Origin of the sequence: Thermosipho atlanticus DSM 15807 (genome assembly GCF_900129985.1) — a bacterium.
Taxonomy (GTDB): Bacteria; Thermotogota; Thermotogae; order Thermotogales; family Fervidobacteriaceae; genus Thermosipho_A; species Thermosipho_A atlanticus.
In genome coordinates this window covers 403,701-449,026 of record NZ_FQXN01000001.1, presented here as the reverse complement: position 1 = coordinate 449,026, position 45,326 = coordinate 403,701, and the positions used below count along the sequence as shown (strand labels likewise).

Sequence of the window (45,326 nt, the reverse complement as noted above, 5' to 3'; positions counted from 1 at the left end):
AGAATTAATAGCTCAATTGAAAAAAGCTCTAAAAGAAAATAGATTAGAAGTAAGACTTAAACACTTTGCAAAATACAAAGTATTAATAATAGATGAAATAGGATATTTACCAATAGATAAAGATGGAGCAAATATATTCTTCCAACTAATCTCAAAAAGATATGAAAAACATTCAACAATAATAACAACCAATACTCCGTTCTCAGAATGGAGCGAGATATTTGGTTCTCCTGTACTATCTCAAGCAATATTAGATAGACTATTACACCATTCCCACGTAATCTTAATTAAAGGAAAATCTTATAGATTAAAGGAAAAACTTGAATTTTTCTCTAATTCTTCTAAACAACAATAATCCTTTTTTTGTACATTTTTATTTTCCCTTTTTTATACATTTTTATGTTGACTTTTACACTTACCAAATATAAAAACATACTTCCTGCCATTTTCTTCCAAAACTTTATAGCCTTTAACATGCAAACCAAGTAAGTAATTAAATGTCTCAACCAAATCAACATTAACTGTTTTTGGTTGATAGTTTTCTATAATTTTTAATTTGTAATTAAATGGATCTTTCATATCATCAATATTAAGAAATGTTTTACTGCTTTTTGTTTCCCATTCAAACATGTATTTGACAAAGTAATCAGAAAATTCGTAAAGTGTTTCCTGTGCTTCTTCAAACTCAATGTTTTCCAAAGCATCTTCGTATTGTTCTAATGTATGGTATTTGAAGAAAATACCGATCCCATCTGTATCTTGAGGTTTTCCCTCTTTCCAGTTAAAAGAATATGCTACTTTCTTTATTCTTGGAATAATAACAGTGTCAAAATAATCTGCCATTTCCACAAGAATGAATTTTCTTTTTCCACCATCTTCTTTGTTCAGTTTCATAATTGCATGAGCGGTTGTTCCTGAACCTGCGAAGAAGTCAAGGATATAATTTGAAGGTATTAAATTACAAAAATCAGAAACTGTGAAAACACTCTTTGGCGTATTTTTTGATACATCTATGTTTTTATTCCAGATTAAATGTTTGAGTGATTCAGTTCCATATTCTGGGTTTGAATACTTTGGATCAATCCATATCGTTTTTGGAGTTTTTACATTAATAGGAGGAGTATATATATTTCCATTTATTATTTTGTAGAAATCTTTTTCTCTTTTCACCCTTTCAAACTCTCTTTGCCAAACTAAATATTCTCCCGAATTGCTCATAGGAAGAATAACATCGTATCCTTGTTTAGAGTATTTATCAACAATTGTTTTTAAAAAATCATCATTAAACTGTTTTTTTTCTTTGTCATAAATTTTAGAATATTCTTCATCAGTTATCATAAAAATTTTTCCTTCCTTCAAAAGGATTGGATAAAATCTTAAAGGTCTGTCCTCTCTTCTTGAATTCGTTCCTGTTCTTTTCAAATTTGTCCATTTACCTTCTTTAGATATTCCCAAATCAGGCGTTTTCTCTATATTCTTAGCATAAATAAGGTTATACTCCGAAGTTAATGATAATTTACGATCAACTCTTCCTTGAGGATTTGCCAAAACAATTATTGTTCCAATTCTATTTTTTTTATTAAATATCTGATCACATAAATTCATCAAATACCTTACTTCTGTCTCATCAATTGCTGAAATAAAAATTCCATTTTCAGAAATAAATTTTCTTGCCAAATAAATTCTATTTTCCATCAAAGTCAGCCATGTGGAATGTTTATATCCGTTTTTATATAAGATTTCAGATGTTTTTGTATTAAACGGCGGATCAATATAAATCGTCTGCACTTTCTCGTAGTATTTGTTCAAAAGCAAATTCAAAGCATGAAAGTTTTCACTTTTGATTAAAACTCCATCTAAAATCTCATCTAAATCATTATTTTTACTCAAAGAAACTAACAATTTCCACTTAAATTCTTCATCAAAGTATTTTGTATCTATTGGCAATTTCTTCCATTCTTTTCCGTTTAATTGCAACTGCCCATTATTTAGAATTAAGTCATCTTTTCCCTTAATATCTATCCCAAACAATTCTTTCCACTCTTTTAATTGCTTTTCATTGTTTAAAATCTCATCTAAAATACTTTCTAGGAACTCTTCTCCCGCATACTCTTTAATCTTATCCAAAGTAATTACATAATGTGTATCAATAACAAACTTCTTTTTCTCCCATAACTTCTTCTGGAAGTTTTCAATCTGTGCCAAAAACTCAATTATCTTTAAAGCAATGTTTCTGAAAGCTCTAACTCCGATTAGATAAAGCCTTAATTTGTCAAAATACCCGCTTTCCTCCAAAACCTGCAAATCTTCTAATTGTAAAAACTCATTTTTGATGTAGAAATCTAATTCCCTTTCTAAAAATCCTTTCAAATCTTTATGAATAAAATAATCAGTTGTGTTTCTTCTTGTATATCTGTAAAGATGTTTTTCTATTAAAGTTTTCTCGCCTTCTCTTTCAAAAATCAATCTCGTCAAAATGTTTTGTTGAGTTTTGTTGTCTAAGATTCTTACAATCTCTTCATTTATTCTATCTTGAGACACTGTTTGACCTTGTTTATATTTCTCTGTTTCTTCATTATTTAAAGTTCTATATTCGAAATAAATATTTAATTTTTTATTTTTTTCATCAAAATCAAATATTTTTTCATTCAAAACAAAAAATTTCTTTTCCTGGGATTTTATATTTGCTTTTTCTTCTTCTGCCTCAACAACCTTAAAATTGACAGTTAGTCCTTTAACCTTGAATGTATATTTTCTAAAATATTCCGTGGTTTTTATGTAATACTGATCCTTGTTTGTCCAATAGAGTAGAACTTCTTCTCCGTTATAAGGAACCACGTACTTTTCGTTTTTTCCATACCTTCTTTTACTTATAAAATCTCCTTTGTCGTAATATCTGGAAAAGAAATTGATTATATGGTTGTAAATTTGCCTTTCTAAATCTTCTGAAATTTCCATATTTTCTAATTGTTTTTTCTTCTCGTAATATTTCTTTGCTAAAGGAGTATTTTTAAAATTCTCATTTAATTCACCATTTTCAAAAGCATCTTCACCAAGCGTTATCTTTATTTCCTGTTTTGTTTTTTCAAATTCTTCTTTTATTTTTTGACTTTCCTCTTCTCCAAGTAATTGGAGCTGTTTCTGAATTTCTTCTATTAAATCCTTGTTAATGAAGTTTTCAATTTCTCTCCTTTTGTAATTCGTTAATCGATAAATTCCAAAATCTAAATCTTCACTCTCAAATCGAAATAATTCTCTGAGTTTTTCTCTCAACTTTTCTTTTAATTTTTCACTCTCCATCTCCTACACTCCTTATATTTTTATTTTTTACAATAATGATAATTTTTCACTATTCCTTGAAAATTTAATTTCTTCTATACTTTAAGACAAAACTATATAACATAAAGTGAATCGTATATGCAATAACTACTCCGTTATTATTTTATCAAATAATTCATACCTTAAGTTGTCAATTATGAAAATAAATTAAAAAAAATTCATTTTTGCATATTATTCAAACATCATGTTTATTCGAATAAACAATCTCACCATCTTTAAAAATAATAAGTTCTCCTGGGTAAAATTTTTCCTATTTTTCGTCTGTTAATACTTTTGTTGCTATTACATATCCTGTTACTCCTGGCTTCTTTTCTTTTAAAAGATCTATTGAAAAATCTTCATCTACCAATTTTACCCTGCTAAACGGTGGACTTCTCTGAACATAATAAAGGCCGCTATACCCTTTCTCATCAAAATAACAGAACAAATAATCTCCATCAGAAAATATACAGTTGAACCTACTTAATTGGTTTATTTCTATAAGTTTTTTCTAAAAGACACTGGAAATCTCCCTTTTCCTAACTTTTTATATTTCTTTCATCAATTTGGTCAAGTAAATAACAAATTAGTTTTAAACTTTCAAAATCAAATATATTACCATAAGAATAAAATGCTATTTCCCATCCACAATGTTTGGCCTTACTAGATAATTAAAAGACATTTCCAAAAGTTGACACAAACTATTCCTTCCCCTACTTTTAAACATTTACTTTAATATTTTTATTGTCTATGCTATAAATCTTTATCAAACTATCATCAATGTCATTAAAGGGTATATTATCAACAAATAAAAATCCCTCTATTTGTATTTGTTTGTTTTTATAGATATATTCGTTGTCTTTATATTTTATAAAATGTATATATTCAAGAAGTTGTCGTACCCCTTCAAGCATATAATCTTGATCAGTAGTATATTTAACTTCACCAATTATAATTTTCTTAATTTCACCCGTTTTATTATCTCTTATTTCTAATAATATGTCAGGTCTTCCATTCCACAGGTTATTTTCTTTTCTAATTCCAAATAGTTCTTTCCTAATTTTCGAAAATTCATTTATCACACTTGTAAGTCTTGTTATATATTCATTTTTATTTATTAAATCTTTCACCTCGTCTAAATAAATATTGAAAAATAATTCAGAAGAGCCTGTGCTATTGTGATATATAGTATAGGTAAAATTTTCATCTTCCCAAGTTGCTACCTTATTATTCTTATCATCCATTATATACATTTTGTAATTACTTGCATTGCTTTTAATAATTTTTACTATCCAATAAAGTTCAAAAAGCGTATTCTCATCTGCTATTTCAATAAATGTTTTTTCAAATACACTTTTCAACTCATCTATAGGAACTTTTAAATTTACTATTTCATAATATTTTTTTAAAAGTTTTGCTGCTTTAGCATAGAGAATATTTCTATTTTTTGATACATCTTCTAGCATTCTTTCTGTAATTTTTATATCTTCAAGATTAATTCTATTCATGTATATGTTTTTTTCGTAAATATTTTTAACAGTACCATTAATAATTTTCCCATCTCTATACCATTCGTAATTTGTAAACCTTTCCATTTTTATTTCTTCAAAAATTATTTTGTAAACTGTCTCTAAAAACTTTTTCAAAATTATATTTTCTTTTGTATTGTAATATTTATTTCTTTCATTTTTACAATATAAAGTTCTATCCTTATAATTTCTCTTAAGCCTTTCCTTTATTGTATCTTGCCAATCGATTTGGCCTTTAACACCTTCATAGGAGTATTCTTTACTAACATTAGTGGACACTCTTAACTTTCTGATTAGCTCTGGAAGTGAAAAAATGTATTCTCTTACATCTTTTAAAAGAATATAATGTATTTTAAGTAAATCTTGAAGGTTTTCTATATTAAGATTTAAAACCTTCAAAAAACTATTTACAGAAATTGTTCCAGACTTTAAATAATTAATCAAATCAGAACCAATTTCTTTAACTAATAATTCTTTTGGAGTTTTCATCTGCTCACTCCATACTAATACCAAAAAAATCTTTAATAAACTCAGTTAAAACATCTTTTTGATTGGAAAATTCTCCAATACTAGATTTAACAAGCTCACTTACAAAATTTTTGATTTTAGTCTCTGACAATCCTTCAAACTGGGGTAAAACATATAAAACTAATGCTGAAGTGTAATCACCACCGTTTTCCACATATTCAGCGATATCTCTTATAACAGCAGGACCAATTAACCTATATTTATTAACTATATTCCAAATTTCAGCAAGACTATCTCTTAATCCTACACTTTTTTTGATATCCCATTTTTCCAAATAGTTTTCCAACACATCACTATTTATATTTTTAGGAACACCAATGTAAACAAAAGCAAAACGTCTCATAAAAGCGTAACTTAATTCATATAACGAAGTTTTATCGTAAGTATTCATAGTACCAATAATTCTAAAATCTTTTGGAAGAACATATATGTTATCGTTTTCTATAATAATGTTTCCATCAGTTTCTGGAACAATTTTTATATTATCTCCAGATCTTGATTTAAAACTCAAAACTACCTGATCACCAGTTAAAACCGAAAGTAATGGTCCAAAAGCTTTATCAATATCTGCTCTATTTATTTCATCTATAATTAGCCACTTTAATTCTTTATGATTTTTGTTCATTAATGTTTTTAAAAATATGCCCTCTTCAAAATACAAAGTTCCATCTGGATTAGGTTTATAACCACCTATTGTGTCAAAAGTTGACCAATCAGATAATGCAGTTGTGAACTCATAACTTATCCCCAAACTTTCACAAATTTCTTTTGCAAGTTTTGATTTTCCAGTTCCCGGAGGACCAACTAAAATAATATGTTTTCCAGATTTTAAGGATATTAAAATTTGACTTACTAGTAATTCACTATTTTCAAAATATAAGTTCTTTATACTAAACTTGTTCCAATCTATTTGTGAAATTATCCCACTAGTACTAACAATTTTATCTTTTGTTTCTAATCCTTTATAACTGGAGGAGTTAATTACTTTTGAAGAATCTAACCCGTTAATTTCAAGGAATTTTGGGAAAATTTCTTTATATTTGTTTAGCAAAACATTTAAACTTAATTCATCTGCTGAAGTTTTGTGTTCCACATCATCGAAATATCCTTGGGACTTTTTTCCTTTCCTTACATCCCAACCTAGTATAAGGCCATACTCTATCTTTTCAGGAAATACAATTAAAAAAAGCTGTGCAGATTTTTTATGACTAGCCTTTTCTTCTGGAAATAAAGCAACCCAACATTCGTCTTTTCCAAAATTTTGTGCTCCATAAAAATCCACAATATGAGTCTTTAATTTCAAATTTCTATCGATATTTTCAGCTACTAGACTTTTTAGAATTCCGGCAATATTTTTTAGAATTATTTTTATCCTTTTTTTGTATTTTTCATAATATAAAGGAAAAAGAATCCTAAAATTATTCCAAACTACTAATATATCCTTATCGTACAAATTACTTATTGCTTCTTTAATTTCTTCAAGTTTTTCAACTGTTAATTTTTTATTATTAATCAACAATTCTATTATTTTAGCTCTAATTAAATTTACCTTCTCACTATCAGTATATTTTTCATAAAGATATTCTAAATAGCCTTTATCTAAATTATTCAAATAATTCATAAATAAATCGATATCATTTTCAAATTTATACAATAATTTAGATTTTTCATGCAAATACTTGAGATTTAATTTAAATAATAATTCTTGATAATCACTTGAAAAAACACAATAAATAAAATCTTGAATATCTAAGATATTTGGATTTTTCAAATACCCTTTTTCTACAAAATAATCTTTAAGCAAATTACAAGTCTGAAAATATGAAAAATACTTTTCGATAGTATTTTCAAAATTCCATTCAATATTGAAAAAATTCAACAGATTTTTAAATATTTCATCTTTGTATAACGGATATTTTTCATAATCAAAACTTGCTAGAAGATAACCTATTAATGGTGTCCCCAATCGAAAATTTGGCTTAACTTCTTTTATAATCTGCTCAAATTCCTTTAACTTTTCAATTAAAACAAAGCTTCCGTCATATAATACGTTCAAAGCATTTGCCATAGTTTCAGGAAAACTTCTAGTAATTTTTAAAAGATTGTCTATTTCTATCCAATGAACAAAGCTTCCTTTAGATGGATTAGAATTTTTTAACCTTTCAATTACTTCATTTACATTATCTGAATTTATCTCAATTTTTTTAAAAAAACTATTTAATTCTGAAAGAATTTCTTTTTTATATTGCTCATTGTAAATATTAGTATTTTTAAATTTTTTGTATTCATCAATTGCAATATCAAAGTAATTATCTTCTTGCCAAAATTTTCTTAGTTTCTCTATATTCACTATTTCACCTCTCTTTGACTATTCACGGGATTTGTTCTTTAACAATATTATACCTAAAAATTACATAATTTTAAAAATCTGCCTTTTTCAAGATTAAGAAAGTCCTCAGCAACTGCCCAGTGTATAAGTAACAAGTTAATGAGTAGTAAAAACACTTAAAAACACAAGGAATTATCATAATGCAAATGACTTAGACTCCTCAACAAAAACAACTTATTAGAACAAAACGTAGATATGTTATGTGTATTTCATAATAACGTATTGTACAAAAATTGTAAACAAAGTTGATTGGTTAAAAAACCAACAAATCAAGAATATACAATAATATGATTTGATGAAGAAATAAGTCTTTCATAATTATTAAATCTTAACTATCTGGAACATTTGTTGAAAGAGGACAAAATAAAACAATAAACAAACTTAATCTTGATTCTTAACACATTATTTTCCACCACAAGGAATTTTCAAAATTATATTCACAATCAAATAAGTTGTTACTAGATATAAAAAAAAATGAAAAAATAATTAAACATAATTTTTATGTTATAATCATCAATAAGAGGCTTGGAGAGCTTGGAGAGGCCGTTTACCTGTAGAAGGTAAATGGCCATTTATTTTTACATAACCTTATAGAAAATTTATCCTTAAAAAAGGGGGGATTTTCATGGAAGTAAATAGGAAAAACACAGGGAAAAAACTTATTATGGTCTCATTAATTCTTATAATCTTAGGAAGTTTTTTAGCTCAAATGTTTAACACCTCATTTTATAATGTTAAAGTTACTCGTATAAAGTTCGATACAGAAAATGGCACACTCTCTGGTTTGCTTTACATGCCGAAAGATGCAAATTCCAGTAATCCTAAACCCACTATAATTACAACACACGGTTACTTAAATTCTGCTGAAATGCAAGATGCTGCAGCAATTGAAATGTCTAGAAGAGGTTTTGTAGTTCTTGCACTCGACATGTACGAACATGGACATTCTTTGTACGGGAAAGAATATAATGCTTCTGGTGCATTTTTTACTTTTTGGCCAGTAAGTTTATATGATGCTGTGCAATATATGTACAAACAAGATTATGTCCTGAAGGACGAGAATGGAAATGGAATTATAGGTGTAGCAGGACATTCTATGGGTGGTTTTTCAACTACTATGGCAATTGTAAAAGATGAACAAGATTTTGCACAAACTGGTATTAGAAAAATATATGCTGGATTACCAATGGCTTCAGACTATAGCATTTCAAGTTATATTGGAGTAACGGCTGATGTAGCATTTCAAGCATATGGACCTAGACCAATCGGAATCGTAGCTGCACATTATGATGACTTTTTCTTTGATCCAGAGGCTTGGAAAACTGGTGAAACAGTTGTCTTTAAAGATTATGTTAAAACAGCTGAAGGGAAAGCATTTCTAGGTAATCCTCCTGAGCCAAAGCAAGATACTTTTTACACTTTAAAAAATGGAGCTTTAAGAGTAATTTTCGAACCATATGAAATTCATCCATGGAATCATTTCTCTTACACTACTACAGGACATCAGATTGAATTTTATTCACGTGCATTTGCAAAATATACCGATTTATTAAATCTTGATTTACCCAAAACAAATCAAATTTGGTTTTTAAAAGAATATTCTGAATTTCTTGGACTTATTGGTTTCTTTATGTTACCAGTTGCATTAATTTTGCTACTTATGAACTTACCATTTTTCTCTTTGCTAAAAACCAAACCAGTTGAAACTTTTAAAGGCAAGTTTTCAAAAAAATCAGGAGCAATTTTATGGATTTTAACCATATTTGCTATGTCATTTCCTGCACTATTCTTTCCAACGTTGATGGACAAAAAAGGAGTTGGCATGGATATTCTGAAATATTCTTCAATAACATTAATGATTGCTTCGGCAATAATTGGAATAATTGTTGCTTTAAGAAGAAAAGAAAAAGCTAAATCTACAATCCTGGGAACAATTTTAATAGTTTTAGCAAATCTAAGTTTGTTATTAACTATTATTTACTCAAATAAAATGTTCAAATTAAGCAGTTATTTTAATCAACCAACAACTAATCAAATTCTTTATTGGGCAATTGTAGTTGCTGAGGTAGTATTAATAATAGAATTAATAAACTATTTCACCATAAAAAAACCGGCAGGAGCAAGTTCTAAGCACTATGGATTCTTGGTAAACCCAAAATCAATTATTGTTTCACTGATTACTGTAAGCATTGCAGTTTTCTTATCATATTTAGTCCTTTATATTGTAGATTTTATTTTCAAGACTGATTTTAGGATATGGACCTGGGCAATAAAAACATTTGAAACTTGGCATCTAAGTGCTGCACTTAGATATATTCCGCTTTATTTTATATTCTACTTTGTTATGACAATAGTAGTAAATGCTCTTTCCAATCAATTTAAAGGATGGAAAGGATATTTGTTAGCTTTTACTCAAATGTTTGGGGGACTAGTAGTCTATTTATCACTTCACTATGGATTCCTCTTTGCAACGGGAAGAGCCTTTTACCCAGACCAATCATTAACAAGTATATTGTTATTTGCACTTATTCCAACTTTATTAGTTGCAACAGTATATATGAAATATTTATTTAAAAAAACTGGAAATGTATATACTGCTGCTTTCCTAAATGCTATCTTAATGACGATGATTATGGCAGCCAATACTATTACATATGTTAGTTTGAAGTGATTTTATAATTTAATATTACTAAGATTAGCAGTGACCATCAGACTCTGAAAATAACGGAAGAACCATATGCCAACATAAAGCGGCATATGGTCTTCTTATTTTAGAAATGTAAACATAGTTACAAATAACAAAACAAACCAACTAAGGAGAAAGACGTAAAAAACAAAGTCAATTAGAAAACGAAATTAGAAAATTAATAGAATCAATTGTGAGAAATTCTGAAGCTTACATTGTAAAAGACATTCAATAGATATTCTGATATTTAATTAAAATGTTATTTATGCTTTTTAAAATATTTCATTCTTAATTCATATCAATAATATTTATTAGTACGGTATTTATAAGAAAGGTAACAACATGAAAATGCTTAGATTATATATTTTCACGATATAAAAACTACAATTCTTTAGTAATTAATAAGAAAAGTTTGAAATACAAAAAGATGCTGCCTTCAAATTTTTACATTCAATGTAATCAAATATTTAGTTGAGCAATGGTTAAAAAACACAAAAACAAAGTTTAAAGTAAAATGTGATATAATTTTTAATGTGAAAATTTATTCAAGAAATTTATAATGACTGTTATTTAAAACAACTATTTACCAAGAAAAATACTGCACAAAAATATTATGTTACATAAAATCAATGGCACTTTTCTATAAATAATAACTATAGAGTTTAAGTTGTGGCGTATAATATTTGTGAAAAACATCTCAAATAGATTTAAGTTATAAGTTAATTAAATTAAGGAGGGTTAAGTATGGAGAAAATAAAAGTAGAAATATGTGTGGGAACTATGTGTCATATAATGGGGTCTCATGCATTAGTTGAAGTGATAGAAAATTTACCTGATAAAATCAAGAACAAACTCGACTATAAATTTAGTCCCTGTTTTAATGTTTGTAATGAGGCTAAAACGCCTCCGGTTGTAAAGATAAATGGAAATTATTACGAAAATGTTACGCCTAAAATGCTAGATCAATTAATTAGAGATATTATCTGAAAGGAGGTAATTTTTTGAGGAAGCTTGTATTGAATAATGTAATTAAACTTAGGCGTAAACTGTATTATGAATTAGTGAAATCCTATAAAAACAAGAAGCTAAAAACATCACTTGCTAAGTTCCCTAAACGTTTTGTAACCGAAAAAAACTTTGAAAACAAGGTTTTAATGTTCTACGAGAGAGAAATAGTAAAAGAACACATAAAATTCATTTTAGGATTAGACTATTCAAAGTCTGAGGATTTAGAACTTTTTGAAATAGTACCATATGTAGATACAATAATAGAAGGTACTTCAGAATTATTGGAAACGGATAAGTTTATAAATGCTATAGAAGAAATCTGTAGTGAATGTCCAGGAGGAAAGTACTATGTGACAGATTTATGCAGGAATTGTCTGGCACATTCATGTATGAGTGTTTGTCCTAAAAGTGCTATATCAATTATTGATAATAGAGCTAAAATTGATTATAGTAAGTGCGTTAATTGTGGATTATGTTCATCTGCGTGCCCTTACCACGCTATAACAAAATTAGAAAGACCATGTGAATCTTCCTGTGCTCCTAAAGCAATTTCAACCACACAAGAGAGATACATGGATATATTATACGAAAAGTGTACATATTGTGGGGCATGTTATATTGCTTGTCCCTTTGGCGCAATTAAAACCCCCTCTCAAATATTACAGGTAACACACAAGTTATTAAACAATGACAGGATAATTGCCATTTATGCTCCTTCAGCTGTTTCGCAATTTGGAAGCAAAGTTACCGTCGCACAATTTAAGGCAGCACTTAAAAAATTAGGTTTCTTTGAAGTATTTGAGGTTGCCGAAGGAGCAGACATGGTAGCAAGAGAAGAAGCAAAGCATTTTGCTGAAACTCGGGAACTAATGTTAACTTCATGTTGTCCTGCTTTCGTCCAGCTTGTTAAAAAACTTTTCCCAGAGTTTTCCAAAAATATTTCTCCAATTCCGTCACCAATGGTTATGTTATCACAAAAAATTTTGAAAAAATACCCTGATTATGAAATAGTATTTATAGGTCCATGTATAGCCAAAAAGCTGGAAGCTAAAAAAAATGGGATACCACATTATGTACTCACATTTGAAGAAATAGGGGCTCTTTTTGCCGCATTTGAGATAGAACCTATGCTTCTTGAAGAAGAAAGTATTGAAGGACCATCGTCATATGGCTGGAATTTTGCCTCTACAGGAGGAGTCGCTAACGCTGTTAAGTATTATCTTAAAAAAGAAGGTTTTTCTGATTTAGCAGAAAATATAAAAATCGTTTCAGCAAACGGCTTATCCGAGTGTATGAAAACTCTTAAAGAAATAAAGTCGGGAAAAATACAAGTTGAAATATTTGAAGGGATGGCATGTGATGGGGGTTGTATAGGCGGGCCAGGTATTTTGGTAGATCCAAGGATTGCATTTAATAATTTAAAAAGAACATTTTCAACTGCAGAAAAAGTATGAAAAATGTTGAGGAATTCACCAAAGTGTTTTCAAATAAAATCAAAAACTTTAAAAGATAAATTAGTATTAAAAGGTAGCTGTTTCATTTGCTCTCGTGCATATTTCTCGATATAACAAACACCATAAATTTACAGCAACACTTAAACAGTAAGACAAAAGGTTCTGTTAAGAAATTTCTGTAAAAATAACTTTGTACTCTAAAACAGATTAATAATCCATATCCAAGTATCTCCTTTAAAGTAACCATTCTTTCCTAATATCAAGCAAAATTGCTACAGTTAACCTTAAAAATGCCCCATCATTTGGAAAAGCTCCTACTGCTTTAGTACGTTTTTTTAGATCTTTGTTTATTCGTCCCAACATATTCGTAGTTTCCCCAAAAGAGTTCATCTTCAACGTCGGCTATCATTGTGACTTTTTCAATTCCAATTTTCCTAATCTTATGTTCAAGCTTCTTTTTCTGTAACCATAACTGTGTTTAAAAATTTTATTTTACACTGCCAGTAATCCTTTTATCCCCTTAAATATTCCCCTTCATTTGCCCCAAACCATAATATTAAAATGTCAATAGTTTACAACATATCCGGCTTTATTTGGATAAAATTCTAATGCTTCTTCCTACTTTCTCAAATATTTGGCTGAAAGATATAGAAGAGATTCTTTATTTTTATATTCTTTTTTGGGAGGTTTTCCTTATTACCACCTCACCAATCTATTGGTCAATTATTGGTCAATCCTTAGTCAATTTAGTCAATTCGTAGGCAACACCTGCACCAGCTTTTCCAATCTTCACAAACACTCCGTTTTCTACAAGCTGCTTTAAATCTATGGTTACCATCTGTCGAGATATCCCTGTTAACTTCTGATATTCCCTATTCGTTATTCTTCCTTTTTCTTTCACATACATAACAGCTTTTATCTGCCTCTCATTTAGGCCAAGTTCTTTCAAATACTCCTCTGTGTAAATGTCTTTTCTGAAATAAACAGAAAATCCACCCATTTCCTCTTTAAATTCAGGTACTGGAAGTCCTGCTGATTTCATACTTTCTATTATCCTTCCTGTTCCTGAACCCATTTCTTCTATAAAACCAGCAAGATAAAAGATATGTACGATTAAAGGATTTCTTGGAACAGAAGAATGAGGTCCTTTTAACTGTTCGAGTGTAATACCTTCCGGTAACCCACCGATGTTATAAAACCATATATAATCGTCAAAAATCTTTATCTGCGTCTGAACATTCCATCTAAAATAATCTCTGTGAATCAAGGCATTAAGTAGAGCCTCTCTTATCGCCTCTAAAGGATAATCCCATATTTCCTTTCTCACAAGTTTTTTAATCTCATATTTCACATTTATGAAATTTTTAATTACTTCTTCCCCCATTACAACCTGTTTAAAAAGATTCCCATCAATAAATCTATCGCCAATAGGTGTTATCTCGTTTTTCAACCTTATAACTCTCAACACAGCGTTTATGAAATATTTTTGCGGGTCTTTTCCAAATAGTATTATTGCTCCATTTGTCAATCTACCATTTACTGTCAATTTCAAATGTTCAAAAAGAGTTTTTATATCCACATTTTCATCAAATATGGTGAGTCTTCCCTTTGCTTTTGCCATTCTCAAAAACATTCTTACTGTCTCTTCATCAATTTCGTTAAACTCCGCATTCTCATTTATAATAGAATCCCAGTTTGTACCTCTGAGAAGAAATGATCTTAATTTCTCAGGTTTCATTTCTCTTGTTGTGTTTCCCACTCTTTCATAATATCTACCGTTAAAAGAGATAGGGACATTGGATTTAGAAACTTTTATTACCAAAATAGTTTTTGCATTTTCCTCTTTCAGTTCAATTTCGGGATGAATACCCAGTTTGCTGACAATTTTTTCTGTGATTTTCTCAAGATCTCTGTTTGTTATTTTTAGTCCTTTAACTGTACCATTATCTGAGATTCCAACAATCACGACTCCACCGTTCGCATTTGCCATTTCACATATTGCTTTTAGTACGGAATCACCAAATGACTCTTTATATTCTATATTGTGTGTTTCCATCCCTTCACACCTTTCATCCTAAATTATTTTCAAAATCTTCATGTTTACTATTTATTACGTTTTTCAAAAGTATAATTTGACAGGTACTTACAAAGTGTTTTTTTTTTGTTTCTTTTGTTGTTTTCTTGCAAATATATTTTCAATTTTTTGTTAATATATATTTTCTTTTCTTAATTGTTTTAATTTTTTTTGTATCCTTTTAATATTATTATACTATTTTTTATTAGTTTTTTGATACAATTTTTTGTAAGTTTTTGGCAAGAAGTGGAATGTTAAATTAAGCGTTATATTTTATTATTATTCTAAACATATACGAAGGGCCTTCGTATCATTTCCTTTGTTAAAATGACTAAATCAGTACTAATTTGGTCAGTCTTTTGACTAAGTATGGCCCAATTTAGTTAATAGAATAACTATATGCTTAATTCAGGAGACGAAGAACATAGATTTTTCGTCTGTATATAGGCAAAATCCATGGTGGAAAAATAAAGAATCTATATATTTTGACTTGCATATAAGAATACTGGTAACAAAAAACACTGTGTTTAAAAGAGATAACATAATTGCACTTCCAGTTGAGTTGTTTTTGTTGTTTGTATAAATATATAATAAAAAAAACACCCCATGAAAAATAGAGAACAATTAAGTAATTGGGGTGTTTTATATTATAAATGATTATAATATATTTAAAGATTATTCTTTATTTTTAGCTTCAACACAATCAATCTAAGTTTATCTGGCACATCCAATTTATGAGCATTATTTGCAGGTATTATCACCACTGTATTTTTTTCTAACTCTATTTTTTGAGGATTTTTAATGGCTTTTCCTCTATATTCACCTTCTGAAACTTCGACTTCTAATTCTAGTTCTTTTCCAAAATAAAGAACCGCATTTCCATCTAAAACTATATAAACATCAGTAAAATTCAAATGCTTCTCAGGTTCTCCACTAAAATTAACCAATTCCGAAACTTTTAGATAATTTTCTAACGTGATGTTCAACTCTTCATTTAAAAAATCTTCGAAGATATTTTTGTAAATTCTCACTTCATTCATATTTACATCACCTCATAAGAACTTTTTTAATAATTTAACAATATACGTTCCAAAAAAGACAAAAAATATCAATACAATAAAAGCAATTGAAATTGGTCTAGTAAAAAAAGGCATCCAATTACCACCTGTTTTAGTAAGCCCTACTCTTAAATTATCTTCAATCATTGGGCCAAGAATTATACCCAAAATCATCGGTGCTAACGGCACATCTATTTTTTCAAACAGATATCCAATTATTCCAAAAATCAACATTATGTAAATATCAAAATAGCTGTTCCTTATTGCATAAGAACCAATCATTGAGAACATAATAACCGCCGTTAGAACAACTGAAGTTTTCATTTTTAAAAAATAGGTATAAACTCTGATTCCAAAATAACCAACAACAATCAACAAAAATTGAATAAGTATAGCAATGAAAAATAAACCTTTAATAAGCTCTCCGTTTTCCTGAAAAATCAAAGGCCCAGGCCTTAACCCATACATTAACATTGCACCTAATACAATTGCTGTAATTGTATCACCAGGTATTCCAAAAACTAAGGCTGGTATCCAAGTACCCCCAAGTGCTGCATTATTAGCACTTGTAGGTGCAATAACTCCTTCAACAATTCCCGTTCCAAATTCTTCACTTTTCTTTGATGTTTTCTTTTCAACTCCGTAGGCCACCCATGCGGCAATATCTGCACCAGCCCCAGGCAATGCTCCCACAAACGTCCCAATAATTGCTGACTTTATTACTATAAAAAACTTTTTTATCATAATTTTGAAAGCTGCTAAAAGCGAAGGCTTGATCTTTTCATTTATTGCTGGCAATTCCAAATCTTTTTCACTACCCTGAATTCTTTTTAAAACTTCTGAAATCCCAAACAACCCAATCATTGCAGGTATAAAACCTATTCCATCCATTAGTTCAATACTTCCAAAAGTAAAGCGTGGATAACCAGTCGTAACATCTATCCCAATAGTTGCAATTAACAACCCTAATAATGCAGATGATAACCCTTTTATCAAATTTCCTCTACTCAATACAGCACTCATACTTAAACCAAATATACCTAGCCAGAAGTATTCATAATTAGTAAATTTAAGTGCAAATTTTGCAAGAGGGGGAGCAACCAAAATCAGTAATAAAACCCCTATAACCCCACCAGTAGCAGAGCATATTAAATCAAGTGATAATGCCAATGCACCTTTCCCTTTTTTAGACATTTCAAAACCATCTAGAACAGCTGCACCTGAAGCGGGTGTTCCTGGTATCCGAAGAAATGTTGCTGGAATATCCCCAGCAAAAATCGAAGAAAAAGAAGCACCTAAAATCATTGCCAGAGCTGCTAATGGTGGCATATAATAAGTAATAGGAATGATCAACGCCACTGCCATCGTAGCCGTTAACCCAGGCATTCCACCAACAAATATTCCAAAAAACATCGATATCAAAAGTGGCAACAACACATTAGGTTGAAGTGCTGCTAATATATAGTTCATTACCCGTCACCTCTTTTTCATCAAAATGGGAAAAACTTTTGAGGAAATGGTATTAAAAAAACTTTTTCAAAAATCAATACAATAATAGCAGTTAAAATTAACGAATAAAGCATAGATTTTAAAATCTTAACTCCAAATATTGACATCATAACCGTGGCAAAAGCAAATGTTCCAATTTTAAAGCCAACCAGATTAATTAATGGGACATACGTTCCAACACCTATAATCACAGAAACAACTCTTAATAAACCTTTTTTTGTAATATATCTTGCAGAATCTGTTTTAGTTTTCTTCCAATTAATTATCGAATGAATAATAAAATATAGACCAACTACCAACAACAAATATGAAATCAAAAAAGGAAAAAATTTCGGCCCAGGAAGTTTATTACCTCTTACAATAAAATCCGGAAAATTTGAACCATAGATAAATACAAATATACTTATACACACAAGTACTACACCATAACTTAGATTTTTTACTTTCATAACAACCCTCCCAAGTCCCCCCCTTTAAATAAAGGGGGGGAATTAATTACTTGATATAACCTCCTATTTTAAGAACTTCTTTCCAAACTTGATCCTGCTCTTTTACAAAGTTATAAAATTCTTCTGAACCTCTCCATGTCATACCAAATCCATTTTTGTTCATGAATTCTTTAAATTCATCTGACTCATAAATTTTCTTTATAGCTTTTTCTAAAGTTTGAATAATATCCTTAGGAGTACCTTTCGGTACAGCTACCCCTCTCCATGTTCCTGAAGACCAATTTATACCTTGTTCCTTTAAGGTTGGTATATCAGGAAACCTTGGATCACGTGAATCTGCCATAATTGCCAATGCTTTCAATTGCCCCGAGGAAATTTGTGGCCACGCTTCAGGAAGACTACAAGTAATAACATCAACATGCCCACCAAGAAGCTCAACTATTGAAGGGGCTGCTCCTGTTGTTGGAACCCATGTAACATAATCGGGTGAAATATTAACAGCATTCAACATGCCGATTCTTGATAAATCCCAAACAGAACCCGCTCCTGAACCTGAAAATAAATATTTTCCTTTATTCATTGCAATATCAACTAGCAATTCTGTAACACTGTTCCAAGGAGCATCTGCTTTTACAATAACACCTGCAGGATCAGTATTAAGTTGAGCAACATAATCAAAATTCTCATAAGTCAAATTTGTTAAACCTAACCAATGCATTGTAGCAAGTTCTAGAGTAACAAGTGTTAAAGTATATCCATCAGGTTTTGCATAAGCACCTGCAGAATGGCCAACTGCGCCCCCACCACCTGTCTTATTCACTACTACAAATGGTACTCCAAACTCTTTTGATAACTGATCTGCAAGAAATCTTGCTAACCTATCAGTTCCACCGCCTGCACCCCATGGACAAATAATAGTTACAGGTTTGCTTGGATATTTTGCTGCTAATCCCCCAAAAGTAAACACTACTAATAAAACGATCAATAGAAACTTTTTCATTTTAAAACACCTCCTATTTTAAGGTATAGCTCCATAACTTTTTTTCTTTTACTGATTGTTTATGTTTCGAAAACGTGTAAGAATCATCTTAAAAGTTTCTCCTCACTTTTTTCGTACACTTCCAAAAAAAGATCTAAATCCTTCCAAGTAGGAAGAGGTTCTATATCACCCTTCAACGAGACCGCCATTGCTCCAGATGCATTTGCATATCTAAGGCACTTTTCAAAAGAATACCCTCTCAACATAGCAGATAAAAAGGTTCCATCAAAGGAATCACCAGCTCCTAGTTCATCTTCTACTTCTACTGGAAATGAACTATATTCAATATATGTATTTGAATTTACATCAAAACATATTGAACCCTCTTTCCCTTTTTTTACAATAATTAACTCAGCATTTTTTGCAATCTTTCGTAATTCGCTTATACTATTTCTTAAATTTTTGCCAAAAAGAAACGTTAAATCTCCAACCCCCGTAAAAAGCACTTCCGCACTTTCAATAAAAGGTTTTAAAATTTCAAATGCTTTGTTTTTCGTTTTTAAAAGATTTACTCTAATATTTGTGTCGAAAACAACCTTAATTTTCTTTTTGACACATATCTCAATTGCCTTCAAAGCTGCCTTTCTACATCTTTTACTTAAAGCTGGTGTTATTCCACTTAAAAAAAACAAATCTACATCATCAAAAATCTTTGCATCAATATCTTTTTCGGAAATAAAACTTGCCGCTGAATTTTTTCTATAATAAAAAACTTTTGTCTTTCCTGGAATTGGATAACTTCTTTGTACGAAATATATCCCTGTAGGATGTTTAGGATCAACTTTTACAAAACTTGTATCAACACCCTCAGACTTTAAAGTTGAAATAATCATTTCCCCAAATGGATCCAAACCAACGGCAGTAATAAAACTTGTTTGTATTCCCAATCTCTGCATCTGGATTATTACATTTCCTTCAGAACCTGCAACATGCTGTTCAAATAAATGTTGGTACCTCATAGGACCTTTTTCTGTAGGATTCATTTGAATCATAATTTCTCCCATACCCACAACTTTTTTCATACGATCACCTCATAATTTCATAATTTAACGTCTAAGTTTTCAAGTGCAAATTTTATTTTCTTTACTACTTCATCTGATGCTTTTGTAAAAGGTTTTTTTGGAAATCCAGAATCTATTCCTCTTAGTTCAAGCATGGCATGAATTCCAGGAATACTATCTGTAAAATGTTGAATTTGTCTTAAAACATTTACCTTCTCTAGGAGTTTAAAAGCTTTTTCATAATCTTTATTAATTGTAGCTTCATAAAGTTCAACAACAATCTCCGGAAAAACATTCGCAAGTCCACTAATAATTGCCGAAGCTCCAAGTGAAATTGTTGGAATAATAAAAGCTTCCGAACCAGAAACATAAATAAAATCATCAAACCCAACTTCCGATTTCATACGATAAAAATAAGAAAGATCAAACGTGCTATCTTTAATCCCGACTAAACCTATTTCCTTTAACTTTTTAACTGTTTCTATTTCTATTTCAATACCCGTAGTTTTTGGGTTATTGTATATAAACACAGGAATATCTACTTTAGAAACAAATTCATTAAAAAATCTAATTATATTCTCTTGTTTGTATTTGTAATAAAATGGTGAAACAGAGGCTACAGCAGTAGCACCTACAGCTTTTGCATGTACAGTTAATTCAAAGATATCCTCAGGAGAAGTTGCCCCAACATGAACAATAACTGGAATTCTGCCATTCACCTGTTCAACAACTATCTCAAGAGTTTTTTTTCTCTCTTTCAATGTCATTATTGGACCACTTCCATAAGTTCCACAAACAAATAAACCATGAACTTTATTAGTCAAATACTCAATAAAATTTCTAAACTTTGTTTCATCAATTTTTCCTTCTTCATCAAATACTGTAATTATTGCTGGAATTACCCCCCTAATATCATTAAAATTCATGAACACACCTCCTTAGAATTTCAAATGCGAAAAACTTTTTCTCGCAGCAGTTAATTCATTTAAAACTTTTTCTCCACCATTAATAACTAAAATAGTAAAAAGAATATCAATAATAGCCATTTGAATATACCGTGAAATTAAAGCATCTGTGCGCATACTAATTTCCTCAATTTTAACCTCAAAAACTAAATCTGAAATTTTTCCTAATGATGATTCCTTATTACCTGTAATAGCAATTAATTTGGCACCCCGTCGGTGTTCGAGAGGAATAATAACATCTTTCGTTTCTCCAGAATAGGAAATTGCAATTATACAATCATTTTCCTTTAACTTCCTCAAAATTAAAGCATTAAAATGAGAATCTTCAGAAAAAAATATTTCTTTATCAAATACAGAAAATCTAAACGCAGCATATTTAGCAATTGCTGCAGAAGCTCCGTAACCTAAACAAATTATTCTATTAGAAGATGATAAGATTTTTGCTCCTTCTTCTAATAATTTGTCAGTAAATTTTTCCAAATGATCGTGAAAAGCACGAATAGTACTACTAAAAAATTTTTTCTTCACATTATCTACAGAGTCGTTAATATAAATATCTTTATAAGAATGCAAGATTGATTTTCCAGCTAAATCACCGGCAAGTGAAACTTTAAAATCGTGATAACCAGAAAATCCAATATTTCGATAGAATTTAACAACTGTAGATTCACTTTTTAAACCAACAATTCTTGCTAATTCTGAAATTGACATTCTAATCACTTTTTCTGGATTTTTTAATACAAAATCTGCAAGTTTCTTCCCAGCTTTACTCAGACTATTGTAATTTGCTTTAATTTTTTCAAAAGTTGTTAATTGACCTTTGTTCATACTGTCCCTCCTGAGAAAAAATTTTTTTGTTTTGAAAAAAGTATAACTTATCTGACCATTAAAAACCTAATCTGGTTTTCAGCTATTATGTGTTATTATTTACAATTACTCCTCATTATCGTCCAGTTTTAATAAAACGTATAATATTTCAAATATTGCTTCAGAATACAAAATTAAAAAAATTTTTTCTCAAATACCTTGACAAAATTTATATTGTAAATATTTTTAAAAACTGTTAAATCGCATTATTTAGACAATATCAATAAAATAAAAAGCACGTGAAAATAAGATAATTTGTAAAAAAATAAAACAGCTAATTTCCGAAAAAATCACATTAATACAGCATAACTTTTAAAAAATATGTTCACGTGAAAATGTTCTTTTTTAACACAATTCATGCTATAATGTAACTGTCGGATATTACAACGGCGCTTATAAAAAAGGAGGAGAAGTTTTGGAAAAGTTAGTTGACAAAACTTTAAACCAAAAATATTTTAAAACACGCTGGCAAATACCTTTAGCAGGGTTTTTGTTAGCCTTGATGGGTGGTCTATCTTACGCTTGGGGAGTATTCATTGTACCTTTAGTTGAAAAATTTGGATGGACTACAACAGAAGCTACTTTACCATTCACTGTTTTCATGGTAATTTTTGCTTTAACAATGGTCCCAGCTGGCAAATTACAAGATATATGGGGTCCAAAGAAAGTTTCTGCTATTGGTACAATATTATTTTTCATAGCCTATATTTCTGCATCTTTTGTAGGAAAATTTCCATATAGCTGGTGGTTAGTAATAACATACGGAATTTTAGGAGGTATATCTTGTGGATTGACTTATGCATGTGTTGCTCCACCTGCAAGAAAATTTTTTCCAGATAAGCCAGGAGTTGCTGTATCTTTTGCAGTTATGGGATTTGGGCTAGCAGCTCTTGTATTTGCTCCTCTTAAGGCTGGATATTTAATTCCAAAATATGGAATAGAAGGTACTTTTATTATAATTGGTATAACTACCTTTATAGTACTGTCGATTGCAGTTATTTTAATTAAAAATCCACCAGAAAATTGGGAATTACCAGTTGAAAAAAATATTAAAAAGTCAAAACAAAGGAACGTTATTATAAAAGATATCACACCAAACGCTCTTTTAAAAATGCCTATATTTTACACAATGTGGTTGATTTTTGCCCTGGTTATAACTGGAGGATTATTAAGCATGAAACTTATACCCCCATATGGAGAGCTCATTCTTGGACTCTCCTCTATGGAAGCTGCCTGGGCTATCGCTATTTTCTCAGGTTTTAATGGTCTTGGCAGGCCACTGGCAGGATTCTTAAGCGATAAGTTCGGTGTTTTAAAAGTAATGATAGTAACTTATATAATCCAGGTAGTAATATTGCTTTTATTTCCTATTTTTGTTGTAAACTTTATCACTTTATGCATTGCAGCTGCAATAACAGGATGGGGGTTTGCAGTGACCTTAGCACTTTTTCCTGTTTTAACAGCAGAATATTTTGGAACGAAAAATTTAGGAGTCAATTATGGTTTAATATTTACAGCTTTTGGTGTGGGGGCAATATCACCGACAATAGGTTCTTGGATATATGACGCAACTGGCAATTATTCTTATGTTTTCATATCAGCAGGTCTTCTTTCAGGCATCGGAACATTTTTATGTATACTTCTTTTTAAAAAATTAAGTCCTTATAAACTGTTAGAAAATCACACTGGTAAATAATTCTCAAATTATATATTTGTATTTTTTATATTTTACACTGTTTAAAATATAAGAATTTTAAAAAGTAAGTATTGGAAAATGTTGGCGAGGTTAAATGATTGGTAAAAAATAAGACTATTTGTCTCTTCGTTCCTCAGAATGACAGAGAGAAAAATTGTATCCAAAACAATAAAAAGCACTAACACTGCAAAATTTTTAGCCTCGCCAGTATTATTATCCTGAGCATAGTCGAAAGTTCTTACTCTTTCCTTGCTTTCTTGAGTTTCGTTTTTTAGCTATTTTTCAATTCAATTAACCAACAACTTCTTCAAGCTGCCTTGCAGCAGTAATTCCTGTGCGAACAATGTCCCATACACCCATTAGTGTAAATAATTGATATCTTATTAATGTAAATAAATTAAAAAGAGCATAAAATGTTCCTGGATCACTTAATACTACCCCGCGATATATAACAAAAAGATAAAATGCCATTGAGATCAAATCACGAATCATAAAACTAAGAATAAAATCGTTAAAATACAATCTTTTTTTATATTTCCAAAATGAATCAGTCACTTTTTTATAAAGACTCATTTCAAAGTTATATGCTTCAAACAATTGTATTTCCTCTATACCCTTGAACATATCTGCTACATATGATTTGATTTCTAAAAAATTATCTTCAACTATTTTGGAGCGCTTGTAATAATAAATGTTTGCTATCCATAAAGAAAGAAGAATCAAAATACCAAAAAATATCATAAACAAACCTGAAATACGATCTAAAGTATAAATTGTTACCATATAAAAGATTACTTTAAATATAAAAACAATTCCACCTAAATCAGCATAATTAGAAAAAGGGTCCAACAAATTTTCAATAGTTCTCAATGAAACTTCTGAGTAAAACGCAGGTGCTTTCTTAGAAAACTCCGTAAAATCTTTGTTCATTATTCTTTTATAACAATACTCACCAAGGTACTTAAACCCTCTTCCTTTATTGAAGGAAACAAAAGCTTTACCAAGAATAATTAATATATGACTTATCAAAACTGCTATTATTAGCAACAAACTTTTTAAAAAAAAGTTATTACTTTGGGAAACAGCATAATTTATGACGTCTTTGCTTAAAATAGCAGTATATGAGACTATAAGTCCCGATATAATCCCAAATAAATTCATCAAAAGTATCATGAACATTAATTTTTTAGGGATTTTAAAGAACCATCTTATTAATTCTCTCATATACTATCACCCTTTCTAAATTTCTCAGTCAACTCTTGCTCAGCTTTAAAAAATCGTTTTAAAAGACTATCTTGTGAATGTTCATGATATTTTCCTCTTTCAACAATTTTCCCATTTTCAAGTACAGCAAATTCATCTGTCAATGAAAGAATACTAAACCTGTGTGAAATCAAAATCAAAGTTTTGTCCTTTACAAAATCTCTGATATTATTTATAACTTCTTTTTCAACAAGTTTATCAACACCCTCAAGTGGCTCATCAAGAATAACAATTTCTGGTTCTCTGAGTAATAATCTTGCAAGTGCTATTCTTGTTCTCTCACCACCAGAAATATTACCTCCATCACTACCAAGTACTGTGTCAAGATCTCTATTTTGCATAAACTTTTTCAAGCCGGCTAATTCAAGAGCTCTATACATTTCTTTTTCTGTTGCATTTGGATTTGCAATAAGAAGATTGTCTCTGAGTGTTCTATTAAAAATATGTGCTCTCTGACTTAAAACTCCAAGGATTTTATACCATTCCTCAAACTCGGATAAAGGTTTTCCATTAACTAAAATCTTTCCTTTATGTGGTGATATATACTTTAAAACAAGCTTTATAAAAGTTGTTTTCCCTTCTCCACTTGAACCTACAATAGCCACTTTTTCACCACGCGTTATTTCAAGATTAAAATTGTCTAATATTTTTCTCCCTTCATATTCAAAAGAAACATCTATAAATTCTAATTTTTCAAACATATTATGCGTCCTCCTTTAAATATTTTTCATATGCTATTTTCGCTCTTGCAATAACCCAAGAAATATAATCTGTATCTTCTATGTACACTTTAGAATAACTTTGTAATCTTTCAATGTAAATAACAAGCATAATAGCTCTTCCTACAGAAAGATTTCCAGAAAAAACCTGGAGGCCCAATAAAAATATAACAAGAGGCATTATTAAGATTACTCCAATCTCGTATGATAAACCGAATTGAATTTCAACTTTTCCAAATAAGTCGTACGCCTTCTTTAAACGATCCAACGCAGTTGAAAGCCATTTAAAGGTTAAAGGAAAAGTTTCATATGCCTTGATATCCTCATACCCGGAATATAGATCTGAAAATACTTCTGAGACCTTATATTCTGCTTTATTCATTTGATCAGCAATTTTTTCTTCTTTGTGCATTTTTTTATCACTCGATACACCTGCTAAAAGAAAACCTGTTAAAGCTATAACCCCAACTTTCCAACTATTTAAAATTATCATTCCAACAGTAAGTATCATCATAACTGGCAGGATAAAAACATACATTGAAAACGTACCATAAAAGAATTCGAAAATATGTTCAAAACTAAAAATTTTATCCATTTCTTTTTCCGGCACAAAATTTTCGTTTCTTCTTTTTATTACATTTGATATTGATCTTTCAAACAAAAATCGAGGCCCCTCTACCAGAGAAAAGGCTCTTCGCATAATTTGAGTTATCTGTTGCAACGTGAAAACTACAATATAAATTAACGCATATACATAAAACGCATCTAATGCTTCTTTGTTTCTAAAGTTATCCACTATCCTTCCAAGAAAGATCGGGAGCACAAATGATAAAAGCATTGTCGAAACATAAATAATATCAATAAAAAATTTTTTCAAAAAAAGCATCTTTGAAAGAACTTTATGAAATAGGAAAAAATATTTGTAAAATTCCTTCACATAAATCCCTCCATTTTTTAAAATTTGCAACAAAAAAGCTCCGGCAACCCGGAGCTTTTTAAAATTGACTATTTGTTAATACAAAATCTGCACTAAATTAAGTGCAAAAATCCTATATACACAACCTTTACACTTTTATCCGATTAAAAGTGCAAGTATCTTTGTCCCAACTTTGGTTGCCGCATTATTTTGTATTAAATTGTCCCGAAAACAAACTTACTCTTTCTCATACTCTTTCCCCCTTAACTATGAAGAAATATAACAACTGCGTGAAATTGTAACATATAAACTAAACAGCGTCAAGCAGCTATGGAACATGTTCAAAAAATTAGAAAAATAAACAATTAGCAAAGTAAAGAAGAGATTTGAGTATGGTTGAGGTTATAAATATATCAAAGAGTTTTTATAAATTCATTTTGTAATACTCCAAAAAAATATTAACAAAAAGAAGTAAATAAAAAACCAGGAAACACTCGTAACATACAGCCATTTTAAACTATGATAAGATATATTATTAAAACCAACGCTTGAGAAATTTTGCAAAAGTTTTGAATGCTTTACGATAGATAATTACTACAAAACAGAATGATTATTCAAAATCTTATTTATTCTTAATTATTTTTATTACCTTTTCAAGAACAGGATCAGAAACTCCTGTCAACCGCTCAAGTCTCTCTTCCGTTGTTATTGTAAGTTCGTAATCTGGTACTATTCTGTTAGGTGAGGAGTAAGATGTGATTGCAGCTGGAATGTAAACATAAATTTTCGCATTTGGCAAATAATGATTAATACCACCCATTGTAAAATGTGAGGAATAAATTGGTCTTTCTCCTATTATTCTTCCTATTCCATGACTTTGAACAATGTCTACAAAAGTTATTGCAGCTGAAGCTATGCCGTTATCGATAAGTACCCATACTCTTCCATTAAATACAGGACTTCTGGGGGGTATAACCCACGAATAAGTCGCTTCGATTACTTTTCCTTCGGTGTTTGTATCATAACGAACCCCTATTCCTGCCAAAGCTTGTATGTTGTACTTGGAGTTTTTAACTTTAACTCTACGTTTCACAGAAAGTTCTTTATTTACGAAATGGCCTAATACTTCAATTACGCTTTGTGGTTTACCACCGAAGTTTCTTCTTATATCTACAACCAGATCTGTCATGTCTTTATTTTCTCTAAAAACTTTATTCAGAAATTCTCTGAAATCGACGAATAAATTCCCTTTGATTTCAAAACTCCCTATTCTTAATATCCCTATGTTTCCTTTTCTTTCAAATTCGTAGGGTAATTTTGATTTCTTCGATTCCTGAACTTTTCTTCTATATTCTTTCATTGTTATAGCTTTTATATTTTTTCTTTTTATAGAGCCGTTATATTCAAATTCTATTTCCACACTTTTTTTATTCCAAAAAGTTGGTATCAAGTTGATGTATCGGGAAATTTCATGTTCTTTCCGAGAAGAATTATCTTTTGTAATGGTGTACTGCTCAAACTCCTTTATTATTTGTGCTGATGGGATGCCATCAATCGCCAAAACTTTTGATTTTATTGGCACATCTTCGACTAATGAAAAAACAACGTAGATATTATTATCTATAACATAAAGAGTCATTGGAAAGATTTGAGAATCATTCGAAATGGGAAGTTCAATACTACAATGGTAATCATTCAGGTAATGGAAAATAGGAGAAACCGCTTTAAAAAATTCAAAACTATCCATAGGTTTGTTAAGTTTTCTTCTTACATCATCAACGAGTTCTGTAAATTCTGGGTTTTTAACCAGTCCATTTGGATCAATGTATGCTTCTTTTAGAAGGGTAATAATAAATTCAAAATCTCTTTGAAGTTTTTCTGGTTCAATTTTGGTTGCAAAAATCAAAGAAGAAAAAATAAAACTTATTAAAAAAAGGATTACTGAAATTTTTAAAGTTTTCCCCATACAATTCCCCCCTTTGGGTTTAATAACATTTTAAGATAGCTATGCTATATACACAGTGCATTATACAATTTACAAATTTGCTCGTACAATATCCAAAAAAAATTCATTTTTCAGTTTTTTCACTTAAGAAAAATCATTCATAAAATAATTTGTGTTTTGAAATATTACTAATTGACTGTTCATAAGTTAATACATTATACTCTATATAGTATATTGCAAAATATTCAATAATTTGTTTATAATATTTTATAAAAGAATATTTGACTTTAGGATGACAATCTAACACATTGTAATATATTAACATACAAATAACAAATTAGCAACATTTTAAAACACAAATAATCCTGTGAATAATCCTTTTCAAAACGCTATAATAAAATTTTTCTTATATTGTCATATATTTATGTAAACTGTATATTGCATGCATTTTGAATTTAATCAAGGAAATATTCTTAAGTACACAATAGCAGCATAAAAATTTCTAGTTTTATTTTTTATGCTAAAAAATAGCAAGCATCGTAACCAAAAGTAAAATTTTGAAATATTAAGATCATTCATTTAATCAGTATGTTGATAAGAAAATATTATATTACCGTTACAGATGTATACAATGTAAATATTTTCTTTCCGATAATGTATTTAAGTGGGTGAAAGAATATGAAAAACATGACTAAAAAACAAATAGTTAAATTACTTAAAAAACATCTCTTTCATTTATTTTTTGCATTTTTTCTGCTAATTTGTGCAACAGGAATGACAATTTCTATTCCTTTATTTTCAAGAAATATCATAAATTTTATATTGATTAATAATACCGCAGCTAGTTTGTTCAAAATTCAGCTAATGTTACTTTTGTTGATAAGTCTATCAAAAGAACTTCTAATGTACGGCTCATATTACATCTTTGAAAACAGGATAAGACTTTTCACCGCATCACTTAGAAAAAAAATATTTGAAGTGGCTCAAAATAACTTCAACCAGATTTCTTCCTTTGATTCTGGCAGGTTATTTACTTACATTAGTACGGATACAGAGAGAATTCAAAATTTCTTTTATCCTACTCTTATATTTTTTATGAAAGACTTACTTATATTGATTTTTGCCTTAACCATAGGGCTTTTTATGAATCCCCTGGCAATTACAATATCAGTTCTTCCTCTACTGCTTTTCTTTGTTTTAGCACGTTTTGTTAATTCAAAGATTAAAAATCTAACACATAAAGCACTTGAATCGCAAACGGAATTTATAAGCAGGCTGGAAGAATACATTCAGGGTATGGAAATGTTTCGGGTATTTTTGAAAGAAAAATTTTCAATAGCAAAGTTTAAAGAATTCAATGAAGATTATACAAAAAATGATATCAAAAGGATAAACTCAATTGTTCTATTCAACATTCCACTTGCATTATTATTCAATAGCGGTTACATTATAGCAATCATTGTTGGAGTTTATCAAATGAAAATAGGTACTATACAAGCAGGTGGATTGGTAGCAGTGCTTATGATAATAGATTACATCTATGAATCTGCAAAAAACTTTTGGGATTTCAACATACATTGCCAGGAAATAAAAGTTGTGCAAAAAAGACTTTCTGAGATTTTAGAACTACCGTTTTCAAAAAAATGCAACGCTACTTCCAAGCTATACCGTTTAGACGAAAAGATTAAATCTTTAAAAGTACATATACCAAACTTTTCTTACGAAGATGCTGCTCCATTACTTGAAAATTTTAAGCTGGATGTACAAACAGGAAAAATCATAGGACTTTTTGGAAAAAGTGGAATAGGTAAAAGTACTGTAATAAAAATCATTCTGGGACTTTTAAGTGTGGAAAACAACTACGTTTTCATCAATAACATACCACTTAGTAAAATCGAGATAAATTCATATTATCAGAAAGTTGCTTACCTTCCCCAATATTCAGTTTTTTTTAAAGGAACAGTTAGAGAGAATATACTTCTTGGTGATGATAAAGAATTAGATAAGGACTTAATAGAATTTTTAGATGATCTTTCACTTGAAAAACAAATAGATGAAGGGGGGCACAACCTTTCTGGAGGGGAGCGCCAGAGAATTGCAATAGCAAGGACATTTGTACAAAATAATAAAGATATGTATCTCTTGGACGAACCCACAACTTATCTGGATGGAGTAAAAATCAAATCCTTAAAAGAGTTGATACGCAAAAAGGCAAGTAAATCAATAATCTTGATAATCTCACACTCCAAGGATTTCTTGGAAGATTTATGTGATAATATCGTGGAATTTTCATAAATTCAAAAAAATTGACTATCATGTATGCTAAACAAGAATAAAATATAGTATTTATTTGTAAAGAATCTTTCACTAGTAAAATATAATATAACATAGTTATAAGTCATACTTTATGGGAAACATTGCAATTATCCGTTGTTTTTAATTTTTTTGGTAACATTATTGGAGTTTAATATCTTTATTTTCACTATTCTTCACTTTCTTCTCTATTTTTATTTATAATTTCAAAAACATAATCCAACATTACATCTTTATTGCCCAGTAGCCATTCTATCCTTTCATTTTCCGTCATTTTTCTTTCATAGTCTATTACTATTTTTGGTTCTTTTTCGAACCAATAAGATACATTTGGAATCACAACTACCAACTGCGTATTGGGAAGAATATATAGTTGTTTTCCTACTGCTAATGCATTTACCGGTTCTTGAGGCTCTTCTCCTATTATTTTCCCTAACCCAAATTTTTTGAATAAATATGTTGCGATAATTGCTGATGATGCCATTTGTTTGTCTGTTAAAAGCCATACTTTGCCTTTAAAATTATCTTTTGCTGGTACTATATTAGTGTTTAATGTATACTTTAGTTTTAACCTTTTTTCTTTGTTCCCATTGACAGTTGTATAAACATAGTAGAATCCCCAAAGTTTTTGAACTTTATCTATAAGATATTTAAAAAGTTCCCATACATTGTCTAAAGGCCCCCCAAGATTTCCTCTCAAATCTATTATTAGATCTGATAAATCTTTATTTTCACTGAATGTTCTTTCTAAAAATTTTTTGTAATATGTTTGGGATTGATAATTAAATGTTTTTATTTTCAATACTCCAATGTTTTCCCTTCTTTCAAATGAAATTTCTTTATCATAATCTGTATATAGTTGTTTGGTTCTTTTGAGTTTTTCATTATACTTTATTGCAGTTATTTTCACTAATTTTTTAGTATTATCTACCATTAACAATAATTTGAAGGTGCTTTTATTTTCTATTACTGGAAAATATGAAATTAAAAAGGATACCAACGGATAAATTGCTTGAGAGCGAATTTTCGGTAAAAACTGTTTCAAATCATTAATTATTTCCTCTACATTTCTATCATCAATTTTCAAAATCTCTGCCTTGTTTTCTAACTCATTCACAAGCGAGTTTTTAACAAATAATCTATTGCCTACTACCACTGGTTCAAATGGCATTACTAATGTATCTGGTGTAATATTGAAAAATACCCCATAATGTCCATCGCTAAAAATATGTATTATAGGAGCAATAGTTTTAAAAAACTCGCCTTTTGTCATAGGCTTGTTAAGTTGTCCCTTTATTCTGTTAACTTCTGAATAAAACTTTTCCTGAGATACAAATTCAAATGGATCAATCCCTGCTTTTAGTATGTAGTTTATATAAATTTCAAAATCTTTTTGTAATTCTTCAGGAGAAAATAATTGTTGATTAAAACTTGTCATAGCAAATAGTAATAATAAGATTGAAATCCATTTTTGTATATTTCTCATATATTATCTTCACCTCTGAAACAGAATTTTTCCCACTTTTCAGGGATATATGAGTATAAGACAATAGATATTTTAACAAGTTTTTGAATAAACTTGCAATAATCTTTGTTTAATTTATAATCTTTTTATTGATTATTCCAAAGTTGTGATAACTTGAACACCGCTTTAATTTTTTCACAGGTATTTATTCAATTTATCAGACTTTTATAACTATAAAAGTTATTTATAATAACTTAATCTTTGTATCAAATAAGCTGTGAAATTCTTTTTCTCCATGAAGTACCATTATTAACGTTTTAGAATTTAATTTTTCAAATATTAACTTTATTATCTTTTCTTTACTTTGCTCATCTATATTTGCAAGTGGTTCATCAAATATATATAAATCTGCATCTTTTTCAAGCGCTATACCAATAGCAACCTTTTGTTTTTCTCCTGCAGAAAGGTTGGATGGTGTCTTTTCCTTTAATTTTTCTAAACCAAGACTTTCAATCAATTTTTCATCCTTTATAAGTTCTTTTATGGGAATTTCTGGAAGTTCAACTGGTGCAGTTATTGATACGACTTTTTTTTGGCCTTATTACTTTTCCACTATCTGGCGACAAATATCCAGATATTATATTTAAAAGTGTTGTCTTTCCTGTACCATTTTCACCTGAAATTAACACCTTATTCCCAGGTTTTATTTCTATATTATTTATATCGATTACTTTATTTCCATCATAAGAAAGTTTTACATCTTTTAAAATTACTTTATCATCCAATTCAAAGTGCTCTTTCTGTTTAGTATTTAATAAACTTTTTATTCTTTCAAGTATTTGTGAATACCTGTGAAATTCTGGAATAGCCTGAACAATTCCAAAAAGAGAAGAAACTGCCCTCCAGAATGTGTTTATTATCGCTACAAACCCACCAAAACTTAACTTTCCAATTAAAACAAAATATCCAGAGACTATAAGTGAAAGAGTATCTGCTGTGTTTCGAATAATGTCACCTAACATTTGACTTGATTTAACAGCCTTAAAACTTTCAAACCTACTGTTTAAATACTCTTCTAAAATTTCCCTGTGCTTTAATGTTACAAAATCAAATATAAAACTAAAAGTTCTCATAATTTTAAATGATTTAAGAACACTTGCTAGAAAACTTGTATAAATTCCTTCCTTTTCTCTTTCAAGTGATGTTTTCTTTTTAACTTTTTGGCTTATAACATTTGAAAAATACAGTAATGGCGGAATAACCACAAATAACACCAAAGATGCTCTCCATGAAATAAAAAACATCGCAAGTAGTAACGCAATTTCCGATACAATCATTGAAACTAGATTTATCGTCATTCTAATCATTGGAACAACGCCTTCATTAACATCTTTGTGAATGGAATTTATAAAATACCCCGCCCCTTTTTTGGTAAATTCTTTTAAATCATAATTAAAAGTTTTTTTTTAGAAGTTCAGATTCAAGATTTAATACTACTTTATTTTCATACCTTTTTTTCCAAAGACTGTTTATATAAAAAAGTAGCACAAATATTAATCCAAGTGCAAGGTATACTATACTTAAAAGTACAAATTTTCGAAAGTTCAACTTTAATACAGCCTCATCAAATAACCATTTTACCATTAATGGTTGAATTAAGCCTTCAAAGAAACTTAGAACACTTGAAAAAATAAGAAGTAAGACAAATTCAAATCTTTTTGTTTTTAAAAATTCCCAATATGTTTTCATGAAACCCCTCCTCTATATAAACTCTTTAATTTAATAACAATAATTGCAAAGATTTATTAGCATTCTTTAATACTCTTGTTTAAGACCACCAAGCACTAGAAACTCCTATACCTAAATTGATAATTTTTTCACTCATTAAAAAAACATATTCTATTTCCTTAAAAGTCATCTTTATTTATATAAAAACCTCGGTGCTGATAAATCAAAGAGATTAATCTTTGTCTTCAATACAAAAAATATCTATACACGAATTTCGCAAAACGATATTCTTTTGAATAATTTGCTTACGTTAAACGCAAAGTTGACAACTAAAACCATTCCAAATACGGAGATGAAAATAATAGAGATTTTGTAGATTAAAATACTGTAAATTACCACAACAGTAAATGTAAAAAGAATGATTATGAAAGAAGATAAATACTTCTTATTAAGTTCTTACTGCCTCATATTAAAAAATAATTTTAAAATGTCTCCTTATTATTTTTTTACTTTTCAAAGTTAATTAGCTACTTTTTTCTATTTAATATTTACAACCCGCTCTGAAAAAACCATCATCTCAGTTTTGACCATAACATTTTCTTTGTTAACACATATTAACATCAAATTTTTTCTGTTACAATCTTATGTTAAAAATATTTCATCAAGTTGTCAATTATAGTATTTGACATTTATTATTATCTTTCTCTTTCTCTCTCTTTCTTTTATTCATATTACTCTTTTATTTCTGAATAAGGTTTATCTACCCTTTAAATAAATGGTTTTTTTCAATTTTAAACATTTGTAAAAATGCAAACTCAAATATTATATTAACTAGAAGTTTTAAAAATTTTGAATTAAATATTCATTTTTTTGAAGTAGCAAAATAAAACTTAAAAGTAAATTTTTAATTTGCAGAAAAAAGGGAGGTTTTTAATGGATTGAAGGAAAGACAATACTGCTAAACAAATTACAGAAATTTCTAATACTTAAATAACGAAAAAATTTTTAGAAAGTTTAAAACAAAATTAGAAAAAAGTTTTGAATATGTGAAATATAACAATAGCTAATAATTCCTAAAAGGAATATAATTTCAAAATTATTAGTAAGATAACAAATAAAAAACTTCATCACACAAGGAAACAAAAAGGAGAAAACTAAAAAAATTATACACCTTCGCACCAATGAAGCGATACTGTATACAAGTATAAATTAAATGCTTTACAAGGCTTTTCAATCCTTATCAATAAAAAAAGACCAAAATCATTCACAATTTTGGAAACAGAAAAATTCAGAAAAAATTGGAGAAGTTACAAATTAGTTAAAATACAAACGAGGGGTAAAAACCCCTCGCTAATATCTTTTTCTATTATCTCGTTCATTATTGTTAATGTTTTAACGTTCTAATTTCAATAATTTAGCATTTATAGCCACTATAACTGTACTCAAAGACATAAATACTGCACCAATAGCTGGACTTAAAAGTATTCCAAATTTATATAAAACACCAGCTGCCAATGGTATTGCAATAGCATTGTAACCTGTTGCCCATAATAAATTTTGTACCATTTTTTTGTACGTTTTTTTAGCAAGTTCAATTATCGCAACAACGTCTCTTGGATCACTTCTTACAAGAATGATGTCAGCAGATTCTACAGCTACATCTGTCCCCGCACCAATTGCAATACCAACATCTGCTTGAACTAATGCAGGAGCATCGTTTACACCATCTCCAGTCATAGCAACAACTAAATTACGTGATTGGATTTCTTTTATCTTTTGAGATTTTTCATGTGGTAAAACCTCTGCAAAATATTCGTCAAGATTCAGTTCTTTAGCTACCCATTTTGCAACTTGTTCATTATCACCTGTCAACATCATACATTTAATTCCCATTTTTTTCAATCTAGCAATTGCTTCTTTTGATTCAGGTCTTATTATATCAGCAAGCCCTATTGCTCCTTTTAATTCATCATCTATTAGTAAGTAAACTACTGTTTTTCCAGCAGATAACATTTCATTAATTTTTTCATTTTCAATCTTGATTCCTTTTTCTCTTAAATAGCCAGGGCTGACTACCATAACATGTTTCCCATCAACAATACCTTCTGCACCTTTTCCAGGAATAGCTTTAAAATCGTCTACATTCATGCGATTTTTACCGGCTTGAGCGATTGCTTTTGCTATAGGATGTTCCGAATGTAATTCAACTGATGCTGCATAACTCAATATTTCATCTTCAGTTATATCGTCTGAAAGTTTTACAACATCTGTTACACCAAATTTCCCCATTGTCAGAGTACCAGTTTTATCAAACACGATAGCTTGAATATTTCTAGCTTTTTCAAAAGCCACACGATCTCTAATCAGCAAACCATTTTTTGCAGATATAGCAGTTGAAACAGCTACTACAAGTGGAACAGCTAAACCAAGAGCATGAGGACATGCAATAACCATAACTGTTACAGTCCTTTCAAGGGCAAAAACAAAACTTTTACCCATCACCAAAGTCCATACAAAGAAAGTCAATGCACCTGTGGATAATGCTATACCAGTTAGCCATACAGCAGCCCTATTAGCAAGATCTTGTGTTTTTGATTTACTTTCCTGCGCCTCTTTCACAAGTTCTATCACTTGAGAAAGATATGAATCTTTCCCTGTCTTCTTTACTTCGATTTTAAGTGAACCTTCACCATTTATCGAACCACCGATTACAATATCATTTTTCTTTTTATGTACTGGCTTACTCTCACCTGTCAACATTGATTCATTTAATGAACTTTCGCCGTCAATTATAATTCCATCTGCAGGAACTTTTTCACCAGGCTTTACTAAAACGATATCCCCAGGTTTTAATTCTTCAAGAGGCACATCAACTAATGAGCCATCAGGCATCAATTTGTGTGCATCTGATGGCATCAATTTTGCAAGTTCCTCTAAAGCTCGTGAAGCTCCCATTACGGACTTCATTTCAATCCAGTGACCAAATAACATAATGTCAATTAATGTTGCTAATTCCCAGAAAAACATCTCACCTTCTAGCCCAAAAACAACTACACTACTATACACATAAGCAGTACTTATTGCAACTGCAATTAGTGTCATCATACCAGGTTTTTTATTTTTAAGCTCTTCATAAAAACCTTTCAAAAATGGATAACCACCGTAAAAGAAAATTAATGTTGAAATGCCGAAAAGCACATACAAATCACCAGGAAAGGTTAAAACTTTTTCTAATCCAAATAACTTTTGAATTAACGGTGACAAAATTAAGACAGGAACAGTAAGGATTAAAGAAACCCAAAAACGTTTTCTAAAATCAGCCACCATATGGGCATGATGACTATGATGATTATGATGCCCATCTTCAGCATGTCCTGTATGTTCTGTATGTTCTGTATGCTTTGCATGTTCTGCATGTTCCATGTGTTCATGACTTTTATGAGATTCATGTTGATTTTCATGTTCTGAGTGTTCGTGTTTCATACTATGCCCATGCCCTTCGTGTTCTTTGGTGTGTTGATGCTCTTCATGGTGAAGATTCTTCTTCTTATCTTCCATGTATATCCCCCCTTTTTGTATATTTTGTATTGCTTATATATTATATATTCAAGGAAACAGAAAACAACCAAAATTTGCTTGTGAAATTAAAAATTTCACAATTAAATTCGTAATTTCCAATGTTTTTTCGAACGATGCACAAATACAACCGCACAAATAATTTTTTAAAACGAAACATATCTATATATATTATAATACAATTTTTGTGTCAAGACAAAATTGAAGTTCTATGTAATTTTCTCTTTTTAAGATTATTTTACTCAATATTTACATTTTTATTTTTTGTTGACTTACTTGTAAACTAATGTTATCATAAAATCATAAAAAAACAACAAAGGGAGGTTTGCCCAATGAGAAGACGAGTAGCAATAAGCTCAAATGATGTAAATATCTTAGATGTTCTAATTGGACAACCATCTAATAAAAGATACGTTTGTAGTCAATAACAACGATAATCTGTTTTCGAAATATTAACTCCACGGTTGTCCAAACCGTGGAATTTTTTTTTAAAAGGGGAGAAATCATGAATAATTTCCAATTGGTAAACAAATATATGAAAGGAAAAAGATTAATTTATTTTTTTGCAATTTTTGCAACTATAATCTCTTCGATATTTACAGTAATTTCACCACTTGTTATAAAAATTACCGTTGATTCTATAATTGGAAATAGTCCAATTCAATCAAAATGGTTAAATTATTTGTTTACAATGTCATTGTTTCAAAATACAGTTTCCGGAAAACTACTCATTGCCGCATTAATTATAATTGCCCTAAGCATCTTAACTGGATTATTTATGTATATTAGAGGTAGATTTGCAAGTGAAGCTTCTGAAACACTTGCAAAACGTCTTAAAGATGATTTATATTCTACTATCTTAAAATCAGATTATCATTTTTATTCAAAATATCAATCTGGAGACATTATACAAAGATGTACATCCGACGTTGAAACTGTAAGAAAGTTTGTAGTCAATCAATTTGTTGAAATAGGAAGAACTATATTTTTAGCCGGAATGATCGCATATATTATGTTTAGTATCAGTCTAAAAATGGCTTTTATTTCAACAATTTTCATACCTGTATCATTTTTAATAACATACTCTTTTTTTAAGAAAGTTGAAAAACAATTCAGACTTGCAGATGAAGCAGAAGCAGAACTTTCAACTGTTCTTCAAGAAAATATCACAGGAATACGAGTGGTAAAGGCATTTGCCAGGGAAGATTACGAAAAAGAAAAATTTAACATTAAAAATCACAAATATAGAGATTTGGACTTTAATTTAGTACTAACATTTGCCAAGTTTTGGTCACTTTCTGATTTCATAAGTTTAACTCAAACTCTAATGGTCATAGTAATTGGTTCATATTTTGCAATCAAGCAGGAAATTACAATTGGAACTTTGGTAGCATTTTCAAGTTATATAGGAATGCTACTGTGGCCAATTAGACAACTTGGAAGAATTTTTTCAGATCTTGGAAAAACTAAAGTTTCACTAAAAAGGATCAATGAAATTTTAAGCGAAGAAAAAGAAGATATAGAAAAGGGTATAAAAGATATCAAATTAGAAGGAAACATAGTTTTTAAAGATGTCTGGTTCGGCTATAAAAAAGAAAAACCAATTTTAAAAGGGATATCTTTTGAAATAAAAAATGGTCAAACAGTAGCCTTTTTTGGTTCTACCGGTTCAGGCAAAAGTACCATTATTTCGTTATTATTAAGATTATACGATTATAACTTAGGTTTAATTACTATTGACGGTATTGAACTAAAAAACATTTCTAAAAAAACATTAAGAGAAAATATTGGGGTCGTACCCCAAGAATCATTTTTGTTTTCTAAAAACATTCAAGAAAACATAAAAATAACGAAAATAAAAGCAACAAACGAAGAAGTAGTTGAGTCAGCAAAAACAGCAGCAGTACATGATGATATTATGAATTTCGAACAAAAATATGAGACCATCGTCGGAGAAAAAGGGGTTACTTTATCTGGTGGGCAAAGGCAACGACTAACAATTGCAAGAACTATAATAAAAGAATATCCAATTTTAATTTTTGACGACTCATTAAGCGCTGTTGATACTGAAACAGAAGAAAAAATAAGGAATGAAATTAAAAAGAAAAGTAAAAATAGGACTACAATACTAATTTCACACAGAATCTCCAGTGTGAAAGATGCAGATTTAATAGTGGTTCTTGATAAAGGGATGGTTACAAATATTGGAACTCATGAAGAACTAATCCGACAGAAAGGTTTGTATAAAAAGGTTTGGGAAATTCAATCAATAGTTAAGAACGAAACAGAATAAGGTTTTAACTTTGCGGGGTGAAAAAATATGATACAAGAAAAGGAATTTAAATCGAAAATAAATTTTAAGCTTTGGAAGAAGTTTATCTCGTTTATAAATCCATATAAATATTACATGTTAGGGTTAATAATTGTTATGCTTATAGTCGGTGCTATTGACGCTACTTTTCCATTCTTAACAAAATATGCCATCGATCGCTATGTCATACCAAAATACATGCAGTGTTTTTACAAATTTATAATTATATTCTCTTCAATAATTGTAGTACAAACTCTAAATGTTTTCTTATTAATCTACTTCGCAGGAAAAATAGAAACCCATCTTGCACATGACATAAGAAAAGCTGGATTTGAAAAATTACAAGAGCTATCTTTGTCATTTTATGATACAACACAAACAGGTTTTTTGATGGCAAGATTGATGTCAGATATTAGAAAAGTTACTAGCATCCTTGCCTGGGGCTTAACCGATTTTGTTTGGGGTTTTTCATCAATGCTTTTTATCTTTTTTTATCTTTTAGTTCTTAATTGGAAGCTAGGGTTTTTTATTATTCTTTCAATTCCATTTTTATTCTTAATAAGCTTATATTTTCAAAACAAAATCCTTAAACAATATCGAAAGGTGAGAAAACTTAACTCAGAAATCACAAGTATGTTCAATGAAGGAATTATTGGAGCTAAAACAACTAAAATTTTAGCCACAGAAGACCAACATTTAAACGACTTAAAAGAACAAACTGAAAGTATGAAAAAAGTTTCGATAAAAGCTACCGTTTTGTCTTCTATTTATACTCCGATTGTTATGAGTATTGGAAGCATAACTACTGCCTTTATCATATATTTTGGAGGGAACTGGGTATATACAGGCTTCATATCCTTTGGAACTTTGGTAGCTTTTATTAACTATTCAATACAGTTTTTTGAACCAATTAGGGAAATAGCAAGGATTATTGCAGATTTGGTTTCTGCACAGGCTGCTGCAGAAAGAGTACTTGATCTTCTTAATACCAAATCCGACATAACAGAAAATAAATCTGTAAACCCCGATTTTAGCATTAAAGGAGAAATTGTATTTAAAAATGTATCATTTAAGTATAAAAACGGAGATTACGTTTTGCAAAATTTTAACCTTAAAGTAAAAAAAGGTGAAATAATTGCTTTAGTTGGTGAAACAGGCTCGGGCAAATCTACTATAGTTAATCTAGTAAGTAGATTTTACGAACCAACGAATGGAGTTATTTACATCGACGGAATGGATTATAGAAAAATACCGCTAAAAAAACTTCGTTCGAGTCTTGGATATGTGCTGCAAACTCCACATTTATTCAGTGGCACAATATCTGAAAACATCAGATACGGGAAATTGTATGCAACAATGCATGAAATTATAGTGGCAGCAAAACTTGTTAATGCTCATGATTTTATAATAAATCTTGAAAACGAATACGACACCGACGTCGGTGAAGGTGGTTCTAAACTCTCAACTGGCCAGAGACAACTGATATCACTCGCAAGAGCCGTGATAGCCGATCCCAAAATATTTATACTCGACGAAGCAACTTCCTCTGTCGATGCATATACTGAACATTTAATTCAAGATGCAATAATGAAAGTACTAAATGGAAGAACAAGTTTTGTAATCGCCCACAGACTTTCAACAATAAGAAAGGCAGACAGAATTTTGGTTATACAAAATGGAAAAATAATTGAAGATGGAAGTCATAATCAACTTATGAGAAAAAGAAAACATTATTATAGCTTATATATGAAACAATTTGTTGAAGAAAAAGGCAAACAACTTTTGGGAGAAATTGGGTCATAACAAAATCCCCCTTCCGGGGGATTTTTAGTTAATTTTAAACTTATTCCTACCATCTTTTTTTGCTAATAGCATGGCATTTCTAACATTTTTGATTATTTTTTCCTCCCCAACCTCTGTTGTAAACTCTGCAATTCCGATTGATACTGTTACTTTTAAATTTACTCCCTCAAATTCAAATGGTTTTTCTACTTGTTTTAATATATCTTGAGATATTTTTTTTTACAAAATCTGCATTTTTTCCTTTCATAACCACTATAAACTCGTCAGCAGCAATTCTAATTACGTCTGTTTCAATCGAACCTTCTTTAAGTACTTTTTTTATTCTTTTTGAAATTTCTATCAATACAAGATCACCAATTTTTCTACCAAAAACATTATTAATATCTGCAAAATGATCAATATCAATATCAAGTATCCAGCCCCCTTTAACATCTTTCAACAACCTTGATACATGTTCATTTTCCATTTCTTTCATAACTTCACCTCCACAACTAGTATTAATTTTTAAGGTTATTCTTGGAAAAACATTAACATATATACCGTTTTTTCTAAATTCAGATGGTGAAACATTATATAACTTTTTAAAAGCTCGAGAAAACTGCTCATACCCTGAGTAACCATATTTTAAAGCTATTTTTAAAATACTATCTTTTGTAAATATTAAATCTTTTGCAGCAAACGACATACGCCTTTTGATAATGTATTCTTTGACGGTAATATTAAATAAATTTTTGAATATTTTCGAATACAACGAAACAGACATATGAGCACTTTTTGCAACATCTTCAAGATGTATATTTTCAAAAAGATTTTGTTCTATATAATTTATTGAATTTTTAATACATTCAATAAATTCTTGTGACATACAAAATCCTTCCTTTCTACTTTTCAAAAATATTATAAACGAATTCTTATATACAAATATGACTTTTTTTACACAATTAAATCTTAATTTATAAAATAAAGTCATTTTCATCAGCTAATTGTACTAATAAATCTTGAAAATTCAAACTATTTCAAATCATCTTTAACTTTAATTTTCTCATAAAAAGGACAAAATAAAATAATTATACTTGACAACTTAGCTAAGTTATGATATCTTTAATTAGGTAAGACTAATCAGGAGGTGGATTTCTATGGGGTGCGTTTTTTCAATAGCTATAAAAAAACTTTAAGTAACTTAAAAATTAAAAAACTTCAAATCCTTTCACAAATTCCTTCCGGAAAAGGATTTTTCCCTTTTGTGATCCCCATTTTACACCCTTTCAAACATTTTAACACCAAATGCCATTTAACGTTTAAACCCTTCTATTGTTGTTGTTGTTGTTGAATTTTTCCTATCAATGCAAAACACTAATACTTTATACATGGAGGTGTAAGAACATGGAAAACGTTTATGACAGCATAACTAACATTATTGGAAAAACACCAATAATCAGATTAAATAAAATAGAAAATTACTTCAATGTTAATAATGAAATTTATATAAAAGCAGAATTTTTGAACCCAGGTGGAAGTATAAAAGATAGAATTGGAAAATTTATTCTCGAAAAGGCAAAAAATGAAGGGAAAATTACTGAAGGAACAGTTATTATTGAGCCAACATCAGGAAATACTGGCGTTGGATTGGCCTTAACAGCTATAAACAAAGGATACAAAATGGTTTTTACAATGCCGACAAAAGTAAGTTTAGAAAAGGAAATTTTGTTAAAAGCACTTGGAGCCTTCATTATTAGAGCACCAACAGAGGTAGCCCCTGATGCCCCAAATTCATACTATAAAGTTGCTGAAGTTGTTAAAATTTTGATCACAAAAAAACAAAGATTCTTAAATGATGAAGAACTTTCAGAAATTGTTTCATTTGTTCAATCGCTTGTAAACGAAGAAAAATTAGATGAACTTCAAAATATTTTGAATGAAAAAATTGAAGATTCTATTTATGCATATATTCCCAATCAATACAACAACAAATACAATCCTATCACACACTATGAAACAACCGCACAAGAGCTTTGGGAACAGTTTAATGGTGAAATTGATTATGTATTCGCTGGTATAGGTACAGGTGGAACAATTACTGGAATAGCAATGTACCTTAAAAAAGTAAGTAACACCAAAATAATTGGGATTGATCCAATTGGTTCAATATACAACCTCGTAAAACATGGAATGTCAGTGAAAGAGGCGGTAAAACATGCACGAACCTATTTAGTAGAAGGAATAGGAGAAGATATAATTCCAGCTACAGTAAATTTGGATTTAATAGATGATATTGTTGTTGTTAATGATCAAGAATCATTTTCAATGACACGCTTTTTAGCAAAAAAAGAGGGAATTTTAGCCGGAGGTTCATCAGGTTCAGTTTTATTTGGAACATTAAAATACCTTAAAGAAAAAAATATTAGGAATAAAAAAGTTGTCCTAATTTTTCCAGATACTGGAAGAAATTATCTCACAAAAGTATATGACGATGAATGGCTTCTAAAACATAATTTAGAAATTGATGACAAAAAAATTTTGGAGGTGTTAAAATGAATTTTTCAACTAAAGCAATTCATATAGGCGAAGATCCCAAAAAACTTCAATATGGTGACGCTGTTTCCCCAGTTCATTTTGCTACAACTTTTGCAAAAACTAGTATAAAGCAAATTGATGAAGAATACGTTTACTCAAGAAGCGGAAACCCTACAAGAGATAACTTAGAAAAAAAGCTTGCAGCACTTGAAAATGCTAAATACGCTTTAGCGTTTTCATCCGGATTAGCTGCGGAAACTACCATCTTACTATCTTTACTTAAAGAGGGTGATCATGTCATTGCTTTTGATGATTTATATGGTGGAACAAAAAGACTCTTTAAACAAGTTATGAAACGTTTTGGCATAGAATTTAGTTACGTAGATTTCAGAATTTTAGAAAACATTGAAAAAGAAATAAAACCAAATACAAAAATAATATGGATTGAAAGTCCTACCAATCCTCTTTTAAAACTTGCTGATATAAAAGAAATCTCAAGAATAGCAAAAAGTAAAGGAATAATTGTGGTCGTTGATAATACTTTTGCAAGCCCATATTTTCAAAATCCACTCGATTTAGGTGCCGATATTGTCTTACATAGCATTACAAAATATATAAGCGGACATTCCGACGTTGTTGGAGGAGCCATAATGCTTAATAACGAGGCAATATTCGAAAAATTAAAATTCCATCAGAACGCAGTTGGAGCAATATTGGATCCATTTAGTTCCTGGCTTGCAATGAGAGGGATTAAAACACTTTCAGTAAGAATGGAAAAACATGAAAAAAACGCACAAACAATTGCCAAATATTTAGAAAATCACCCTTTAGTAAAAAGAGTACATTATCCAGGACTACCCTCACATCCACAATATGAACTTGCAAAAAAACAAATGAAAGGATTTAGTGGTATTCTTTCTTTTGAACTCAAAGGCGATATAAATATGGCAATAAAGTTTGTTGAAAACCTCAAGCTTTTCTTTTTAGCTGAAAGTTTAGGTGGTGTTGAATCATTGATTGAATTACCTGCTTTAATGACTCATTCATCAGTCCCAAGGGAAGAACGAATAAAAGTTGGAATTAGTGATTCATTAATAAGAGTATCTGTTGGTATAGAAGATGTGGAAGACTTAATTGATGATTTAGAACGAGGTTTTACGGCGGTGAAAGCATGACCGTTACAACAAACGAAATTAAAAAATT

34 protein-coding genes and 1 pseudogene (1 of these 35 only partly in view) are annotated in these 45,326 nt (G+C 29.7%); 11 read left to right on the top strand and 24 right to left on the bottom strand.

Features of this window, described 5'->3' with window-relative positions:
* Positions 1 to 355 (top strand): ATP-binding protein (locus BUB65_RS02290; RefSeq protein WP_200773524.1); only part of this gene is annotated, 355 nt, incomplete at its 5' end.
* A gap of 32 nt (positions 356 to 387) precedes the next feature.
* Here the strand turns inward: BUB65_RS02290 and BUB65_RS02285 are convergent.
* The 4 genes from BUB65_RS02285 to BUB65_RS02270 all read right to left on the bottom strand — a co-directional run bounded on the left by BUB65_RS02285 (position 388) and on the right by BUB65_RS02270 (position 7,725).
* On the bottom strand, positions 388 to 3,300 hold the full coding sequence (locus BUB65_RS02285) for a site-specific DNA-methyltransferase (RefSeq protein ID WP_073071701.1): 2,913 nt from the start codon (positions 3,298 to 3,300) through the stop codon (positions 388 to 390).
* A 289-nt stretch (positions 3,301 to 3,589) separates the two neighbouring features.
* Complete coding sequence (locus tag BUB65_RS02280) at positions 3,590 to 3,814, bottom strand: class II glutamine amidotransferase (RefSeq protein WP_268807470.1); 225 nt, start codon at positions 3,812 to 3,814, stop codon at positions 3,590 to 3,592.
* A gap of 223 nt (positions 3,815 to 4,037) precedes the next feature.
* The gene (locus BUB65_RS02275; RefSeq protein WP_073071699.1) at positions 4,038 to 5,336 is read right to left on the bottom strand and encodes a hypothetical protein; all 1,299 of its coding nucleotides are present in this window, start codon (positions 5,334 to 5,336) and stop codon (positions 4,038 to 4,040) included.
* Between the two features lie 4 nt (positions 5,337 to 5,340).
* Complete coding sequence (locus tag BUB65_RS02270) at positions 5,341 to 7,725, bottom strand: AAA family ATPase (RefSeq protein WP_073071697.1); 2,385 nt, start codon at positions 7,723 to 7,725, stop codon at positions 5,341 to 5,343.
* A gap of 664 nt (positions 7,726 to 8,389) precedes the next feature.
* Here BUB65_RS02270 and BUB65_RS02265 point away from each other — a divergent pair.
* The 3 genes from BUB65_RS02265 (at position 8,390) to BUB65_RS02255 (ending at position 12,912) form a co-directional block, all read left to right on the top strand.
* Positions 8,390 to 10,435: a serine aminopeptidase domain-containing protein gene (locus BUB65_RS02265; RefSeq protein ID WP_073071695.1), complete on the top strand. Its 2,046-nt coding sequence runs from the start codon at positions 8,390 to 8,392 to the stop codon at positions 10,433 to 10,435.
* 759 nt (positions 10,436 to 11,194) lie between these two features.
* A complete protein-coding gene (locus BUB65_RS02260) occupies positions 11,195 to 11,437 on the top strand; it encodes an NAD(P)H-dependent oxidoreductase subunit E (RefSeq protein WP_073071693.1) in 243 nt (80 codons plus the stop codon).
* Positions 11,438 to 11,451: 14 nt separating this feature from the next.
* Positions 11,452 to 12,912: a monomeric [FeFe] hydrogenase gene (locus BUB65_RS02255; RefSeq protein WP_073071691.1), complete on the top strand. Its 1,461-nt coding sequence runs from the start codon at positions 11,452 to 11,454 to the stop codon at positions 12,910 to 12,912.
* A gap of 234 nt (positions 12,913 to 13,146) precedes the next feature.
* Here BUB65_RS02255 and BUB65_RS02250 read toward each other — a convergent pair.
* From BUB65_RS02250 to BUB65_RS02210, 9 genes and pseudogenes are all read right to left on the bottom strand, one after another.
* A pseudogene (locus tag BUB65_RS02250) lies at positions 13,147 to 13,287 on the bottom strand (transposase); the annotation flags it as partial.
* 355 nt (positions 13,288 to 13,642) lie between these two features.
* Complete coding sequence (locus BUB65_RS02245; RefSeq protein WP_073071689.1) at positions 13,643 to 14,968, bottom strand: ATP-binding protein; 1,326 nt, start codon at positions 14,966 to 14,968, stop codon at positions 13,643 to 13,645.
* Positions 14,969 to 15,654: 686 nt separating this feature from the next.
* Entirely contained in the window at positions 15,655 to 16,026 is a 372-nt protein-coding gene (locus BUB65_RS02240) for a hypothetical protein (protein WP_073071686.1), read from the bottom strand.
* 12 nt (positions 16,027 to 16,038) lie between these two features.
* Positions 16,039 to 17,514 carry a tripartite tricarboxylate transporter permease gene (locus BUB65_RS02235; protein WP_073071684.1) on the bottom strand — a complete coding sequence of 492 codons (1,476 nt, stop codon included), beginning with the start codon at positions 17,512 to 17,514 and terminating at the stop codon, positions 16,039 to 16,041.
* A gap of 20 nt (positions 17,515 to 17,534) precedes the next feature.
* Positions 17,535 to 18,002, bottom strand: a complete 468-nt coding sequence (locus tag BUB65_RS02230; protein WP_073071681.1) for a tripartite tricarboxylate transporter TctB family protein — start codon at positions 18,000 to 18,002, stop codon at positions 17,535 to 17,537.
* 46 nt (positions 18,003 to 18,048) lie between these two features.
* Positions 18,049 to 19,002: a tripartite tricarboxylate transporter substrate binding protein gene (locus BUB65_RS02225; protein ID WP_073071679.1), complete on the bottom strand. Its 954-nt coding sequence runs from the start codon at positions 19,000 to 19,002 to the stop codon at positions 18,049 to 18,051.
* Positions 19,003 to 19,085: 83 nt separating this feature from the next.
* Positions 19,086 to 20,063, bottom strand: coding sequence for a sugar kinase (locus BUB65_RS02220; protein ID WP_073071676.1), 978 nt, complete (start codon positions 20,061 to 20,063; stop codon positions 19,086 to 19,088).
* A gap of 17 nt (positions 20,064 to 20,080) precedes the next feature.
* A complete protein-coding gene (locus BUB65_RS02215) occupies positions 20,081 to 20,968 on the bottom strand; it encodes a dihydrodipicolinate synthase family protein (RefSeq protein ID WP_073071674.1) in 888 nt (295 codons plus the stop codon).
* Positions 20,969 to 20,980: 12 nt separating this feature from the next.
* Complete coding sequence (locus BUB65_RS02210) at positions 20,981 to 21,835, bottom strand: MurR/RpiR family transcriptional regulator (RefSeq protein WP_073071672.1); 855 nt, start codon at positions 21,833 to 21,835, stop codon at positions 20,981 to 20,983.
* 454 nt (positions 21,836 to 22,289) lie between these two features.
* Here BUB65_RS02210 and BUB65_RS02205 point away from each other — a divergent pair, with 454 nt between their 5' ends.
* Complete coding sequence (locus tag BUB65_RS02205; protein WP_073071669.1) at positions 22,290 to 23,570, top strand: L-lactate MFS transporter; 1,281 nt, start codon at positions 22,290 to 22,292, stop codon at positions 23,568 to 23,570.
* A 291-nt stretch (positions 23,571 to 23,861) separates the two neighbouring features.
* On the opposite strand, the gene BUB65_RS02200 is transcribed toward BUB65_RS02205, so the two are convergent.
* The 4 genes from BUB65_RS02200 to BUB65_RS02185 form a co-directional block, all read right to left on the bottom strand.
* Entirely contained in the window at positions 23,862 to 24,794 is a 933-nt protein-coding gene (locus tag BUB65_RS02200) for an ABC transporter ATP-binding protein (RefSeq protein ID WP_073071667.1), read from the bottom strand.
* Positions 24,791 to 25,534 carry an ATP-binding cassette domain-containing protein gene (locus tag BUB65_RS02195; RefSeq protein WP_073071665.1) on the bottom strand — a complete coding sequence of 248 codons (744 nt, stop codon included), beginning with the start codon at positions 25,532 to 25,534 and terminating at the stop codon, positions 24,791 to 24,793. Before BUB65_RS02195 ends, BUB65_RS02200 begins: the two co-directional genes overlap by 4 nt.
* 1 nt (position 25,535) lies before the next feature.
* On the bottom strand, positions 25,536 to 26,489 hold the full coding sequence (locus tag BUB65_RS02190) for an ABC transporter transmembrane domain-containing protein (RefSeq protein WP_073071663.1): 954 nt from the start codon (positions 26,487 to 26,489) through the stop codon (positions 25,536 to 25,538).
* Between the two features lie 601 nt (positions 26,490 to 27,090).
* The gene (locus tag BUB65_RS02185) at positions 27,091 to 28,434 is read right to left on the bottom strand and encodes a S41 family peptidase (RefSeq protein WP_234946708.1); all 1,344 of its coding nucleotides are present in this window, start codon (positions 28,432 to 28,434) and stop codon (positions 27,091 to 27,093) included.
* Positions 28,435 to 29,091: 657 nt separating this feature from the next.
* Here BUB65_RS02185 and BUB65_RS02180 point away from each other — a divergent pair.
* A complete protein-coding gene (locus BUB65_RS02180) occupies positions 29,092 to 30,708 on the top strand; it encodes an ATP-binding cassette domain-containing protein (RefSeq protein WP_073071661.1) in 1,617 nt (538 codons plus the stop codon).
* A gap of 187 nt (positions 30,709 to 30,895) precedes the next feature.
* On the opposite strand, the gene BUB65_RS02175 is transcribed toward BUB65_RS02180, so the two are convergent.
* The 5 genes from BUB65_RS02175 to BUB65_RS02155 all read right to left on the bottom strand — a co-directional run bounded on the left by BUB65_RS02175 (position 30,896) and on the right by BUB65_RS02155 (position 37,477).
* On the bottom strand, positions 30,896 to 32,212 hold the full coding sequence (locus BUB65_RS02175) for a S41 family peptidase (protein WP_073071659.1): 1,317 nt from the start codon (positions 32,210 to 32,212) through the stop codon (positions 30,896 to 30,898).
* Between the two features lie 223 nt (positions 32,213 to 32,435).
* On the bottom strand, positions 32,436 to 32,708 hold the full coding sequence (locus tag BUB65_RS08495) for an ATP-binding cassette domain-containing protein (protein ID WP_073071657.1): 273 nt from the start codon (positions 32,706 to 32,708) through the stop codon (positions 32,436 to 32,438).
* A gap of 43 nt (positions 32,709 to 32,751) precedes the next feature.
* Positions 32,752 to 33,600 carry an ABC transporter ATP-binding protein gene (locus tag BUB65_RS02165; protein ID WP_327192011.1) on the bottom strand — a complete coding sequence of 283 codons (849 nt, stop codon included), beginning with the start codon at positions 33,598 to 33,600 and terminating at the stop codon, positions 32,752 to 32,754.
* Positions 33,601 to 33,643: 43 nt separating this feature from the next.
* The gene (locus tag BUB65_RS02160) at positions 33,644 to 33,940 is read right to left on the bottom strand and encodes a 6TM ABC transporter family protein (protein WP_073071653.1); all 297 of its coding nucleotides are present in this window, start codon (positions 33,938 to 33,940) and stop codon (positions 33,644 to 33,646) included.
* 1,371 nt (positions 33,941 to 35,311) lie between these two features.
* Positions 35,312 to 37,477 carry a heavy metal translocating P-type ATPase gene (locus tag BUB65_RS02155; protein WP_073071651.1) on the bottom strand — a complete coding sequence of 722 codons (2,166 nt, stop codon included), beginning with the start codon at positions 37,475 to 37,477 and terminating at the stop codon, positions 35,312 to 35,314.
* 523 nt (positions 37,478 to 38,000) lie between these two features.
* On the opposite strand from BUB65_RS02155, the gene BUB65_RS02150 reads away from it, so the two are divergent.
* A complete protein-coding gene (locus tag BUB65_RS02150; RefSeq protein ID WP_073071649.1) occupies positions 38,001 to 39,788 on the top strand; it encodes an ABC transporter ATP-binding protein in 1,788 nt (595 codons plus the stop codon).
* Positions 39,789 to 39,815: 27 nt separating this feature from the next.
* A complete protein-coding gene (locus tag BUB65_RS02145; protein WP_073071646.1) occupies positions 39,816 to 41,609 on the top strand; it encodes an ABC transporter ATP-binding protein in 1,794 nt (597 codons plus the stop codon).
* Positions 41,610 to 41,633: 24 nt separating this feature from the next.
* On the opposite strand, the gene BUB65_RS08540 is transcribed toward BUB65_RS02145, so the two are convergent.
* Positions 41,634 to 41,810, bottom strand: a complete 177-nt coding sequence (locus BUB65_RS08540; RefSeq protein WP_407701159.1) for a diguanylate cyclase domain-containing protein — start codon at positions 41,808 to 41,810, stop codon at positions 41,634 to 41,636.
* Positions 41,782 to 42,474 (bottom strand): helix-turn-helix domain-containing protein, encoded by a 693-nt coding sequence (locus tag BUB65_RS02135; protein WP_073071644.1) that lies wholly within the window; start codon positions 42,472 to 42,474, stop codon positions 41,782 to 41,784. Before BUB65_RS02135 ends, BUB65_RS08540 begins: the two co-directional genes overlap by 29 nt.
* Before the next feature lie 518 nt (positions 42,475 to 42,992).
* Here BUB65_RS02135 and BUB65_RS02130 point away from each other — a divergent pair.
* The 3 genes in view from BUB65_RS02130 to BUB65_RS02120 are tightly spaced (each overlapping or abutting the next) and all read left to right on the top strand, a layout consistent with a single transcriptional unit that may run on beyond the window.
* Positions 42,993 to 44,144 (top strand): PLP-dependent cysteine synthase family protein, encoded by a 1,152-nt coding sequence (locus BUB65_RS02130; protein WP_073071642.1) that lies wholly within the window; start codon positions 42,993 to 42,995, stop codon positions 44,142 to 44,144.
* Positions 44,141 to 45,298 carry a trans-sulfuration enzyme family protein gene (locus BUB65_RS02125; protein WP_073071640.1) on the top strand — a complete coding sequence of 386 codons (1,158 nt, stop codon included), beginning with the start codon at positions 44,141 to 44,143 and terminating at the stop codon, positions 45,296 to 45,298. The genes BUB65_RS02130 and BUB65_RS02125 overlap by 4 nt, the downstream gene beginning before the upstream one ends.
* Positions 45,295 to 45,326: the start of a class I SAM-dependent methyltransferase gene (locus tag BUB65_RS02120; protein WP_073071637.1), read on the top strand. The gene runs 700 nt beyond the window's last position; the window shows 32 of its 732 coding nt (coding positions 1-32); its start codon is at positions 45,295 to 45,297; the stop codon falls past the right edge of the window. Before BUB65_RS02125 ends, BUB65_RS02120 begins: the two co-directional genes overlap by 4 nt.

Excerpts from the sequence above, each read along its gene's own strand:
- BUB65_RS02195 (WP_073071665.1), bottom strand. The coding sequence starts at position 25,534 with ATGTTTGAAAAATTAGAATTTATAGATGTTTCTTTTGAATATGAAGGG.
- BUB65_RS02145 (WP_073071646.1), top strand. The coding sequence starts at position 39,816 with ATGATACAAGAAAAGGAATTTAAATCGAAAATAAATTTTAAGCTTTGG.
- BUB65_RS02215 (WP_073071674.1), bottom strand. The coding sequence starts at position 20,968 with ATGAATTTTAATGATATTAGGGGGGTAATTCCAGCAATAATTACAGTA.
- BUB65_RS02275 (WP_073071699.1), bottom strand. The coding sequence starts at position 5,336 with ATGAAAACTCCAAAAGAATTATTAGTTAAAGAAATTGGTTCTGATTTG.
- BUB65_RS02245 (WP_073071689.1), bottom strand. The coding sequence starts at position 14,968 with ATGGAAACACACAATATAGAATATAAAGAGTCATTTGGTGATTCCGTA.
- BUB65_RS02235 (WP_073071684.1), bottom strand. The coding sequence starts at position 17,514 with ATGAACTATATATTAGCAGCACTTCAACCTAATGTGTTGTTGCCACTT.
- BUB65_RS02210 (WP_073071672.1), bottom strand. The coding sequence starts at position 21,835 with ATGAACAAAGGTCAATTAACAACTTTTGAAAAAATTAAAGCAAATTAC.
- BUB65_RS02155 (WP_073071651.1), bottom strand. The coding sequence starts at position 37,477 with ATGGAAGATAAGAAGAAGAATCTTCACCATGAAGAGCATCAACACACC.
- BUB65_RS02260 (WP_073071693.1), top strand. The coding sequence starts at position 11,195 with ATGGAGAAAATAAAAGTAGAAATATGTGTGGGAACTATGTGTCATATA.
- BUB65_RS02240 (WP_073071686.1), bottom strand. The coding sequence starts at position 16,026 with ATGAATGAAGTGAGAATTTACAAAAATATCTTCGAAGATTTTTTAAAT.
- BUB65_RS02175 (WP_073071659.1), bottom strand. The coding sequence starts at position 32,212 with ATGAGAAATATACAAAAATGGATTTCAATCTTATTATTACTATTTGCT.
- BUB65_RS02150 (WP_073071649.1), top strand. The coding sequence starts at position 38,001 with ATGAATAATTTCCAATTGGTAAACAAATATATGAAAGGAAAAAGATTA.
- BUB65_RS02200 (WP_073071667.1), bottom strand. The coding sequence starts at position 24,794 with ATGAGAGAATTAATAAGATGGTTCTTTAAAATCCCTAAAAAATTAATG.
- BUB65_RS02225 (WP_073071679.1), bottom strand. The coding sequence starts at position 19,002 with ATGAAAAAGTTTCTATTGATCGTTTTATTAGTAGTGTTTACTTTTGGG.
- BUB65_RS02180 (WP_073071661.1), top strand. The coding sequence starts at position 29,092 with ATGAAAAACATGACTAAAAAACAAATAGTTAAATTACTTAAAAAACAT.
- BUB65_RS02130 (WP_073071642.1), top strand. The coding sequence starts at position 42,993 with ATGGAAAACGTTTATGACAGCATAACTAACATTATTGGAAAAACACCA.
- BUB65_RS02135 (WP_073071644.1), bottom strand. The coding sequence starts at position 42,474 with ATGTCACAAGAATTTATTGAATGTATTAAAAATTCAATAAATTATATA.
- BUB65_RS02265 (WP_073071695.1), top strand. The coding sequence starts at position 8,390 with ATGGAAGTAAATAGGAAAAACACAGGGAAAAAACTTATTATGGTCTCA.
- BUB65_RS02160 (WP_073071653.1), bottom strand. The coding sequence starts at position 33,940 with ATGAAAACATATTGGGAATTTTTAAAAACAAAAAGATTTGAATTTGTC.
- BUB65_RS02185 (WP_234946708.1), bottom strand. The coding sequence starts at position 28,434 with ATGGGGAAAACTTTAAAAATTTCAGTAATCCTTTTTTTAATAAGTTTT.
- BUB65_RS02220 (WP_073071676.1), bottom strand. The coding sequence starts at position 20,063 with ATGAAAAAAGTTGTGGGTATGGGAGAAATTATGATTCAAATGAATCCT.
- BUB65_RS02285 (WP_073071701.1), bottom strand. The coding sequence starts at position 3,300 with ATGGAGAGTGAAAAATTAAAAGAAAAGTTGAGAGAAAAACTCAGAGAA.
- BUB65_RS02230 (WP_073071681.1), bottom strand. The coding sequence starts at position 18,002 with ATGAAAGTAAAAAATCTAAGTTATGGTGTAGTACTTGTGTGTATAAGT.
- BUB65_RS02125 (WP_073071640.1), top strand. The coding sequence starts at position 44,141 with ATGAATTTTTCAACTAAAGCAATTCATATAGGCGAAGATCCCAAAAAA.